Annotated in this window: 52 protein-coding genes and 5 pseudogenes (1 of these 57 running past the window's edge); 23 read left to right on the plus strand and 34 right to left on the minus strand. The window is 60.2% G+C overall.

The features are described 5' to 3' along the window. Positions 1 to 103, minus strand: partial view of a MarC family protein gene (locus tag HFO99_RS27335; protein WP_222364780.1) — the beginning only. Its footprint begins 545 nt before the window's first position; 103 of the gene's 648 nt are visible here — the first part of the coding sequence; the start codon lies at positions 101 to 103; its stop codon lies beyond the left edge, outside the window. A gap of 236 nt (positions 104 to 339) precedes the next feature. Between HFO99_RS27335 and gyrA the strand changes: the two genes are divergently transcribed. Then, a complete protein-coding gene (gyrA, locus tag HFO99_RS27340; RefSeq protein ID WP_222364781.1) occupies positions 340 to 3,177 on the plus strand; it encodes a DNA gyrase subunit A in 2,838 nt (945 codons plus the stop codon). 165 nt (positions 3,178 to 3,342) lie between these two features. On the opposite strand, the gene HFO99_RS33675 is transcribed toward gyrA, so the two are convergent. From HFO99_RS33675 to HFO99_RS27350, 3 genes are all read right to left on the minus strand, one after another. Continuing rightward, entirely contained in the window at positions 3,343 to 3,477 is a 135-nt protein-coding gene (locus HFO99_RS33675; protein WP_260298902.1) for a hypothetical protein, read from the minus strand. 36 nt (positions 3,478 to 3,513) lie between these two features. Beyond that, positions 3,514 to 3,669, minus strand: a complete 156-nt coding sequence (locus HFO99_RS27345) for a hypothetical protein (RefSeq protein WP_003539654.1) — start codon at positions 3,667 to 3,669, stop codon at positions 3,514 to 3,516. Between the two features lie 123 nt (positions 3,670 to 3,792). Beyond that, the gene (locus HFO99_RS27350) at positions 3,793 to 4,074 is read right to left on the minus strand and encodes a hypothetical protein (protein WP_222364782.1); all 282 of its coding nucleotides are present in this window, start codon (positions 4,072 to 4,074) and stop codon (positions 3,793 to 3,795) included. Between the two features lie 90 nt (positions 4,075 to 4,164). On the opposite strand from HFO99_RS27350, the gene coaD reads away from it, so the two are divergent. The 5 genes from coaD (at position 4,165) to tgt (ending at position 8,105) form a co-directional block, all read left to right on the plus strand. Further along, positions 4,165 to 4,662: a pantetheine-phosphate adenylyltransferase gene (gene coaD, locus HFO99_RS27355; protein ID WP_222364783.1), complete on the plus strand. Its 498-nt coding sequence runs from the start codon at positions 4,165 to 4,167 to the stop codon at positions 4,660 to 4,662. 44 nt (positions 4,663 to 4,706) lie between these two features. Continuing rightward, entirely contained in the window at positions 4,707 to 5,279 is a 573-nt protein-coding gene (locus HFO99_RS27360) for a peptidylprolyl isomerase (protein WP_018494634.1), read from the plus strand. A gap of 29 nt (positions 5,280 to 5,308) precedes the next feature. Then, a complete protein-coding gene (locus tag HFO99_RS27365; RefSeq protein WP_003559389.1) occupies positions 5,309 to 5,818 on the plus strand; it encodes a peptidylprolyl isomerase in 510 nt (169 codons plus the stop codon). A 74-nt stretch (positions 5,819 to 5,892) separates the two neighbouring features. Then, complete coding sequence (gene queA, locus HFO99_RS27370; protein ID WP_222310657.1) at positions 5,893 to 6,978, plus strand: tRNA preQ1(34) S-adenosylmethionine ribosyltransferase-isomerase QueA; 1,086 nt, start codon at positions 5,893 to 5,895, stop codon at positions 6,976 to 6,978. Beyond that, positions 6,975 to 8,105 (plus strand): tRNA guanosine(34) transglycosylase Tgt, encoded by a 1,131-nt coding sequence (gene tgt / locus HFO99_RS27375; RefSeq protein WP_222364784.1) that lies wholly within the window; start codon positions 6,975 to 6,977, stop codon positions 8,103 to 8,105. Before queA ends, tgt begins: the two co-directional genes overlap by 4 nt. A gap of 2 nt (positions 8,106 to 8,107) precedes the next feature. Here tgt and HFO99_RS27380 read toward each other — a convergent pair whose 3' ends face one another. The 6 genes from HFO99_RS27380 to HFO99_RS27405 form a co-directional block, all read right to left on the minus strand. After that, positions 8,108 to 9,193: an acyltransferase family protein gene (locus HFO99_RS27380; RefSeq protein ID WP_222364785.1), complete on the minus strand. Its 1,086-nt coding sequence runs from the start codon at positions 9,191 to 9,193 to the stop codon at positions 8,108 to 8,110. Between the two features lie 108 nt (positions 9,194 to 9,301). Further along, complete coding sequence (locus HFO99_RS27385; protein ID WP_222364787.1) at positions 9,302 to 9,730, minus strand: DUF4864 domain-containing protein; 429 nt, start codon at positions 9,728 to 9,730, stop codon at positions 9,302 to 9,304. 82 nt (positions 9,731 to 9,812) lie between these two features. Next, the gene (fabF, locus tag HFO99_RS27390) at positions 9,813 to 11,078 is read right to left on the minus strand and encodes a beta-ketoacyl-ACP synthase II (RefSeq protein WP_222364788.1); all 1,266 of its coding nucleotides are present in this window, start codon (positions 11,076 to 11,078) and stop codon (positions 9,813 to 9,815) included. Between the two features lie 13 nt (positions 11,079 to 11,091). Next, positions 11,092 to 11,598, minus strand: a complete 507-nt coding sequence (locus HFO99_RS27395) for a winged helix-turn-helix transcriptional regulator (protein ID WP_222364841.1) — start codon at positions 11,596 to 11,598, stop codon at positions 11,092 to 11,094. A gap of 105 nt (positions 11,599 to 11,703) precedes the next feature. Beyond that, complete coding sequence (locus tag HFO99_RS27400; RefSeq protein ID WP_222364790.1) at positions 11,704 to 12,006, minus strand: hypothetical protein; 303 nt, start codon at positions 12,004 to 12,006, stop codon at positions 11,704 to 11,706. Between the two features lie 215 nt (positions 12,007 to 12,221). After that, the gene (locus tag HFO99_RS27405) at positions 12,222 to 14,348 is read right to left on the minus strand and encodes a calcium-binding protein (RefSeq protein ID WP_222364791.1); all 2,127 of its coding nucleotides are present in this window, start codon (positions 14,346 to 14,348) and stop codon (positions 12,222 to 12,224) included. Between the two features lie 261 nt (positions 14,349 to 14,609). Between HFO99_RS27405 and HFO99_RS27410 the strand changes: the two genes are divergently transcribed. After that, the gene (locus HFO99_RS27410; RefSeq protein WP_222364793.1) at positions 14,610 to 16,982 is read left to right on the plus strand and encodes an alpha-amylase family glycosyl hydrolase; all 2,373 of its coding nucleotides are present in this window, start codon (positions 14,610 to 14,612) and stop codon (positions 16,980 to 16,982) included. Positions 16,983 to 17,003: 21 nt separating this feature from the next. Here HFO99_RS27410 and HFO99_RS27415 read toward each other — a convergent pair whose 3' ends face one another. Further along, positions 17,004 to 17,192, minus strand: coding sequence for a hypothetical protein (locus HFO99_RS27415; RefSeq protein WP_170262530.1), 189 nt, complete (start codon positions 17,190 to 17,192; stop codon positions 17,004 to 17,006). A gap of 146 nt (positions 17,193 to 17,338) precedes the next feature. Next, positions 17,339 to 17,642 (minus strand): annotated as a pseudogene (locus tag HFO99_RS27420) (hypothetical protein). A gap of 146 nt (positions 17,643 to 17,788) precedes the next feature. Here HFO99_RS27420 and HFO99_RS27425 point away from each other — a divergent pair. Continuing rightward, positions 17,789 to 18,184, plus strand: coding sequence for a hypothetical protein (locus HFO99_RS27425; RefSeq protein ID WP_222364796.1), 396 nt, complete (start codon positions 17,789 to 17,791; stop codon positions 18,182 to 18,184). 303 nt (positions 18,185 to 18,487) lie between these two features. On the opposite strand, the gene HFO99_RS27430 is transcribed toward HFO99_RS27425, so the two are convergent. The 3 genes from HFO99_RS27430 to HFO99_RS27440 all read right to left on the minus strand — a co-directional run bounded on the left by HFO99_RS27430 (position 18,488) and on the right by HFO99_RS27440 (position 20,940). Further along, positions 18,488 to 19,168, minus strand: coding sequence for a GNAT family N-acetyltransferase (locus tag HFO99_RS27430; RefSeq protein WP_222364797.1), 681 nt, complete (start codon positions 19,166 to 19,168; stop codon positions 18,488 to 18,490). Then, positions 19,165 to 19,656, minus strand: a complete 492-nt coding sequence (locus tag HFO99_RS27435; protein WP_222364799.1) for a MarR family winged helix-turn-helix transcriptional regulator — start codon at positions 19,654 to 19,656, stop codon at positions 19,165 to 19,167. The genes HFO99_RS27430 and HFO99_RS27435 overlap by 4 nt, the downstream gene beginning before the upstream one ends. Positions 19,657 to 19,773: 117 nt before the next feature. Further along, positions 19,774 to 20,940, minus strand: coding sequence for an MFS transporter (locus HFO99_RS27440; protein WP_222364801.1), 1,167 nt, complete (start codon positions 20,938 to 20,940; stop codon positions 19,774 to 19,776). Positions 20,941 to 21,155: 215 nt separating this feature from the next. On the opposite strand from HFO99_RS27440, the pseudogene HFO99_RS27445 reads away from it, so the two are divergent. After that, positions 21,156 to 22,063: pseudogene (locus HFO99_RS27445) on the plus strand (agmatinase). A gap of 52 nt (positions 22,064 to 22,115) precedes the next feature. Here the strand turns inward: HFO99_RS27445 and plsY are convergent. Further along, positions 22,116 to 22,775, minus strand: coding sequence for a glycerol-3-phosphate 1-O-acyltransferase PlsY (plsY, locus tag HFO99_RS27450; protein ID WP_222364803.1), 660 nt, complete (start codon positions 22,773 to 22,775; stop codon positions 22,116 to 22,118). Between the two features lie 428 nt (positions 22,776 to 23,203). On the opposite strand from plsY, the gene HFO99_RS27455 reads away from it, so the two are divergent. Then, a complete protein-coding gene (locus HFO99_RS27455; RefSeq protein WP_222364805.1) occupies positions 23,204 to 24,712 on the plus strand; it encodes a winged helix-turn-helix domain-containing tetratricopeptide repeat protein in 1,509 nt (502 codons plus the stop codon). Positions 24,713 to 25,308: 596 nt separating this feature from the next. On the opposite strand, the gene HFO99_RS27460 is transcribed toward HFO99_RS27455, so the two are convergent. The 7 genes from HFO99_RS27460 to HFO99_RS27485 form a co-directional block, all read right to left on the minus strand. After that, the gene (locus HFO99_RS27460) at positions 25,309 to 26,664 is read right to left on the minus strand and encodes an adenylate/guanylate cyclase domain-containing protein (protein WP_222364807.1); all 1,356 of its coding nucleotides are present in this window, start codon (positions 26,662 to 26,664) and stop codon (positions 25,309 to 25,311) included. Positions 26,665 to 26,800: 136 nt separating this feature from the next. Next, on the minus strand, positions 26,801 to 27,088 hold the full coding sequence (locus HFO99_RS27465; RefSeq protein WP_017964313.1) for a copper-binding protein: 288 nt from the start codon (positions 27,086 to 27,088) through the stop codon (positions 26,801 to 26,803). 23 nt (positions 27,089 to 27,111) lie between these two features. Then, on the minus strand, positions 27,112 to 27,591 hold the full coding sequence (locus HFO99_RS27470; RefSeq protein ID WP_003539697.1) for a plastocyanin/azurin family copper-binding protein: 480 nt from the start codon (positions 27,589 to 27,591) through the stop codon (positions 27,112 to 27,114). Positions 27,592 to 27,626: 35 nt separating this feature from the next. Next, positions 27,627 to 28,973, minus strand: a complete 1,347-nt coding sequence (locus HFO99_RS27475) for a multicopper oxidase family protein (protein WP_222364810.1) — start codon at positions 28,971 to 28,973, stop codon at positions 27,627 to 27,629. A gap of 13 nt (positions 28,974 to 28,986) precedes the next feature. Beyond that, a complete protein-coding gene (locus HFO99_RS27480; protein ID WP_409994948.1) occupies positions 28,987 to 30,432 on the minus strand; it encodes a TolC family protein in 1,446 nt (481 codons plus the stop codon). Positions 30,433 to 30,449: 17 nt separating this feature from the next. After that, positions 30,450 to 30,677 (minus strand): hypothetical protein, encoded by a 228-nt coding sequence (locus HFO99_RS33680; RefSeq protein WP_261323343.1) that lies wholly within the window; start codon positions 30,675 to 30,677, stop codon positions 30,450 to 30,452. Between the two features lie 93 nt (positions 30,678 to 30,770). Continuing rightward, positions 30,771 to 31,184: a hypothetical protein gene (locus tag HFO99_RS27485; protein WP_222364812.1), complete on the minus strand. Its 414-nt coding sequence runs from the start codon at positions 31,182 to 31,184 to the stop codon at positions 30,771 to 30,773. Between the two features lie 144 nt (positions 31,185 to 31,328). Here HFO99_RS27485 and HFO99_RS27490 point away from each other — a divergent pair, with 144 nt between their 5' ends. After that, a complete protein-coding gene (locus HFO99_RS27490; protein ID WP_170263128.1) occupies positions 31,329 to 31,769 on the plus strand; it encodes a YqaA family protein in 441 nt (146 codons plus the stop codon). Here HFO99_RS27490 and HFO99_RS27495 read toward each other — a convergent pair. Continuing rightward, on the minus strand, positions 31,752 to 32,255 hold the full coding sequence (locus HFO99_RS27495; protein WP_222335182.1) for a cytochrome b: 504 nt from the start codon (positions 32,253 to 32,255) through the stop codon (positions 31,752 to 31,754). The genes HFO99_RS27490 and HFO99_RS27495 overlap by 18 nt on opposite strands. Positions 32,256 to 32,366: 111 nt before the next feature. On the opposite strand from HFO99_RS27495, the gene HFO99_RS27500 reads away from it, so the two are divergent. The 4 genes from HFO99_RS27500 (at position 32,367) to HFO99_RS27515 (ending at position 34,224) form a co-directional block, all read left to right on the plus strand. Then, positions 32,367 to 32,741: a hypothetical protein gene (locus tag HFO99_RS27500; RefSeq protein WP_261323344.1), complete on the plus strand. Its 375-nt coding sequence runs from the start codon at positions 32,367 to 32,369 to the stop codon at positions 32,739 to 32,741. A 41-nt stretch (positions 32,742 to 32,782) separates the two neighbouring features. Then, positions 32,783 to 33,214, plus strand: coding sequence for a DUF305 domain-containing protein (locus HFO99_RS27505; RefSeq protein ID WP_222335181.1), 432 nt, complete (start codon positions 32,783 to 32,785; stop codon positions 33,212 to 33,214). An 11-nt stretch (positions 33,215 to 33,225) separates the two neighbouring features. After that, positions 33,226 to 33,558: a four-helix bundle copper-binding protein gene (locus HFO99_RS27510; RefSeq protein WP_222310638.1), complete on the plus strand. Its 333-nt coding sequence runs from the start codon at positions 33,226 to 33,228 to the stop codon at positions 33,556 to 33,558. Positions 33,559 to 33,669: 111 nt separating this feature from the next. Next, a complete protein-coding gene (locus HFO99_RS27515) occupies positions 33,670 to 34,224 on the plus strand; it encodes a c-type cytochrome (RefSeq protein WP_222364814.1) in 555 nt (184 codons plus the stop codon). A 65-nt stretch (positions 34,225 to 34,289) separates the two neighbouring features. Here HFO99_RS27515 and HFO99_RS27520 read toward each other — a convergent pair whose 3' ends face one another. The 6 genes from HFO99_RS27520 to HFO99_RS27545 all read right to left on the minus strand — a co-directional run bounded on the left by HFO99_RS27520 (position 34,290) and on the right by HFO99_RS27545 (position 41,436). Beyond that, positions 34,290 to 34,970, minus strand: a complete 681-nt coding sequence (locus HFO99_RS27520) for a peroxiredoxin-like family protein (RefSeq protein ID WP_222335179.1) — start codon at positions 34,968 to 34,970, stop codon at positions 34,290 to 34,292. A gap of 74 nt (positions 34,971 to 35,044) precedes the next feature. Then, a complete protein-coding gene (locus HFO99_RS27525) occupies positions 35,045 to 38,290 on the minus strand; it encodes an adenylate/guanylate cyclase domain-containing protein (protein ID WP_222364816.1) in 3,246 nt (1,081 codons plus the stop codon). 148 nt (positions 38,291 to 38,438) lie between these two features. Continuing rightward, complete coding sequence (locus HFO99_RS27530) at positions 38,439 to 39,242, minus strand: ABC transporter ATP-binding protein (protein ID WP_222364819.1); 804 nt, start codon at positions 39,240 to 39,242, stop codon at positions 38,439 to 38,441. Between the two features lie 12 nt (positions 39,243 to 39,254). Beyond that, positions 39,255 to 39,956, minus strand: coding sequence for an ABC transporter permease (locus tag HFO99_RS27535; protein WP_222364821.1), 702 nt, complete (start codon positions 39,954 to 39,956; stop codon positions 39,255 to 39,257). After that, on the minus strand, positions 39,953 to 40,678 hold the full coding sequence (locus tag HFO99_RS27540; RefSeq protein ID WP_222335177.1) for an ABC transporter permease: 726 nt from the start codon (positions 40,676 to 40,678) through the stop codon (positions 39,953 to 39,955). Before HFO99_RS27540 ends, HFO99_RS27535 begins: the two co-directional genes overlap by 4 nt. 32 nt (positions 40,679 to 40,710) lie before the next feature. Then, positions 40,711 to 41,436 carry a GntR family transcriptional regulator gene (locus tag HFO99_RS27545; RefSeq protein WP_064250676.1) on the minus strand — a complete coding sequence of 242 codons (726 nt, stop codon included), beginning with the start codon at positions 41,434 to 41,436 and terminating at the stop codon, positions 40,711 to 40,713. A gap of 152 nt (positions 41,437 to 41,588) precedes the next feature. Here HFO99_RS27545 and speB point away from each other — a divergent pair, with 152 nt between their 5' ends. The 5 genes from speB (at position 41,589) to HFO99_RS27570 (ending at position 48,130) form a co-directional block, all read left to right on the plus strand. Then, complete coding sequence (gene speB, locus HFO99_RS27550) at positions 41,589 to 42,635, plus strand: agmatinase (protein ID WP_222364823.1); 1,047 nt, start codon at positions 41,589 to 41,591, stop codon at positions 42,633 to 42,635. Between the two features lie 80 nt (positions 42,636 to 42,715). Next, the gene (locus HFO99_RS27555; RefSeq protein ID WP_222364825.1) at positions 42,716 to 43,558 is read left to right on the plus strand and encodes a transporter substrate-binding domain-containing protein; all 843 of its coding nucleotides are present in this window, start codon (positions 42,716 to 42,718) and stop codon (positions 43,556 to 43,558) included. 125 nt (positions 43,559 to 43,683) lie between these two features. Continuing rightward, positions 43,684 to 45,066 (plus strand): aspartate aminotransferase family protein, encoded by a 1,383-nt coding sequence (locus HFO99_RS27560; protein ID WP_222364827.1) that lies wholly within the window; start codon positions 43,684 to 43,686, stop codon positions 45,064 to 45,066. Between the two features lie 17 nt (positions 45,067 to 45,083). Then, the gene (gene ggt / locus HFO99_RS27565; RefSeq protein ID WP_222364829.1) at positions 45,084 to 46,676 is read left to right on the plus strand and encodes a gamma-glutamyltransferase; all 1,593 of its coding nucleotides are present in this window, start codon (positions 45,084 to 45,086) and stop codon (positions 46,674 to 46,676) included. A gap of 17 nt (positions 46,677 to 46,693) precedes the next feature. Next, a complete protein-coding gene (locus tag HFO99_RS27570) occupies positions 46,694 to 48,130 on the plus strand; it encodes an NAD-dependent succinate-semialdehyde dehydrogenase (RefSeq protein WP_222364831.1) in 1,437 nt (478 codons plus the stop codon). 185 nt (positions 48,131 to 48,315) lie between these two features. Here HFO99_RS27570 and ilvB read toward each other — a convergent pair. Continuing rightward, positions 48,316 to 50,022 (minus strand): annotated as a pseudogene (ilvB, locus tag HFO99_RS27575) (biosynthetic-type acetolactate synthase large subunit). Positions 50,023 to 50,389: 367 nt separating this feature from the next. Further along, positions 50,390 to 51,484: a LacI family DNA-binding transcriptional regulator gene (locus tag HFO99_RS27580; RefSeq protein ID WP_222335172.1), complete on the minus strand. Its 1,095-nt coding sequence runs from the start codon at positions 51,482 to 51,484 to the stop codon at positions 50,390 to 50,392. Positions 51,485 to 51,827: 343 nt separating this feature from the next. Between HFO99_RS27580 and HFO99_RS27585 the strand changes: the two genes are divergently transcribed. From HFO99_RS27585 to HFO99_RS27595, 3 genes are all read left to right on the plus strand, one after another. Beyond that, positions 51,828 to 52,790: a sugar-binding protein gene (locus tag HFO99_RS27585; protein ID WP_064250670.1), complete on the plus strand. Its 963-nt coding sequence runs from the start codon at positions 51,828 to 51,830 to the stop codon at positions 52,788 to 52,790. A gap of 79 nt (positions 52,791 to 52,869) precedes the next feature. After that, positions 52,870 to 54,411 (plus strand): sugar ABC transporter ATP-binding protein, encoded by a 1,542-nt coding sequence (locus HFO99_RS27590; RefSeq protein ID WP_222253096.1) that lies wholly within the window; start codon positions 52,870 to 52,872, stop codon positions 54,409 to 54,411. A 42-nt stretch (positions 54,412 to 54,453) separates the two neighbouring features. Next, entirely contained in the window at positions 54,454 to 55,479 is a 1,026-nt protein-coding gene (locus tag HFO99_RS27595; RefSeq protein WP_222335171.1) for an ABC transporter permease, read from the plus strand. 20 nt (positions 55,480 to 55,499) lie between these two features. Here HFO99_RS27595 and HFO99_RS27600 read toward each other — a convergent pair. Beyond that, positions 55,500 to 55,778 (minus strand): annotated as a pseudogene (locus tag HFO99_RS27600) (ISNCY family transposase); the annotation flags it as partial. A 261-nt stretch (positions 55,779 to 56,039) separates the two neighbouring features. Beyond that, a pseudogene (locus HFO99_RS27605) lies at positions 56,040 to 56,218 on the minus strand (ISNCY family transposase); the annotation flags it as partial.

A 56,218-nucleotide genomic window follows, 5' to 3' on the forward strand; every position in this document is an offset into this window, starting at 1 on the left:
TCATGCCTGTCGTCAGGCCCAGAAAGATCGGTGCGAGCCCCGGCGGATCGATGGTGACGAGCAGCGTCGTGAAGGCGTTGATCAATTGGTCGGCGCTTGCCATCGGCTCTCCGGAACCCCATATGAGTGCGTGGTTTTTATGATTGTGAAGCGGGGATTTCGATTTGGCAAATATCCCGCGGCGGCCCGCGGCGGATTTGTTCGGTCCGGCCGCGCAACTTGCATGTTTTACCCTCTTTAAGCCGCAAAAGCCTGTTCAAAACACGCTGTGAAATTGGCGCGGCAGCAGGCTTTCCGCTATAAATCTTCAAGTGATTCTAGAAGAGATCGTGATCTGTTTTGACTGAGCAAACACCCCCCGGCGGCGGGAAGCTCCCGCCAGGCATCGAGCCCATCTCCATCATGGAGGAAATGCAGCGGTCGTATCTCGATTACGCCATGAGCGTCATCGTCAGCCGCGCGCTGCCCGACGTGCGCGACGGTCTGAAGCCCGTGCACCGGCGCATCCTCTACGGCATGTCCGAGCTCGGCATCGACTGGAACAAGAAATACGTCAAATGCGCCCGCGTCACCGGTGACGTGATGGGTAAATTCCATCCGCACGGCAACTCGGCGATCTATGATGCGCTCGCCCGCATGGCGCAGCCCTGGTCGCTGCGTCTGCCGCTGATCGACGGTCAGGGTAATTTCGGCTCGGTCGATGGTGATCCGCCGGCGGCCGAACGTTACACCGAATGCCGCCTCGAAAAGGCTGCCCATTCGCTGCTCGACGATCTCGATAAGGAAACCGTCGATTTCCGCGACAACTACGACGGCACGCTCTCCGAGCCTGTCGTGGTGCCCGCCAAGTTCCCGAACCTGCTCGTCAACGGCGCCGGCGGCATCGCCGTTGGCATGGCGACCAATATCCCGCCGCACAATCTCTCCGAAGTCATCGACGGCTGCATCGCGCTGATCGACGATCCGGCCATCGAGCTGCCGGAACTGATACAGATCATTCCCGGTCCCGATTTCCCGACCGGTGCGAAGATCCTTGGCCGTGCCGGCATTCGGTCCGCCTATGAGACCGGCCGCGGCTCCGTCATCATGCGCGGCGTCGCCGCCATCGAGCCGATGCGCGGTGACCGCGAGCAGATCATCATCACCGAGATTCCCTATCAGGTGAACAAGGCGACGATGATCGAGAAGATGGCCGAGTTGGTGCGCGACAAGCGCATCGAAGGCATCTCCGATCTTCGCGACGAATCCGACCGCCAGGGTTATCGCGTCGTCGTCGAGCTGAAGCGCGATGCCAATGCCGAGGTCATCCTTAACCAGCTTTATCGTTATACGCCGCTGCAGACGTCCTTCGGCTGCAACATGGTGGCGCTGAACGGCGGCAAGCCCGAGCAGCTGACGCTGCTCGACATGCTGCGCGCCTTCGTCTCCTTCCGCGAAGAAGTCGTTAGTCGAAGAACGAAATTCCTGCTGCGCAAGGCGCGTGACCGCGCCCATGTGTTGGTCGGTCTCGCCATTGCCGTCGCCAATATCGACGAGGTCATCCGCGTCATCCGCCAGGCGCCAGATCCGCAGTCGGCCCGCGAAGAACTGATGACCCGCCGCTGGCCGGCGGAAGATGTCGAAAGCCTGATCCGTCTGATCGACGATCCGCGCCATCGCATCAACGAGGATCTGACTTACAACCTCTCCGAAGAGCAGGCCCGCGCCATCCTCGAATTGCGCCTTGCCCGCCTGACCGCGCTTGGCCGCGACGAAATCGGCGACGAACTCAACAAGATCGGCGAGGAAATCAAGGATTATCTCGATATTCTCTCCTCGCGCGTTCGCATCCAGACCATCGTCAAGGACGAACTTCTCGCCGTCCGCGACGAGTTCGGCACGCCGCGCCGCACCGAGATCGTCGATGGCGGCCTCGAAATGGATGACGAGGACCTGATCGCCCGCGAGGACATGGTCGTCACCGTCTCGCATCTCGGTTATATAAAGCGCGTGCCACTGACCACCTACCGCGCCCAGCGCCGCGGCGGCAAGGGCCGCTCCGGCATGACCACCCGCGACGCGGATTTCGTTAGCCGGCTATTCGTCGTCAACACCCATACGCCGGTTCTGTTCTTCTCCTCACGCGGCATCGTCTACAAGGAGAAGGTCTGGCGCCTGCCGATCGGCACGCCCACCTCGCGCGGCAAGGCGCTGATCAACATGCTGCCGCTCGCACCCGGCGAGCGGATCACCACGATCCTGCCATTGCCCGAGGACGAGACGAGCTGGGACAATCTCGACGTCATGTTCTCGACGACGCGCGGCACCGTCCGCCGCAACAAGCTGTCGGACTTCGTCCAGGTCAACCGTAACGGCAAGATAGCCATGAAGCTCGAGGAGGAGGGCGACGAAATCCTCTCCGTCGAGACCTGCACGGAAAATGACGACGTGCTGCTGACGACCGCGCTTGGTCAGTGCATCCGCTTCTCCGTCGACGACGTCCGGGTCTTTGCCGGCCGCAATTCGATCGGCGTGCGCGGCATCTCGCTTGCCGGCGGCGACCGCATCATTTCGATGACCATCGTGCGCCATGTCGACGCCGAGCCGTGGGAACGTGCTGCCTATCTCAAGCGTTCCGCCACCGAACGCCGGGCGACGGGCGTGGATGAAGAGGATATTGCGCTGGTCGGTGAAGAAGTCACCGAGGAGGGACAGCTCTCCGACGAGCGCTACGAAGAGCTGAGAGCACGCGAACAATTCGTGCTCACCGTTTCCGAAAAGGGCTTCGGCAAGCGTTCTTCGTCCTACGACTTCCGCATTTCCGGCCGCGGCGGCAAGGGCATCCGCGCCACCGACACCTCGAAGACCGCCGAGATCGGCGAGCTGGTCGCGGCTTTCCCGATCGATGACGGCGACCAGATCATGCTGGTTTCCGATGGCGGCCAGCTGATCCGTGTGCCGGTTGGCGGCATTCGCATCGCCAGCCGCGCCACCAAGGGCGTCACCATCTTCTCGACGGCCAAGGACGAGAAGGTCGTCTCGGTCGAGCGCATCAGCGAGCCGGAGGAGGATGAGACGGAAGAGGCTGTCGAGGTCGCCGAAGGCGCTCCTGCTACCGACGAAGGTGCTGCCGACGAAGGTGGCGGCGACGAGGCGCCGATTGCCGATGGCGATCCGGCGGGGCCTGCCGAGGAATGATCAAATGAACGGGGCGGCTTCGAGCCGCCCTTTTCTTTTCAAATCGGATGATGGTTCGGGACACGCCCAAATAAAAAGCCGGACGCTGGGTGCATCCGGCTTTGAATGGCCCTGGCGACGGAAGGGTGCCGCTCAAGGGTGGGAGAGGCTAGTAAGACAGGAATGTCAGAACGCTCTATGTTTTTCGTTCAGCGCCTTCACCTCTTCGCCTTCGCGCCGGAGCGCTGAAATCGTCGAGGCCACAGACACGATGAACATGACGCTGATAAGGGCTGTGAGCATTGTCAAGATCGTGAACATAGGCATTCCTTTCCTGGGGAGTTGCGTTCTCGCCCCTCAGTACTGGCCCAGCACGGCCGTCCGGGCCGAAGCATAGGGACCATAAACCTTTGAGGTATCGACCTTCTGATCATAGAGTGCGACAGTTGCGGTCAGCATGCCCGTGACCATTACCATCCAGAGCACGTTAATCATCGTAATCTTGCCGGGCATTTTTATTCCTTCCGCGCCGCATCTATGTATCGGTTGAATGAACGCATCCGTCTGAAAATGGTTCCGCCGGATGTTGATCGGGTGTTTACCAATGGCGATCTGAAGCGACCTTGAATGTCTCGTTCATCTGGCGTTCAGATTCGAAGCTTCACGCAGCCGGCCCTGGACGCGCACGATGGCCGCATGCTCGGCAAGCTCCGGCCGCACCCAGCTCATCTCGTATCGATCGGCGAAATAGCCATAGGCCATCTCAGCGGCGAGTGAGAAAACGACGGCAAGTGCAACGAGCACGATCAGCATGGACTTGGTCTTTCGGGGAGCGCCGGATGCCGGAATGGCAGCGGCTGCCTTGATGATCCAAGTTAAGCAGATCCCGTCTGAAACCGCCTTGAACGGCACATTCATCCGCCGTTCAGCCGCCCGGAATGACTGGCCAAATCACTTGCGGCAAGCCGGCATCCGTGACAAAAGGCGTCAAACCAACGGCCGGACCAGATGACGACAGCTTTTTATCCGGGGTCCTTCGACCCGATCACCAATGGGCATGTGGATGTTCTGGTCCAGGCGCTGAACGTCGCCGAGAAGGTGATCGTCGCGATCGGCATCCATCCCGGCAAGGCGCCGCTCTTCTCCTTCGAAGAGAGAGCCGAACTGATCCGCCGTTCGCTGGCCGAAGCGCTGCCTCGCAAGACCGGCGACATAACCGTCGTCGCCTTCGACAATCTGGTCGTCGATGCCGCCCGCACCCATGGCGCCACGCTGTTGATCCGCGGTCTTCGCGACGGCACCGATCTCGATTACGAAATGCAGATGGCCGGCATGAACCGGACGATGGCGCCCGATATCCAGACCATCTTTTTGCCGGCGGGCACGGCCTCGCGGCCCATTACCGCCACATTGGTCCGCCAGATCGCCGCCATGGGCGGCGATGTTAGCGCTTTCGTGCCGGCCGCCGTCTTGCAGGCACTCATATCCAAGCGCCCAAACCAGTAAGAACAAAGCAAAGCCTAGGCGGAACCCGCCGCAATGGAGCTCACATGAAACTCTTTTATCTCGCATTTGCCGGCGTGTTGTATCTCGCCTCCTTCGCGGGGGATGCTTTTGCCCAGTCGGCCGATCATTATCTCACCATCCAGCTGAAGAACGGCCCTGTCGTCATCCAGCTCATGCCTGAGGTGGCGCCGAAGCATGTCGCCCAGATCGAGGCGCTGGCCAAGAAGGGCGAATATGACAACGTCGCCTTCCATCGTGTCATCGACGGCTTCATGGCGCAGACCGGCGACGTCAAATACGGCAATATGGAAAAGGGCTTCGATGCGAGCCTTGCCGGCACCGGCTCCTCGGATATGGCTGACATTCCGGCCGAGTTCTCCAAGACCCCATTCGTGCGCGGCACGGTCGGCATGGCCCGCTCGCAGGATCCGAATTCCGCCAATTCGCAGTTCTTCATCATGTTCGCCGAGGGTTCGTTCCTGAACGGCCAGTACACCGTCGTTGGCAAAGTCGTCTCCGGCATGGAAAATGTCGACAAGATCAAGAAGGGCGAAGGCCAGAACGGCGAAGTCAGCAATCCCGACCGGATGATCAAGGTCACCCTGGGCAAGAAGTAAGTTACGAGATAAACAAGAGGAGAAGGCAAATGGCCGAGATCAAGGATCCCGAAAACACCGTCATTCTGGAAACCACCAAGGGCAAGGTTGTCATTCAGCTTTTGCCGCAGGTCGCCCCGGAGCATGTCGCCCGTATCAAGGAACTCGCCCGCGAGAAGGCCTATGACGGCGTCGTCTTCCATCGCGTTATCCAGGATTTCATGGCCCAGACGGGCGATGTCGAATTCGGCAAGAAGGGCTCGGAGACCTTCAATCCCGGCCGCGCCGGCATGGGCGGCTCTTCGAAGCCGGATCTGAAGGCCGAATTCTCGGCGACCACGCATACGCGCGGTACCTGCTCGATGGCCCGTTCGCAGAACCCGAACTCGGCCAATTCGCAGTTCTTCATCTGCTTCACCGACGCGCCCTGGCTGAACAAGCAGTATTCCGTCTGGGGCCAGGTCATCGAAGGCATGGACAACGTCGACAAGATCAAGCGCGGCGAGCCGGTTTCCGATCCGGACTCGATCGTCTCCATGCGGGTTGCCGCCGACGTCTGATTGTGATTTCTGCTGAAGCCCGCCCCTGCGCATAGCTGCGCGGGGCGGGTTTCGCTTTGCCTGAAAGTGCCCCGATGCGCGTAGACCTTTTCGATTTCGATCTGCCCGACGAACGCATTGCGTTGCGGCCCGCCGAGCCGCGCGACAGCGCGCGCCTGCTCGTCATCGATCCGAATGCGGAAAGCAGCTTGTCTGATCATCGCGTCGGCGATCTCACGTCGTTCCTGCGGGCCGGCGACGCGTTGGTCTTCAACGATACCAAGGTCATTCCCGCCCAACTCGAGGGCATCCGCCATCGCGACGGCGCCGGCGGCCAGCAGGTTTCCGCAACACTGCACATGCGCGTGGGCGCCAGCCGCTGGAAGGCCTTCGCCAGGCCGGGCAAGCGCATCAAGGAAGGTGACCGCATCTCCTTCGGCCATTCCGGCGAAAGCTGTTTCCTCGGTTCGCTCGATGCCACCGTCGAGGAAAAGGGCGAGGCCGGCGAGGTGACGCTGCTGTTCGATCTCTCCGGCCCGGCGCTTGACGAGGCGATCGCCGCCGTCGGCCATATTCCGCTGCCGCCCTATATCGCCGCCAAGCGACCCGAGGACGAGCGCGATCGCGCGGATTACCAGACAATCTACGCTCGCGAGGAGGGTGCAGTTGCCGCGCCGACAGCCGGCCTGCATTTCACGCCCAGGCTGTTCGATGCGCTCGATAGCGCCGGCATCGAACGCCATTTCGTGACACTGCATGTCGGCGCCGGCACTTTCCTGCCCGTCAAGGCCGACGATACCGCCGATCACAAGATGCATCTCGAAAGCGGCTATGTCAGCGCCGAGATCGCCGCCCGGCTGAATGCCGTGCGGGAAAGAGGCGGGCGCATCGTCTGTGTCGGCACGACCTCATTGCGGCTCATCGAGAGTGCCGCCGAGGAAAGCGGAGAGATCATGCCCTGGGCCGGCGCTACCGGCATCTTCATCACGCCTGGTTACCGCTTCAAGGCGGTTGACATGCTGATGACCAATTTCCACCTGCCGCGCTCGACGCTCTTCATGCTGGTCTCGGCCTTTTCGGGCCTCGATACGATGCGTGCCGCCTATGACCACGCCATTCAGACGGGCTACCGCTTCTATTCCTATGGCGATGCCAGCCTTCTCTTCCGGAAAGACAGATGACAGACAATTTCCAATTCACGCTTGACAAGACCGATGCCGGCGCACGCCTCGGCCAGATCTCCATGCCGCGCGGCGAGATCCGCACGCCGGCCTTCATGCCGGTCGGTACCGTCGGCACGGTTAAGGCCATGTATCTCGACCAGGTGCGCGAGACCGGCGCCGATATCATCCTCGGCAATACCTATCACCTGATGCTGCGCCCGACGGCCGAGCGTGTCGCCCGTCTCGGTGGCCTGCATAAGCTCATTCGCTGGGAGCACCCGATCCTGACGGACTCGGGCGGTTTCCAGGTCATGTCGCTGTCCGGCCTGCGCAAGCTCGACGAGCAGGGCGTCACCTTCAAGTCGCATGTCGACGGCAGCCTGCACCATATGTCGCCGGAGCGCTCCATCGAAATCCAGGGGCTGCTCGGCTCCGACATCCAGATGCAGCTCGATGAATGCGTGGCGCTGCCGGCCGAGCCGAAGGAGATCGAGCGCGCCATGGAAATGTCGCTGCGCTGGGCCGAGCGCTGCCGGGTCGCCTTCGGTGAGCAGCCCGGCAAGGCGATGTTCGGCATCGTCCAGGGCGGCGATATCCCGGCGCTGCGCATCCGCTCGGCCGAGGCGTTGAGCCAGCTTGACCTCAAGGGTTATGCGATCGGCGGCCTGGCGGTCGGCGAGCCGCAGGACGTGATGCTGCAGATGCTGGAAACGACGCTGCCGGTACTTGCTCTGGAAAAGCCACGTTACCTCATGGGCGTCGGTACGCCGGACGATATCCTGAAATCGGTCGCTCGCGGTATCGACATGTTCGACTGCGTCATGCCGACCCGTTCCGGCCGCCATGGCCTGGCCTTCACCCGCCGCGGCAAGGTCAATATCCGCAATGCCCGCCATGCCGAGGATATGCGCCCGCTCGACGAACGGTCGAACTGCCCGGCCTCGCGCGATTATTCCCGCGCCTACCTGCACCATCTCGTCCGCTCCAACGAGGCGCTCGGCGGCATGCTGCTCTCCTGGCACAATCTCGCCTATTACCAGGAACTGATGCAGGGCATCCGCAAAGCGATCGCCGAAGGCCGCTTCGCCGATTTCATGGTGGAAACCCAGGAAGAATGGGCGAGGGGTGATCTCGAACCGGTATGAGGCTACTCCGCCCCCGCGTTGCTTACCGCGGGGACTGCGGACGCGGGGTTTGGCGCAACCATCATTTTAAGTTTCTTGCGCACTGGCTCGTCGAAGCGAACGGCGGCGATGCCAGCCACAACGAAAATTGCGAAAACGACGACCATACCGGCTGCCGGAGAGGCAGGAAGGTCAAAGCCCTTTTGCCGCAGTGACTGCAGCAGACTGAAGATGGGTCCATGCAGGATATAAATGGGATAGGAAAGCCTTCCCAGCCAACGAAATACCAGCTCGACCAGGCCGGTCGGTCTCGTGCGCATCGCAAGCCAGACAATGGCCGAGAAGACCACAAGGCATATTAAAAAATCAAAATACGGGAAACCGAAGAATATGCGGGCTGGTATGTTGGTGATGAAGATCAGACAGGCACAGAGAAGAAGGCCGATAATGTTGCCGTTATTGGCTGCATTAGGTTTCTGGATCTCGTTTAACCTGTAAAGGCAGATTCCGAGCGAGAACGAGAACAGCACTCTTGAAAAGCCAAATCTGAAATCGCCCGCCTCGGGACCAATATCGAAGTTACCTGCGACCAATGCCCCGTACATAGTGATGCCCGCCGCCCCCAGAGCAATGGCGAGCAAGGTTCTGAGTGACAGCCGTATCAGGAGCACGGAGAACAGCACTCCCGCCCAGAGCTCGAAGAAGAGCGACCAGCTGGGACCGTTGAAGGGAAAGATACCTTCCTGGTTTGTGCTTGGAATGAACAAGATTGCCCTCAGCAGAAGGTCCGCCAGCGTGGAGTAGTCCGAGCCGTTTTGAAGTGCATAGCTGAAAAGGCCAATCGGAAGTGAAAGAAGATAAAGAGGATAAAGCCGAATGATACGTTGTAGCAGAAGTCCGGCAGGCGAAATCTGCCCCGTAATCAGTCGCTTCTCATATGAATTTGCAAGAACGACGCCGCTCAACAGAAAGAAGAGGTCAACGGAGAGGTAACTGATATTCGCCGGGATCGGACCCAGCGTACCACCTGTGTGGAGGAACATGACCATGATAGCCGCAATTCCTCGCAACGCCTCAAGAGCTGTAAAAAATTGTTTGCCGGTGTTCAACGCAACAACCCTCCGCTGGCACTTTGTTACTCGAGGAGGATTTCGAAATCGTTAGTGCAACGAGGCCGTGTAGTTGGTGAGTTTCCGTCGAAGAGAGGAAGCAGCGCGTCAGATGCCCTTGCTGTCGGTATTGGGTACGATCTGCACGCCGTTGATCCTGTAGCTGCCGTCCGGCTGGCGGGTGATCTGGTAGATCGCCGTCCAGTCCTTGCCGTCGCGGCCCGAAATCAGCACCTCGTGATAGATCAGCGCGCCGTTGTCGATCGAGCGGCTGCGCCCAAAGGCATAATTGCCTGGGTGATAGACCGGCTCGTAGCTCTTTTTCACCATGGCGAAGAACAGGTTCTTGTCGGGATACATCGCCCTGATGCCAGGCGCGGCGAAGGAATAGGCGGTCTCGGCATCGTCCTTGAGGAAGGCCTTGATCTGTTCCTCGATCATCGTCCGTGTCGTGTCGATCGGATCTTCGGCGCGGGCCGATACGGAGGAGAGGGCGGATGCGGCACACAGGATGAGAACTGCGAAGAAAGCGCGCATGGATTGATCTCCGGCTCTGTCAGGGAAACGATCCCCCGACAGGCAGAAGTGTAGGCGATTTTCAACACAAGGAAAGCGGACTTTACGACCAGCGCCGGAAGAGGGCGCTGGCATTCACCCCGCCGAAGCCGAAACCGTTGGTGATCGCATAGTCCATTGCCAGCGGCCGCGCCGTCTTGCCGACGATATCGATGCCGTCGGCGGCTGGATCGGCCTGATCCAGGTTGCGGGTCGGCGGCGCGATCTGGTCGCGCAGCGCAAGGATGGTGAAGATCGCCTCCAGCCCGCCGGCGGCACCGAGCAGATGCCCCGTCGCCGATTTGGTCGCGCTGACGGCAATGCCGCCATTGCGGCCGAAGATTGTGCCGATCGCCGCGATCTCGCCTCTGTCACCGACCGGTGTCGAGGTCGCATGCGCGTTGAGATGCTTGACCTCGGAGGCGGGGATCTTTGCCTGCCGCAGTGCCGCGTCAATCGCCCGTCGCGCGCCGTCGCCATCTTCAGGTCCTGAGGTCATATGGTAGGCGTCTGCCGCCGTGCCGTAGCCGACGAGTTCGGCGAGTGGTGTGGCGCCGCGTGCAAGCGCGTGCTCGAGCGTCTCAATGACCAGGATGCCGGCGCCTTCGCCCATGACGAAACCGTCGCGGGCCGTGTCGAAGGGCCGTGACGCCAGCTCCGGCGTCTCGTTGAAGCCGGTGGAAAGGGCACGTGCAGCGGCAAAGCCGCCGAGGCTCACCTTGTCGATGCAGGCCTCGGCACCGCCGCAGATCGCCACATCCGCTTCGCCGGAGCGGATCAGCCGCGCCGCGTCGCCGATCGCCTGGACGCTGGCCGCACACGCCGTCACCGGAGCCCCGAGCGGCCCCTTGAAGCCGTAGCGGATGCTGACCTGGCCGGCGGCGAGGTTGACGAGAAAGGCGGGCACGGTGAAGGGCGACAGCCGCCGCACGCCGCGCGTTTCGCCGATCCGCACCGCTTCGGCGATCGCCGGAAAGCCGCCAACCCCCGACGCGATGATCGTTGCCGTGCGCTGGCGCTCGCCTTCGTCGGTCGGCATCCAGCCGGCCTGCCTCACCGCTTCCTCCGTCGCCGCCATGGCGAAGTGGATGAAGCGGTCCATCTTCTTCTGGTCTTTCGGCGGGATGTAACGGTCGGGATCGAAGCCGGCCTCAGCATCCCCAGCGATACCGGGAACGATGCCGCCGACCTTGGCCGAGAGCTCGCCGACGACATCCTCCGCCAGCACCCTCAGCCCCGAACCGCCGTCGAGAAGGCGCTTCCAGGCGGGTTCGACGCCGGTGCCGAGTGGCGAGACAAGTCCCATGCCGGTGACAACGATGCGATCCATTCTTTTGTCCTTTCTATGCGTCGATGCCGAGATACCAGGCGCGCATGCGGGCGATCCGCTCGTGCACTTCGTCATCGGCGGCGGGGCCCGCAAGCAGGCTGGTGTTCTCGGGTGTCACCTGTTCGCCAGTCTGCGCATCGACCAGCACCGTCTGACGCTCTTCACCGGAGGCGGCATCGCCCAGGAGAAAGGCAAGGTCTTCCTCAGGAATGTGCCGGTTTCCCCAGGAAAACAGCGTCATCAGAACAGGAAAGAAGTCACGGCCCATGTCCGTCAGCCGATATTCGTAGCGGGCAGGGCGCTGATGGTAGAGCCGCCGTTCGAACAGCCCCTGATCCGTCAGGTGTTTCAACCGCCGCGTCAGGATGTTCGGCGCTACGCCGAGGCTCTTCTGGAATTCGTCGAAACGCGAAAGCCCCTGGAAGGCGTCTCGCAGGATCAGCATGCTCCACCAGTCGCCGACGCTGTCGAGCGCGCGCGCCGCCGGGCATTTGAAATCGCTGAAGCTGGTTCGTTGCATGGTCGATGTCACTATAGCAGTGACTATCATCATGCAAGTTACTTCTGGCAGTGTAGCCAAAAGTGCGCAGCGGCTTTGCGTCCGGAATGCGTATCAAGAAATGCGCTAAACGGCGTCGCTCTCGAAAATCCGGGCGAGCAGCATGCCAGTGACGAGCATGCCGATTGCCGTGAAGATCGTATCGCCCGGCGTGCCGATATAGAGCGGCCCGACATTGGCAAACAACAGGAAGGCGATGAGGAAGTTCGCCCAGCCCCAGACGACATTCGCCGTCGGCGAGCCGAGCTTCGGCCGCGGCGCGAATGGGATGCGGAACGGCCTGCCGCTGACGCCGTTGACGAAATGTGGGACGCCGTTGGTCAAAAATGCCGCGGCGATGAAATGGGCGATATAGGCGATCCAGGGCAAAGCCTTCTCCGTTGCATGAGTGGCGTCAACGGAGAATGTGGCCGGGATTTTCATGCCGGCAAGAGGAGGCTAAAGCATGTCGCGCAAAAGTGTGCAGCGGTTTTGAGGCAACGACATGCGTGAAAACAAAGAGTTAAAGCGAAAAGATCGCGACGCGTTTTAGAAACGCACGTGGTGCGGCAGCCCGCCGTCGAATAGCGACGGGCCTGGCCGGGTCAGATCAGCACGAAATCCTTGAAGTGAAGCGCCGGAGAATTGTCGAGATCGGCGACATGGATTGCCGCACCCGCTGCACTTCCATCCGCATCAAAGGATAGAATGCCGCTGGCTTGGTCGTAGATCAGTCTATCGTCAGCTTCGAGCGCTTTCGTTCCGACAACGAAACTCTCATCCGAAAATCCGGATAGGCTGAGTGCGGCGAAAATCGAATGGTCGAGCAGCAGCTTGTCGCCGGCCGCCGAGGAGAAATCCCGGATCTTATCGATGCTCACATTGTCGGGCTTAACGTCGAAAACGAAGGAATCGGCCCCTCCGCCGCCGGTCAGAATGTCTGCGCCGGCTTTGCCGATCAGCTTGTCGTTGCCGAGCCCGCCGCTCATCTGGTCGGCGCCCTTGCCGCCATTGAGACTGTTGCTGCCATCGTTGCCGCTCAGCACGTTAGACGTGTTGTTGCCCGTCGCGCTGAGATTGGCCGTCCCGGTCAAGGCAAGGTTCTCGATCGTTCCGGCCGTGCGCTTCAGATCGGCCAGGCTGAAGGAAGTCGAAGCCTTGACGGTGTCCTTGCCGGATCCGCCTGTTTCATCGGCAAAATCGCCGGCATTGTCGACCACATAGGTATCGTTGCCGGCGCGCCCCGCCATGTGATCGGCGCCGGTGCTTCCATCGAGGATGTTGTTGCCGGAATTGCCGACGAGAACATTCGCCAGGCCATTTCCGGTGCCGTTCAGATTGGCGGTGCCGGTCAACGTCAGATTCTCGACGTTTCCGATCGTATGTGCCGTATCCTTGAGGCTGAAGGAGATCGAAGCCTTGACGGTATCCGTTCCGCCGCCCCGGCTTTCGTCGACGATCTGGTTCGCATTGGTCACGGTGAAGGTGTCGTTGCCGGTGCCGCCATAGAGATGGTTGGTGGCCGGCGGCGGTGTGCTGGCGCCGGTGCCTGCTACCTCGATGATAACGGGATGGTCGACGACATCGAGCGTCAGCGATGAGACGTTGCTGAGGCTTTTGATCGCCGTCGTCCCGGTCACGGGGTCGAAGACCTTAACGGAGCCGAACGAGGCCCCGAGATTGACTTTAACGGCTGTGGTCGCGGCCTGAATGGCCGTGTCGGAGGACTGGTTCCAGATATCGGGCTCATTCCAGATGGTGATCTGGTAGCTTCCGTCCGATTTTTCCGTCAGCAGGCTGTGGGCCGAGGACGGCAGACCGTCCATCGAATAATTGAGGATCCCCGTGCTGAAGCTCGCCTTCGCAGCGCCGTCGTCCGCAAGAATTTCGGCCAGATTGTGGATCGCCGTCGCAGCCGGCTTGGCGGAATAGTCGAGATGAAAAAGGCCGAAATGCCTTTCCTGATTGGTGCCCTGCGGATCGGAATAGGCGTCCAGCAGTTCGTAGATGAATGTCTGTTTCGACCCGAGGGCCGCGCCGTCCATCAGCGTATTGAGCAGGAGTTTTGCCTGCGTCGCTTCACTGACGCCTTCCCAGCCGCCATTGGTGTCGGCGGTGAGCGAGGTGTGGTAACCGGTTTCGGTGATCGCCAGTGGCTTGCCCGGATCGGCAGCGCGCTGAATGCCGGATTCTCGGGAAAGCCACGAGAATGGCTGGTCGCCATCCTTCGCATAGGTGTGGATCGTCGTGTAGTCGGAGGCCGAAGCGACCGTATATCCGGTAAAGCCGAGAACGGGTATATTCCTCAACAAGGGGTCGGCGTTGACGGCGGCAGACAGGTCCTTCTGATAGGCGACCGCTGCGGCCTGGCCGCTCAGGCCGTGATAGCTGACCGGCCAGTTGTTGACTTCGTTCGGGCCTTCGATGCCGATGACCGATCCGGGATGGGCCTGCATGAAATCATGCAGTCGCTGGGCCACGGTGGCGGGGTCGACTTCCCGCTGGGCGCTGAAGACGAATTGCACGCCGGCTTCGGCGGCATCGCCGAGATGCGTTTGGCCGTTGGGATCGGAAGCGGAATTGGGGGCGTGATCGCGAACCGTATCAAGGCCAAGATAATCGAGAGCCTTAACAACTTCTCCGACGTTGGAATATTTTCCGTCGGTGTAGTCGATATGCGTATCAATTCCAAAGGAACGAATAATATCATTTATTCTAACGGCTTGAGCCATAAGCTTTTCTCCCGGTTTACGAGGGAAGTGGCAATGGGAATGAATCCCCATTTGTTGGTGCCAATTCGATTTAATACACGAGGAGGATCGTGCGGCGATGACTCGTTATCCATGATATATTGTTGCGAATGTGGCTCAATTCGGATTGTATTTATTATGTAATCTGCGCTTGCATTTTTTCGTTCGGCCAGCTGATCATGCGCGAGTGGGACGGCCCATAGACATAGTCTGGCGAAATCCGAGATGGTTCTGGAGGATCCGATGACCGTCAATGTTCAATTCCGGTTTCGCTGCGGCTTGCCATTAATGGCGTTCGACAATGTCCGCCTCCGCGGCAGTTGGGACGAGCAAGGCCGACCCTCGAACGATTGGACGTCTGTTCCTATGCAGCGCTCTCGTGACGAGGATGGCTATGATGTCTTTGTCATCAGGGTTCCCTTTCCCGATGACGAGATCGGCACGCATTTTCGCTGGGGGATCGAGTTGGATCGGCCCGGCGCTTCCGGCCTATGGGCAATCGCCGCCGAATTGGACGACGAGGCCTCGACGCGCCGCGAGCGCTCCTTCGATCTCCAGCAGGACTTGGCGCCGCAGACCTATTATCTGACATGGATCGGCCGTCTGGGGGCGAACCGGGTTGAAAGGCGCGACGGTGCAGACGGCATTCGTTTTTCGGTCTGGGCGCCGAACGCCAGGGCCGTTTCGCTCGTGATAGCCGATCCCGCCGTCGGTTACATCGCCGATGACGGCACCGGAACGGTCGCAACCATCGGGATGCGAAGGATCGTCGACGGCTTCTGGAGCGTTGAAACCGGCGAGGACCACGGTCTTTCCGATTTCGACAGCATGGTCGGCACGCCCTATATGTACCGCGTCACCAGGGATGATGGATCGCTCGCCTACCGCACCGACATCTGGTCCCTCATGCAGATCGGCGCGGGAGACTTCGATCCCGACGGAGCCGCCTATCACGGATCGCCGGCGGCATTGGACGGACCGCAAAGCTGTTCGGTGGTCTGCGACCCGAAGCGGGTGGTGCTGCCGTCAGGGGAGGAGCTTGCCGCCGAGGCTTTCTGGGCCGACGAATTCGTTGCCGGACGAATGCTTCCGGATCGGCTCGAGGATCTGGTGATCTATGAACTGCATGTCGGCGCCCTCGGTTTCGGCAAGGCCGCGCCCGGGACGCTCGATGATGCCATCGCCTTCGTCGAGCATCTAACCGAGCTCGGCGTCAACGCAGTGGAACTGCTGCCGATTGCGGAATTCGAGACGCGGGCCAACTGGGGTTACGGCACGTCGCATTTCTTTGCCGCCGATCAGGGGGCTGGCGGTACCGACCGGCTGAAGATGTTCGTCAAGGTCTGCCACCAGCGCGGCATCGCCGTCATCCTCGATGTTTGTTACAACCATTTCGATCCGGACGGCGAACGGGCGCAATGGGCCTATGATTCCGACGATCACACCCGCAATATCTATTATTGGTATGAGGGACGCCCTGGCGATTACGCCGACCCGACAGGCGGCTATATCGACAACATCTCCACGGGATGGGCGCCCCGCTTCGATGAGGAAGCCGTGCGCCAGCTTTTCATTTCGAGCGCGGCATTTCTCGTCTCGGTCTGCCATATCGATGGTTTCCGGCTCGATCAGACAAGTTCGATCCATCAATATCCGGTGCTGCATGCCGATTGCCGGCGCGCCGATCGGGCGGCTGCATCAGGCGCCAAGTTCCTGAAACAGTGGACCCGCACGATGCGGCTGATCAAGCCGCAGCTTTTCCTGACGGCCGAGGATTATTCGGACTGGTCGGCGATGACGGAGCCAAGCCTGACCGGCGACGGGCTCGGCTTCGATGCGACCTGGTATGGCGATTTTCATCACAACCTCGTCGAATATCACGGCGGCGCGCAGGCGCAGCTGTTGAAGAATGCCGGTTTCGGGGACAAGCGGGCGCTGACCATGTCGTCTCTTGCCGGCGCATTGCAGACGAGCGCGCGATCCAAGGTGGTCTACAACCAGTCGCATGACGATTGCGGCAATCGTGAAGGATCGGCGCGAACCGCTGTTATCGCCGTCAATTTCGCGCCTGTTGTCGGCGAGACCAGGGCGTGGGCAGAGGCGAGATCCCGATTCGCGGCTGCGATGACGCTGCTATCCGCCGGGACGCCGATGTTCTTTATGGGCGAGGAAATCGGCGCCCAGAAGCCCTATCGCTACAATGATTTCCTCGAGAACCGGGAGAATATTCTCGGCGAAGCTGATGGCAGCGGGGCAGGGATGCTCAGCTGTTATCGCGATCTGATCGCGCTCAGCATCCGCCAGGATGCGATTCGATCCCGCAACATCGCCATTCCCCTGGTTCATGATGAAAATCGAGTGATCGCCTTTCATCGATGGAATGACGGCGAGGATTTCCTTGTTGTGGGGTCGCTGAACGATGCGCCCTTCGAACACGGCTATCGGTTCCACAGCGAACGGCTGGGAGACGACCTCTGGGAGGAGATCTTCAATAGCGATTCCCGCAAATATGGCGGCTGGAACGTCGGCAATGGCGGCGGAAGAATCAGAGCCACAGCCGGAGTGCTGAATGCCGTGCTGCCGGCATCAGGCGTTCTGGTCTTTCGCAGGCTATGACGCTTCCGACGTCCGGTATGGTCAGGCAAAGCCGAGCGGCAGGTTTTCCACTTTCCTGTCATTGCCGTAGTCGCGCTCATGCGGCGAGCGACTGCGGCCGTCGCGGCGAGCGGAAAGATCGATCCGATTTTCGGCAAAGATCCCATCGGGATAGGTGCCGGTGTCATGGCAATCGGCCTCGATCTTGGGTGCAAGGATTTTCAGGATCATCGGGGTTCCTCCACGGCGCAGCATCAACAGTTGGAAAGGTTGTCTGGTTCCATTCATAATCCCGCAATTATTAATAAATTAACCATAAATGCCGGTCTTCGGCAAAGGAGATCGCCATCTGCCTAGCCGGACAGCCGCGAACGTTCTCAGCAATGGACGTTTGACGACGAGGACATCGACGCCAGCATTCCTCGGTCGCGCGGAACAGCCGCGCTGTGTGCGCCAGCACTTCGGCGCCGGCCTCTGTCTCGGCAATCGTGGTTGCCATGCTCTCCAATCCGTCCGCCACCTCAATCAGCGCTGGCAGCATGTCGGCCCGTCCGATCGCTTCGGCCGATCTGGCGAGTTCGCGCAACGCCTCCGAATAGCTCGATATCAATGCGCGTTTCCGATTGCCGGAATATCGCAGAACGAGCGTTTTTCAGAGGGCGACAGTGGTGACTTCGACATGGACGCGACCTGTTGAACCTCGAACGAGCTCGCATCCGCATTATTTGTTCCCGAGCCGGTCAATCGTCGCGAGGGCCGGCCGCTTGCATTGAAATGGAACTCCGGACCTGGATGGCCGTTGAGATGCATGAACACAGGAGGTTTCCATGCAGTTGATTGATACGCGAGTGACACAAGCCGGCGACATCTTCACTGTCGAATTCCTGGGCGAGGGAGGAGAGTCGATTTCCGTCAAAATCGACAACTCCCATGGCGAGCTCGACGACAAGACGGCGGTCGACCATGCCAAGGTCATGATGGTTCAGCTGACCGCCTTTGCCGGCGGCGAAGCAGACGGCAGCATCAACTGTTACGATGCCTTGAGCAACGGCAATTTCGACGAAGGCAGCAAGGGCCTGATCGGCCAGCCGAGCGCGCGTTCGGCCGGCGATAGGAAAACGCTGGAAGAGGAACTCGACGAAGGCCTCGAGGACAGTTTTCCCGCAAGCGACCCTGTATCGGCAACGGTATCGTCCATTCCCGCCAACGCGCCACGGCACTGATTGCAACGCAATGTTGCAAGCGCCCGCGTGTTCTTAATTCCAAACACGGGCCAAGGCTGCTCCGGTTTTCACGAGCTGTCTTGGTCTGCATGGCAGATTGATGTCAAAACTGAGAAACAGCTGAAAACCTCTGCTGTGTGATTGACATGGGTGCGGCAAGCCGCTGTGCAATCGGAGTACACTCTGGCTATGAAATAGATTGGACGGCCAGCGGCGATGAGACGTGGTCTTGCGCAGCCGGTGGTGACGGATTGGTGGAGATCGTGTTGTGGGCAAGGCGCAGTTGGGACTAGTGAGCACCGCTCAGGGCCGGCGTTTGACCACGCGCATGTTCATCTCCGACCGAAGCGCGAAGCCGTGTGTCTTGTAAAGCGAAATGGCGGATGTGTTCGCCGCATAGGCATGGAGATAGGCCGTGTCGCCGCTGGATGCGATCTCGCCGGCAACGAAACGGAAGAGCAGGGTGCCGAGGCCGCGTCCCTGGAAATCGGGATGGGTGCAAAGGCCGCTGAGCTCGATGAAGCCTGTTTGCTGCATCCGCTGCCCGGCCATCGCCACCAGGCGGCCTTCACTCTTGATACCCCAGAAGCTGCCGAGGCTCTGGGCTCGCAACGTAAACGGCCCGGGTTTGGTCAGTGTCGCCAAATCAAGCATGTCGGCGGCATCGGCCTCGGTGAGCGGCTGGATGCGGGAATCCGAAAGCCTCTCATGGGGCCGCTCGGCTACCATCTGGACCACCGATGCTTCCGCGACGATGCCAAGACCCGGTGGAATGGCGATCGGACCTGATTCGACGAGGATCATGATCTCCGCTTGCGAAGGCAGGTTCTCCAGGGCGTCGAGGCTCTCCGGCGTGTCGTCGGCGGACGCCGCGAAGGGCACGATGGAAACCGGGTATCGCCGCGCGGACTTGCCGCCTTCGGCAAGATCGGCATGCGCGGTCTCCAATGCGCTCCAGATCGGCCGGTCGAGGATATGGGTCATGCGTTTTCCTCCTTGGCAGGGCTACGGCGCGCAAGCGGCGCCGCCGCAAGCCCGTCCTCGATAGCGGCCAACTGTTCGAGAATCGGTCCGTCGAGATCGCCGCAGAGATCGGCAACGGCGGCGGCGATGCGCGGCCAGATCACCTTCTTTGAATGATTGATGAGGTCCTGCCCCTTGTCGGTCAGCGAGACCAGTCTGCGACGCTGATCATCCGGTGCCGGCTGGATGTCGACGTAACCGAGTTCCAGAAGCTGGCCGATGGTCCGGGTTGCTCCGGGCTGGGTGATGCCCACCGCCTGCGCAAGCTCGCCGATCGTCAGCGGCCCGGCCCGGTCGATCGCTGCGAGGAACGGATACTGGCCCGCTTGGATGCTGAGACCGGCCTCGTCGATGACCTGCTGCGTATCGGCCTGCAACCTCTCACCGATGCGCCGCAGCCGGCTGCCCATGCACAGAAATCCCAGCGTTCGGACCACATCCTCGACCATGCCGATCTCCATTTGTATGGCATGTTATATAACATGTAATGTATTAAATGGCAATTCTTCTGCGGAAAGGGCCGGCAGATGAATACGGGGACAGGCCGGCACGAACAAGTGCCTCGATCAGCCCCGCCATCTCCTCGCCATCAGCAACACCGCCAGTACACAGCTGAGCAGGCCAAGGGATAATGGCAGCCCCTGATGTCCGATCAGTTGCATCGCCAGTCCTGTTGCCGGCGAGCCGACGATGCCGCCGATACCCCATACCAAGGCGAAGGCTGCATTGCCGGCGATCAAGGCTTGACCGGTGAACCGCTCGCCGAGCTGGATCAGCGACAGGGTGTAGATCCCAAACGAGACCCCGCCCCAGACGAAAACCAGCGGCCAGATCAGCCACGTGGCGAAGACCGACGGCAGCAGCAGGCAGCAGGCCAGGCAAGCCAAGACGCAGAATAACATCGTCCGCGTCGAGCCGAACCGTTCGGCGATGCGCCCGAGCAAAATCTGCAGCACGGCATTGCCGGCGATGAAGCAGGTGATGAGCGACGCGATGCGCTCTTCGGCGCTGCCAAACGCCGCGCCATAGACCGCGAACAGGGAAAGCAGGATCTGCTCGAAGGCGGCAGCCGTGAAAACCGCAAACAACAGCAGCGGCGCCAGTGGGAAGAAACCGCCGACCGATGTTGCCTCGCCTTCATCAGGCATACCGGGCAGACGAGGGGCGACCGCAAGCACAATCAGGCCGCAGAAAAGGAAGGCCGTTATACCAATCATGAAGGGTGGCCAACCCTCGGCGCCGGTAAGGCCGAGCGACAGTGGGCCGATGGCAAAGCCACCCGAAACGATCGATGAATAGAGGCCCATGATACGGCCCCGGCGTGGCGCCGGCGTGAGCGAGATCAGCCAGGTCTCGCTGATCACGTAAAGCGGATTGGCGAAGAAGCCGAGCAGGAAGCGCAGCAGCATCCAGGCCCATACGTCCTGCATCCAGGCAATTGCAAACAGGGTGAGAGCGGCCAGGATCGAACACAGGATCGCAAGCCGTCCTCCGCCGACACGCCGCGAAAGCGCCGGAATGAACGACGCTGATATAATGAAACCCAGCGGCGTCATCGCCGCCGACAAGCCGATCAGGCCCGATGTCATTCCCTGCCGCTCTAGGACGAAACTCAGCAGCGGATAGGTCAGCCCCTGTGCCACGGCGAACACCGTGACGGTCGCGATGATACCCGCCATCGCGGCCCAGGGGATCCGATCCACGCGCGGTGATGTAATGCTTTCGGCAGTCATGCAGATGTCCTCGTCAGACCGTATGGTTGACGGTCCGGGTAAGCCTCAAGGTCAATGAGGATGAATTCTCCAGGAGGCGAGGAGCGTCGTACTTAAGTTTTTCCAAAAAGTTCTCAAAAACGTCCAAAGGGACTAAACAGGTCAGCAACAAATTTTACCCCGACCGCAAGCCATCACCACCAAAATTCCGCCAGACATCATCAGGACCATTTGGAATGACCGCTTCACCTTCCTTTCTCGGCCTTCCCGATCACCTTGCCGATGGACGTTTGCCCCGTGCGGTGATCTTCGCAGCCGCTCATGGCAGCACCTATCCCGGCAAGGACAGCAGCGGCTACGCTCTGGCCGCTGATGCGATCCGCGCTGCGAGCCAGGACGATGCCCCGCTCGTCGAACACTGGGATTTCGATCTCGGAGGGCCGCTGTTCGACGGCGGGCCGGTCTCGTGCATCGACGCCGGCGATATCAAGACCACCATGCATGATAATGCCGGCAACCGGGCCCGGATCGAGGCGAAGATGCGCGAGGTGCTGGAATTGCCGGCTATCCCGATCCTGCTCGGCGGCGACTGTTCCGTGACCTTTCCCTTCCTCGCTGGCTTTGCAGATCAAGGGCCGGTCTGGGTCCTGCAGATCGACGCCCATATCGACTGGCGCGATGAGGTGCATGGCGAGCGCTACGGCTATTCAAGTCCGATGCGTCGGGCGAGCGAGATGCCGCATGTCGCCGGCATGGTGCAAGTCGGTCTTCGTAGTGTCGGCAGCGCGCGCGCCACCGACGTCGAGGCGGCTCGGCACTATGGCAGCCGCTTCGCGACCGCTCGTGAGGTTCACGCTGAGGGCGTCGAAGCTGCCCTTCAGCATATTCCGGAAGGAGCCCAGGTCGTCGTCACCCTCGATTGCGACAGCATCGATCCCGGCATCATGCCGGCGTGGCGGCGCGTACTCCTGGCGGCCTCACCTACCTGAGGTGATCGATCTGATCGCTGGCCTCGGCAGGCGGGCGAGGATTGCGGGATTCGACCTTCGAGCTCTATCCTCTCACCGACATAGACAGCCTGTCGGCCCTGACCGCCGCGCGCATTCTCGTCAATGCGGTTGGCGTCATCGTCCGGCAAGATTGAAACCCTGCTTCCTCTGGCAGCAAGCAATACACGGCGCGGTGCATTTTCGCTTCTAGGCGACTTTGCCCAGACGTGGCTCGGTCCCAGCCAGTAGCCGCCGAAAGTTGGCGCGATGTCGTGCAATCACGTAAATGCCGCCTGCGATCACCAGCAGCCGATACGGTAGCGGCTGCTCCAGGCCGCAGACGAGAGCGATTGCCGTCAACGCCGCCAGCATCGAACTCAGGGAAACAATCCTGGAGATAGCCAGCGCAACGCCGAAAACCATCGCAGCACCTAAACCTACGGGCCATGACATCGCCAGCAGCACGCCGAGCCCCGTCGCAACCGACTTGCCGCCCGTAAAGTTGAGCCAGATCGAACGGCCATGCCCCAACAACACGGCAAGTCCCGCCAGGTAAACAGCCCAAGGCGCCGAGCTTTGCAGATCAAGCGCCGTCGGTGGCGTGGTTGATGAGACTGTCGAGAACCAGGGATAAAACCAGCGGGCAAAGATGACTGCTCCCACACCTTTCAGCACATCGACCAGCAGAACCGCCAATGCAGGCCATTTGCCCAGCGTTCGCAATACATTCGTTGCTCCGGTGGACTTGGAGCCATGCTCCCGGATATCGATGCCCTTGAGCAGTTTGCCCGCCAGATAGCCCGTGGGTGTGGAGCCGAGGAGATAAGCGATCGCCAATCCAACTGCACCCGCCATCCAGAAAACCATGGGAGTCACCTCGACGCTCTAATTTCAGTCAGTCATTGTTTGGTCGTTACGGCCATCAGCCACTGGAACACGATTTACACTGCGCGCGCCTTCGATACCACGCGGCCGAGAGCCTTTCCTGGTCAGATTGCAGCATCCTGCCGGAGCAGGTTTTCGTCAGGGCAGAGGCGATTGGCGAAGGGCATACCTCTTGGTACGTCCGAGCCGATCGCCTCTGCCCTGGCGCAAAGATGCCCGGCCCTTCGGGTTGGCTGAAACGGGCCGGCTGATCGACCGGCCGGCTTGGCCGTAGAGCCGGGCTACGACGCGCGCCGGCCGGTCGACCATCCGACTCCGTTTGAGCCAACAGAATGCTGCAATCTGGCCAGGAAAGGCTCTAAGCGGACGAACAGTTCCATTCAAGCTTTAAAGACTCTAGGATGCGCCCTATGCAGGGGTCACGCTTTGCCTTTGGTCCGTTCGTGCTTGATCCGGCTGCGGGAACGCTTCTTCGGAACGATGATCCCGTTGCCGTTGGCCACCGCGGGGTAAAGCTGCTTGCAGCACTCGTCGCGCGGCCCGGCGAAATCCTCGGCAAGGCCGAGTTGATGGATGCGGCCTGGCCGGGCAGGATCGTCGAGGAAGGCAACCTCACCGTCCAGATCGCGCAGCTACGCAAGCTGCTCGGTCCGGCTACCGATGACGGTGAATGGATCGCCACGGTGCCGCGCGTCGGCTACCGCTTCATAGGCGTCATCAATCAGCTCGGCGGCGTGAAGCGAAAAGCTTTACCGCTGCCCGATAAACCATCGATATCAGTGCTGCCCTTCGTCAATATCAGTAACGATCCCGAACAGGAATCCTTCGCCAATGGGCTGACCGAAGACCTGATCACAGACCTCTCCAGGATACCAGGCCTGTTCGTCATCGCCCGCAACTCGGCCTTTGCATACAAGGGGAAGGCGAGGGATGTACGCGAGATCGCCGAGGAACTCGGCGTACGCTACCTGCTGCAGGGCAGCGCAAGACGTGTCGAAGCGCGCGTGCGCATCAACGCCCAACTGGTCGACCCAGTGAGTGGCGATCACCTATGGGCGGAACGCTTCGATCGTAGCCTGGACGATATCTTTGCCGTTCAGGACGAGGTGACGGCCAAGATCGTCGAGGCGCTGCTCGGGCGGCTGCGCGCACCGCCGCCGCGCAACCGGCCTAAAAATCTCGAGGCTTACGATCTCTGCGTGCGGGCGCGCAGGCTGATGGATGACACGCCGCAGGCGGCGCGGGAAGCGCATCTGATGCTGACGCGCGCGATTTCTCTCGATCCCGACTATGCCGAGGCCTATCGCTGGCTTGCCATGAACCACTGGATGGGAGAGGTGCATTCCGCCGGACCAACGCAACCCACCCGAAGCCTTGCTTTGCAGCTGGCGCGCAAGGCCGTCGCGATCGACCCCAATGACGCCGGCTGTCGCTGGGTCCTGGCTTATCTGCTGGCCTATGAGCGCAGCTTTACCGAGGCGGATGCGGGATTCGCCCAGGCGATCGAACTCGACCCGAACGAGGCCGACACCTTTGCGGCCCTGTCCGACATCGCGGTTCTCGCCGGGCGGATCGGGGAAGGGCTTGAGCATATCGCCAAGGCCTTCCGGCTGAACCCGTTCCCGGCAAGCTGGTACTACCTGACGCTCGGCCAGGCGCAATATGCCGCCGGCCAATACGAAGCCGCTGTCGAGACGCTGCGCAGCGACGAGACCTATCGCACGAGCTCACGCCGTTTCCTGGCGGCAAGCCTTGCCCAGCTCGGCCGGCTCGACGAGGCGCGCGCCGAGGTCGAACTGTTCCTTGTTGCCAACCCGCGTTTTTCAATCCGCCATTGGGCTGCGACCGAGCCATTTCGCGACGCTCGAACGATTGCACATTTCCTCGACGGCTACCGCAAGGCCGGTCTTCCCGAGTGATGCGCTGGTGCGACGCAAAGACGACCCGAAATTAGAGGGTGCCGGGCCGTCCGGTGGTGCGTAGAACGAAGCACAGGCCGATTGCGCTCAATCGGAAGAACGCTCTTCTTGCCGCGAGGACAATGTGGGAGTGGGACACCGGTTACTTTCCACATAGTGATCTTACTGGATGGTGTGCTTCGCGTAGCCAAATGCGACCAGGTCGAGCGCATTTGCGTAACTGTACTGCCATGGCTGCTCCTACAGTAGAATGGATAGCAGCCCGGCCGTTGAAGTGATATGATCTCGCATTCGCATGAACCACGGGAGGGGTGAATGCGTTGGTTTCCTGCTGTATTTGTTGCCGGGCTGTCATTACTTTCCAATGCGAAGGCAGCGGAACCATTGATTTTTCATACGGCTCATTTCGACGATGACACCGTTGTTAGCCTTGGCGTTTTAAGCAACCATGCCGCAGAGCGAGCTGGATACGATTTCGATGTCCTGATCTCGCTTTCGCAGGAAAATGCTGCGGGTGCTGGTTACAGCGATCCGGGAAAGCACCGAGCATTCGTTAAATGTGGCGATCCAGCCAAGGTGTCCGTCCGAGGTATTGACTACCCCGTGCACACATCGGGCGCGGGAGGCGATGACTGGAAGGATGATCTATGGAGGGCGGTCTGCACGCCGCCCGTCTCGTAACCGGTGTTTTCCTCGGCGGGAGTAAACCCCGCTTCGCGGTGCAAATACCACACGTCTATTGGATGCCGACGTCCCGGCAGACCCACCGAAGTCTCAGGTATCCAAAGGGCGGTCGGAACCGGATTACGCAGCTGGGCCATCAGCGCTGACGATACGACGAGTGGCGCATCGAATGATTTGGCCAACGATTCCAAGCGTTGGGCGACGTTAACCGCATCACCGATCACCGTGAACTCGCTATGACATCCGCTGTCTAGGACGCCGCCGACGACCGTGCCGTAGTGCAGGCCAATACCTGCGTTCAGGGCAGGGTAGCCGTTCTGTACATTGTAGTTCTTCCAATCCGTGAGCGCATCGACGAGGTCTAGAGCACATGCCAAGGCGCGGTCTGCATCGTCTACTGTGGGGGAGGGTTGGCCGAAGACTGCCATTACGCCGTCGCCAATAAACTTATCGACGGTCCCGCCGTGTTCAAAAATGATGCCGGAAACAAGCTGCCGGTATTCCCGCAGCACCCAAGCCAGCTCGCGTGCTGGCGCAGTTTCGGCAAAGCTCGTGAAATCCCGCAAGTCAACGAACATTATCGCCGCGTCGCGACGTTCGAGATCGAGTGCCGAGGTGCCTTCCTCAAGGTCCGCGACCACGAGCGGCGAGAAGAAGCGTGAAAGATTGAGACGTCGCTCATCCGCTCGCAACGCCTCCTTGCGCGTCCGGTCGTGGTCCTTCGCAAGAAGATAGATTGCAAAGGCGGTGAATCCGAAGCTGACCGTCAGACCCAGGTCCTGATTGAAGAACGATCCGATCAACGACACCGTGTCAGCCGTATGATGTCTGGCGGCCGTGGCCGCCAGCATGGCCACCCACGAAACAAGGACGATGCCAGAGAAGATGAGGACGAGGCGACGATCCAGCTTGAGACCCACATGATTGAGCAGGATAAATGCCACCACCAAGCTGGTGGTCGTCAAATTGTGGTTTTCGGTCACCGGTCCGCCAAGGATATGCCCATATAAAATTGAGACGACCAACAGGGCATCGAGTACGACAAAGAGGATTTTCAGCCAGGAGCGATCAGGAAGGAATCGTGCTGTCATGACAGAAGTGACGCTGATGACGAGATAACCGACGACGACGATTAAAAGCATTCTTTCGGCACCTGCGTTGCCGCCCAGCAAGAGGTTGGCGAGAAGAATGGCGAAGGCGACAAAGCGCAGCAGGATTGAGCGAATTTCTCGCGCGTAGTCCCAATGAACGCCGATTGCAGATTTCATGGCGGGTCTTTACCGAATGGTATTCGATTGCGCCTCGCGATAATGGACGCATTCGTTGTCACAGTTGGCGCAGATGGTGGTACGCGGCCGTCAGCGACGGCCGCGTACCAAGTGACATCAGCGACGGCGATTTGGCTTACTTGACCTCTGTGACGGTCAGCTTGCCATTCACACGTTCGGCGACGAACTCGATGTTCGAGCCTTCCTTCAGTCTTTCCAGCAGGGCCGGGTCTTCGACCCGGAAGACCATCGTCATCGCAGGCATGTCGAGGTTCTTCAGATCCTCATGCTTGATGGTGACCTTGTTCGCCTTGGTGTCTACCTTGTTGACGACACCCTTGGTGAATTCCTGGGCGAACGCGCCGAAGGCCGCGCTGGCAGAGAGCAGGGCGGCTAGGCTGATTTTGATCATGGCAGTTTTCATGTTCTTGGCTCCTTTTTTGCGGATTATTTCCCAGCGACAGTGACGTCGCCGTGCATGCCGGCTTCGTAGTGGCCGGGGATCAGGCAGGCGAACTTGAACTCGCCATCGGTGGTGAACTTCCAGACGATCTCGCCGGATTGACCGGCCGGAAGGCGGATGGAATTGGCATCGGCATGTTCCATCTCCGGAAACTTCTCCATGACCTTCTTGTGCTCCAGAATCTTGTCTTCCTGATCGAGCACGAATTCGTGGTCGACGGTTCCGGCATTCTTGATCGCGATCTTGACCGTCTGCCCTTTGCGTACGTTGAACACAGCGGGGGTGAACAGCATTTTCCCGTCGTCGGTTTCCTTCATCGTGACGCGGATCGTCTGCGTCGCCTTGGCTTTATCGCCAGGTTCGCCAATGGCCATTTTTTCACCGTGACCGCCAGCGTGATTGCCGGAGGCGAGGGCAGGCGATGCGAGGGCGACCAGCGCCAGTGCCAATACATAATTCTTCATGCGTAAATCCTTTTTTGGATGTGGGAGATTGAGCCTCAGCCGTTTTTCGGTTTCGGCGTGATTTGCGTTTTCGCGTCTTTGGCCTTGGTCGCGTCCGGCAACTCGCCGGTCCATTCCCAAGCCTGGGTCCCGGGTGGGTTTTCGTACCAACCCGGATCGGAGTAATCGTCCGCCGAGATGCCCTCGCGGACCTTCACGACTGAGAACATGCCGCCCATTTCGATGGGGCCGTGCGGCCCCCAGCCCGTCATCATGGGAACGGTGTTCTCGGGGATGGGCATTTCCATTTCGCCCATGTCGGCCATGCCCTTGGTGCCCATGGGCATGTATTCCGGCTGCAGCTTCCTGATCTTCTCGGCGACCTTCGACTTGTCCGCACCGATGAAGGTCGGGATGTCGTGACCCATGGCATTCATCGTATGGTGCGACTTGTGGCAGTGGATCGCCCAGTCACCGAGATACTTGGCATCGAACTCGTAGGCACGCATCGCGCCGACCGGGATATCGATGCTGACCTCCGGCCACCGCGCCTCCGGCCGTACCCAGCCGCCGTCGGTACATGTCACTTCGAAATCGTAGCCGTGCATGTGGATCGGATGGTTCGTCATTGTGAGGTTGCCGACCCGCACCCGCACCCGGTCGTTCCTGGAAACGACCAGCGGGCTGATGTCCGGAAACACGCGGCTGTTCCAGCACCACATGTTGAAGTCGGTCATCTCCATGATCCGCGGCACGTATGAACCAGGGTCGATATCGTAGGCATTGAGCAGGAAGACGAAGTCCCGGTCGACGCGCATGAACTTGGGATCTTTCGGATGGATCACGAAGAAACCCATCATGCCCATGGCCATCTGCACCATCTCGTCGGAATGCGGGTGGTACATGAAGGTGCCGGATTTCACGAGGTCGAACTCGTACACATAGGTCTTGCCGACCGGAATATGCGGCTGCGTCAGGCCGCCGACGCCGTCCATGCCCGATGGCACGAGCATCCCGTGCCAGTGGATCGTCGTGTGCTCCGGCAGCTTGTTGGTGACGAAGATGCGGACGCGGTCTCCCTCGACCGCCTCGATCGTCGGTCCCGGTGATTGTCCGTTGTAGCCCCAGAGATAGGCGGTCATCCCGTCCGCCATCTCGCGCTCGACTGGTTCGGCGACGAGGTGAAACTCCTTGACGCCGTTGTTCATCCTGTGCGGCAGGGTCCAGCCATTGAGGGTGACCACCGGCTGATAATCCGGACCTGAGGCCGGGTGGAGTGGCGGCTGCATGTCCGCCGATTCCATTGTCGGTGCGTCGGGCAGCCCCATCGCCGACGTCTTCGTCCAGGCGGCTGTGGTGAGCAGAGCCGCGCTGGCTCCAAAAAGTTGTCGTCTGTTGAACATGGTGTGTCCTTTCTCAATGACCGCCGCCGGCGCTGCTTTCGGAAGCAGCGGCGACCTCGGTCTCTGCCGACGCCTTCGTCGCGCCGCCGCCGTAGATCGCAGGCGCGAGGTTGGCTTCGGCCAGCCAGAAGTCGCGCTTTGCGTTGACGGAGAGCAGGATGGAGTTGATCTTGTCACGGGTGTCGGTGAGCAGCTCGAAAGTGTTCGAGATCATGCCGTTGTAGGTCAGCAGGGATTCTTCCTCGACCTTGGTGCGAAGCGGTACGACGTCGTTTTGGTAGTGCCGCGCGATATCGTAGTTCGAGCGGTAGGCTTCGTATGCCGATCTCGCCTCCGACCGGACATTGACGGCCTTCTCCGCCAGCAGATTCGCCGCCCGCATATATGCCACTTCAGCCTTGCGCATCCGGGCCTTGCCCGTATCGAAGATCGGAATTGCGAACTCCAGTTCGACCTGAGCGGTCGTCCTGGTCTTCTTCTCGTCGTCCTCGATTTCCTGTTCCGTTTCGAAGCCCGTCAGGATTTCGAGGTCGGTGACATAGCGCGTTGCCTCGGTCAGGCCGTACGACCTGGCGGTGGCTTCGAGTTCGAGCTTTGCAACCTGGAGGTCTATCCGATTTCGGAGTGCTTCGGCCTCGATGGTGCCTCGCCCGACGACGGACTTGGGTAGCGGCGGCAGACCGTTGGGAACCTGGTAGTCCAGGTCGGTGCCCCAGAGGCCCATCAGCCGCGTCAACTCCTCCTTGGCGAGACGGGCCGCCAGTCGGGCCTTCGCGGTCTCTCCGGCGAGTTCAGCAACGAACACATGCTCGCGGGCCTGGGCGCCCTTGGTCATCGCACCGGTCTCGCCCAGCTTCTCCGCGAGCTCGGAAGCGGCGTCCGCCGCCGCCTGCGCACGCTGGAGCTGCCCGACGTTCTCCCAGGCCGCGACCGCGCCGATCCAGGCACGCCGAGTGTCGGCGGCGACCTGAAGCGTCTTCACGGCCGCGGTCAGTTGCGACTGCCGAAAGCGAGTGTCGGCAATCGCGATATCCCTGTTCTTCGTGGCGAGCGCCAGGATGTTCGTCGTGATCATTCCCTCGATCGTCTTGAACGCCCCCAGCTCCGGCGTCCCCATGCCGGTCGTGCCGATGGAGACGGTCGGGTTGAGGAACATCGTCGACTGCCAGGCGTCGGCGGCGCTGTCGCCAAGATCGGCGTAGGCGGCCTGCAGACCCTTGTTGTTGAGCAGCGCGATCTGGACGGACGTTTCGACGTCGAGCGTCTTCCTTCGCGCGAGCAGACTTCTGACCTGCGCGGCCGCCGACCGGGCTTGGTTCTGGTTCTGGATCCAGACGGTCTCTTTCGCCGTGACAGTGGCGGTCTTGTTGAAAACAGCGGTGAAGCCCGCTTCCTTGCTGGAATACTCGGCGTCTGTGGCGCAGCCGCTCAACACCAGCGGGAATATCAGCGCCACCATTGTTCTTCTAGGCTCGATCATGAGGCGTCTCCATTCGCTGGAGACTGCAGATCGTTCTGTCTACGCCATGGCTTAGGATCGACGGGCTGCCTGGTGACGTAGCCCGAGATCGGCGACCGGTATGCGGCCGGGCGCGTGGACGACTGTTCGACCGCTGCGGGGGACGCCACCACGTCGGGAGGAAGCGTGGATGCGCAGCTGCCGACAAGAAGCGGCAGCCCCACCACGAAGTGCGAGGGTTTCATTATGAAATTTCCGAATCAGAGATAACCTACGGTGCGCCGGCCCGAATCGGGGCAGGCGACCGACTGGACCCGATCGAGCGGGCGCGTCTCTATTCAGATATTGGGGGGACGGTGGAGAGTCGGTAGTTCCCCAACGGTCGTCCGGTCGTCAATAAATTCCCGGATGGAATTCACGATGGGTCCGCCGACGTCGGGACCTTCACACATGATGCCAAGCCCGCCGCAGAAATCCTTGCAGCATCCCTGCTTGACAAGCTTCGATACGCCATCTGCGTCATCACTCACGTCGCCCTGCGAATGGTCATGAGCAGCCATCTTCGCCATGTCATGGCTATCGTGATGCTGCATTGCATCGGACTCGGACTGTACCGCTGCCGCCTCGGGGAAGGAGGAGCCATGCATGACGGCGCTGGCGTTCGATAGCGAGTACCCTGCCAGTGATACAATAATCACCAGCCGCATCAACACGAGCAGCCTGCTCATTGCGATTCGGTACATCTTGCCCATGCTCCCCGAACTACATGCAAAGCAGCTCGATTTCAATTGCGACCGATATGTCGTCGATGTTCGAGTCCTTTATGTGGCGCGAACATCACGTTATGCGGAAGCGCTTCCAACAGTGGCAAGGTCAACAGGGGCCGTTTTTCTACGATGATCGATCTCGCATCCTATGTCGCGCTGTTCGCCGCCGCTCTCGGCGCGGCGACCGTGCTGCCGATGCAGTCGGAGCCCGTACTGGTGGGGCTTCTTCTTACCGGCAAGTTCTCCGTCCTGGCTCTGCTCGCCGTCGCCAGCGTCGGAAACACGCTTGGAAGCATCGTCAACTGGTTTCTCGGCCGTGGTATCGAAAGGTTTCGGGATCGGCGCTGGTTTCCCGTAGGCGAAAAGGCGCTCGAGCGTTCGTCCCGCTGGTACCGGAAATATGGAAGATGGACGTTGCTCCTGTCCTGGATGCCGCTGTTTGGCGACGCCCTGACCGTTGTCGCCGGCGTGCTCAGGGAGCCGCTCCTCCCCTTCACTATCCTGGTGTTCGTCGCCAAGACCGGCCGCTACGTCGTGCTGACATTCGCCACGTTACAGATCATCGGCTGAGCGCGTCCGACGCGGGAACACCATCCGGTCGACCGTCTCGTCCCGGGCGACCACCGTGTGCCAAATCGCCGCTACGAAATGCAACGCCACCATCGCCAGAATGATCCTCGACCCGACGACGTGGTAGGGGGCGATTCCAAACCAGAAGTAGCTCGCGACGAAGCCCATGCAGGCCTGCGCGATGATCGCTGCGTAGAAGGCATGGTGAAGAGCCGTGGCCGCGCGCCCAGCCCACGTGCCGGGCGCGCGGGTCTCGGTCGGCTGAAGGAGACGAAGAACTAGCCGCACGCCCATCAGCAGGCCGATCGCCATTCCCGCGTAGTTGTGAAGATGGTGCTGGACGACGTCCCAGTAAGCCGGGGTCATGCCCATGTGGACGGCGTGGTGGGTTCTCTCGATGCTGCCGCCCGTCAGATACTGGACCGGCACCAGGAGGGCGACCAGCCAGTGAAGACCTATCTGGGCCAGCGAGTAGCCAGGTTTCATCGAATTTTTTCCGAGCGAGAGACCGCTAGACTAGCCGGCGACGGTTAATGCTTCCTCATCGCCCAGTTGCCAAAACGCGGGGCCGCCACAGATCTCTGATATTTTGGAACATTGCTGCTGCCGCGCGGTTCAATGGTGGAAGGGAAATCCAGCCGAATGGGACTTTGGAGCATATTCCGCTACGCTCAGCTTCTCGTCGTCGCGATCCTCGTTGCGGCGAATCTTTTTGGCGTGGCCGCAGCGCCGAGCACTCTTCAAAGCCAGCACTGCGCCGTCATCGCGCAGCGCGATCACCATCCGGGGCATGCCTACGACCCGCAGACCGGGTGCTGTTCGACGATGCACTGTTGTCCGATCCTTCCGGAACTTGCCAAGGTCGCGACTCCACGCTTCGAACCGGGAAGGCATAAACCGACGCCGTCCGTCGAGAGGCCGCTGCTGCTGATCCGTGCGATCGACCCGCCGCCCCGATTTCCGCCAGTCTGAGACAGGACAACCAACCTCAAGCAGATTTCGGAGATCGAAACATGAAGACGTACATCACCCTTACCCTGTGCGCGGCAGTCGCCGCCTCCTTCGCAATCCTGCCGTCGGCGGTTTCCGCCCAGTCGACGATGGCCTACCCGGAGAAATGCAAGTCCCAAGACATGGACATGTCGAAGGCGGACATGCCTTCCGGCGGCATGCCGACGGGCGACATGACCGACTACCAGAAGGCGTCGATGGACGGCATGAAGGACATGCACATGAACATGATGCAGGGGATGATGAAGAAGGACGCCGACGTCTCCTTCGTCTGCGGCATGATCGCCCACCACATGGGCGCGATCAGCATGTCCGAGGTCGAGCTCAAGTACGGCGACAATGATGAGGCCAAGCAAATGGCCCAAAAGGTCATCGAAGCCCAGAAAAAGGAGATCGAAGAGATGTCCAAGTGGGTGGACAAGGAAGCCAAATAGGAGATTGAGCCATGCATCAGATGTCAACCGAGATGAAAGCCTGCATCGACAACTGCCTCGCCTGCTACAGCGAATGCCTGTCGATGGCCATGGGCCACTGCCTGGAACTGGGCGGCGAACATACCAAGCCTTCGCACTTCAAGCTGATGATGGCCTGCGCGGAGATCTGCCGGACCTCTGCGCACTTCATGCTGATCGGCTCGGAGCACCACAAGCATGTCTGCCGGGAATGCGCAGAAATCTGCGGCCAGTGCGCCGAAGACTGCGAGCGGGTGGGCGACATGCAAAGCTGCGTCGACGCCTGCCGCCGCTGCGCCGATAGCTGCAGCAAGATGGCCGCGTGATCGGGGAGGCGATCTCCGTCCGCCCTCTTCCTGCCCAGATGAGAACGGATATCCGATGAAGCGACGGATATCTAAAGCAAGTGGCATGGCCCGGACAGGAACGCGGCGTTTATGAAACAGACCGCTTACATGAAGAAGGTCGGGCTGCTCTCCGTCGTGGGAGCAGTCCTGATGGCGTCGGTTCCGTCACCGGCCACGGAGGACCTAGTCGCCCTTCGACAGGCGGACATGAAGGCCATGGCCGCCGCGGCGAAGACGATCTCCGGCATGTTCAAGGATCCGGCGAGCTACAAGGCCGCCGAATTCAGGTGGGCCGCCGACACCATCCGCGACAAGTCGGGCGCCGTTCTCTCGGAACATTTCGCGTCCGAGACCGCCAGTCCGCAGTCGAAGGCGAAGCCGAACATCCTCGAAGAGCGCGAGCGGTTCGACCGCATCGCGAACGACCTGCGTGACTACGCTGTCGCACTGGATGCCGCGGCGGAGAAAAACCCCGGACCCATGCCCGCCAGCATGCGCATGAAGCCTGGAGAGGCGATGGGCGGCGGCCCGCTCGGCACCCACGTCCGCAACGAGCAGGAGCTATCGGCGATGCCGGCTGAACACGCGTTCCATCTGATGCTCCAGACCTGCACGACCTGCCACGTCAGGTTCAGGATGGAGTGACGGCGCCACTCGGGACCGGGAATTGCTCGCCTTTTCAAGCGTCCGACATTTCAAGCACGGCCCCATCAAACAGCCATGTTCGACGCTGCCGACATCACTTCCCGAGGGGCCGGACCGCCGAACATATTGCGGCCATCCCCTTCGACTTCGGTGAAACACCAGCGCACGACGCCATCCCGATCGAGCAGGAATTCGCCGACAAGTTGGCCGTGGCCGGTGGCGATCATTTGCTTGTCATCCGCGGTGAATTCATAGCCATCCGCGTTGTCGAGGAATTCCGACGCCGCCATCGGGTCCATAGGCGCTGGAAGCTCTCCCGGCATGTCGATGCGCATCGACATCACCGTGTTCATGCTGACTTTGCGCGGCCACTCATTCTCATCTTCGGTGAACTCCAGATTCGGCAGGCCGAAGGCCCTGTGGGATACCCGTTCCGGGTCCGAGGCCGCCAGCAGATTGGGGAGTGGATGGTAGCGGAAATAGAGGCGGGCACGCTCGATCGGCGTGTTGACGACGGTCAGGCTATCGATACCCTTCTCCTGCAATGCACCGGTGAGTTCGGCCATGGCGGCGATCTGCCGGCGACAGAAGGGGCAATGCAATCCGCGGAACAACCCGACGAGCACCGGCTTCTGGCCGCGAAAATCGTCGATGGCGACCTTGCCCTGGCGGGTGATCGCATCCAGCACCACGTTCGGCGCGCGATCTCCCGGCTGCAATGGTCTTGCGGCGTGGTTCTCCTGCATGTTTCGTTCCTCCCTTTATGTTTTTGAATCGATTTGCCAAATCGATCTCCGGCGATCACTGCAACGAGGACAGATCAGTCGAGAAACGGCAAGACGACGAGCGTGCCTGGATCGAGGTTGTGGCGGATGCACACATCCTGTGCCAGCGTGAAATACCGTTCCGCCTCGTCCATGTCGTCATGCTCAAGGCTGAGTGTCGCCAAGCCATCATAGCACGGAAAGAGTAGTTGCGGTTCATCAATTTCCTTCGCAACCTCAAGGGCTTCTTCGTAATACTTACGAGCTAGCTTCGGCTGCCCGTGGCACTGATGAATCTGGCCCAGCACGATCAGCGGCACCGAGAGATGGTCGCGCTGATCGAGTGCCCGGTCGATTTCGACGGCCTTCTCCGCCGCTGGTACACCTTCGGCGGCGCAGCGATCGGTGAAGGTACAGCATGCGACTGCGAGGTTGGCGAGAAGGCGCGCCTGGAAGCCGAGATCGCCGATACGGGTCGCAACCTCCAGACCGCGCCGGCAGATCCTGATGGCGTTGGCCGGATCGACAATCGTGTAGAGAACGCCGAGATTGGAATAGGCGCGACAGGCGGCACTTTGCAGATCGGCCTTTTCGGCAACGGAGAGGCTGTGCTCCACTTCCTGTACGGCCTCGCGGCGACGTCCGAGCCGCGCAAAGGCCGCACCCTTGGTGTTCAGCGCCTCCGCCATCGCTCGCGCCGTCTCCCGTCCGGCCTCGTTCGTCCCGTCGATCGGCAGCGTTTGCAGGCATTGCAGCGCCTGCGTCGCCCACTCTGCGGCTGCGGACTGATCCCCCATGCGGAAGGCCAGATGGCCGCGCTCCTGCAGGACATGTGCACGTTCGACCGGCGCGTCGATCGTTGCGATCATCGCTTCGGCTTCGGCCAAATGTGTCTCCGCTTGATCGCGGCGTCCTGCATCAAGATGCAAACGGCCGATCTTGCGCAATATCCTCGCCGCGGCGATAGGATCGTCTTTGGTGCGATGGATCGTCAACGCCCGCTGATAATGGTTCAAGGCGGCGTCGCGCAGGCCGGCAGGGCTGCAGAGATCGGCAAGACGCTCCAAGATCGCCAGTTGCTCCGATGTCACCTCCGCCTCGTTTGCGAAGGCCGCAAGGGCCTGGCGGTAGAGGCGCATTGCATCGTCATTGGCATAGGCCTTGCGCGCCAGGTCACCCGCCGCCATTAGATAGGTGGCGCCCTTGGCCTTTTCGGTGGTCAGGCTGAAGTGATGGCCGAGCTGCGCCAGATGTTCGGGCCGATCGGGCGCTGCGCCATATTGACGTTCCAGAGCCTGACCGATGCGTTGATGAAGCTCCATGCGCCGTTGCAGCAGGAGATTGTGATAGATGACGTCGTGCATCAGCGTCTGGCTGAAGCGATATCCCGGCGACCCGCCGGCATCGGGTCCGTGCAATTCCTCGATGATATTGGCATCGCAGAGATGATCCAATGCCGCGTCGATGGCGGCTGGGTCGGTGGCGATGGTGCGGAGCAGGGCGGTATCGAATTTCGGGCCGACCACCGCAGCCTCTTGCGCCAGCCGTCTGATCTCCTGTGGCAGACGATCGACGCGGGCAAGCAACAGGGCTTGCAGGTTCACCGGTATATCGACATCCGTGTCTTCCGCTGCGACATGCCAGTGCTGGCCGTCATTGTGCAACGTGCCCATGTCGATCAGCACCCGAAGGATTTCTTCGATGAAAAGCGGATTGCCGCCGGCGCGGTCGAGGATGCGCTTGCGCATCGTCACCGGCAACTTGGCATGATCCACGCCAAAAAACGCAGCAAGCAGCTTCTGCCCGTCGGCCGCAAAGAGTGGGGCAAGACGCTGCACGGTGACGCTGACACGATTGGAGTCCAGTGGGTCGGTTTGCGATGTCGGCCGGTAGATCGCCAGCAGCATCAACCGGCTGCGCTCCAGCCGGTCCATCATGAAGCGAAGCACTTCCAGCGAGGCGGCGTCCGCCCAGTGCAGATCCTCGATGACAAGCAGCAGGGGACCTTGCGCCAGCCGCCGCTCGAAGACGGTGCGGACGGCATAGAAGATCTGCCGCCGCAGCTGCTCCGGCTCGATGTACCGCAACGCGCCATCGGGATCGCCGAGGCCGAGGACATGCAGAAAGAGCGGCAAAAGTCCCTCGACCTCCTCCTGCGTCAGATCGAGCGCGCGAAACCCCGTTGCCAGCAATTGCCGCGCCCTGTCGAGATCGTCTCGCTCGCCAATGCCGTAGGCGCTGCGCACGACCGCGCCGAGCGTGCCATAGGATTGTTCGCCGAGGGGAGAGCAGGTCGCTTTGCGGATGGCGAGGCCCTGGAAACGGGCGGCATTGCTGGCTATCGCGACGAATTCATTGACCAGCCGCGACTTGCCGATGCCCGCTTCGCCGATCAGGCGGACAAGCTGCGCAGCACCACCGCAGGCAAGATCGAGGCATGTCAGCAACCGCGACATTTCCGTATCCCGTCCGATCATCGGCGCCTGAAGGCCGAAACTCTCGAGCCCGCGCGCCGTGTGCGGCGCTTCCGACAGCCCTGTCAGCCGATGGACAAGGACGTTTCCGCTTTTGCCGCGCAACGCCTGCGCACCGAGACTCTCGAAGGCAAAGGCATGGCGGGTGAGGCGATAGGTCAGCGGCCCGACAAGGATATCGTTTTCGCCGGCCATGGATTGCAGGCGTTGGGCTGTGTTTACCGTGTCGCCGGTCACCGAATAGGATTTTGTACTGACCGCACCGAAGCCGCCGGTAACGACAGGGCCGCTATTGATGCCGATATGCAGACGCAGCGGCACGCCGGCGCGGGCGTGCCAGCGCTCGCCGACCTGCGTCGCCCGACCGATCATATCGAGTGCGGCACCGAGCGCCCGGACCGGATCGTCCTCATGAGCGACCGGCGCGCCGAACAGCGCCAGCAGCGCATCGCCGACGAACTTGTCGACGAAGCCGCCATAGGCCTCGACCGCCTGGGTCATCTCTTCGAACAATTCGTTCTGCAGCACCCGCATGACTTCGGGGTCGATCTGCTCGCTCAGCGTCGTGAAGCCGCAGAGATCGGCGAAGAGCACGGTTACCGGCCGCCGGTCGGCGTCGCCATCCGATTTAGACAATACCGTCTCGATCTTAGGCTTCGATGCGGGTTGGATTTTGCCCGAAATCGACGCGCCACAGCCGGGGCAGAAGGCAAAATCGGGCTGACAAGCATAGCCGCAGGCGGCGCAGGTGATAGGTTGCCTTGCGCCGCATCGCGGACAGAAAGCAAAACCGCTCTGAATATCGAACCCGCAGCCGCTGCACTCCATCGGACGCATCTCACGAAACCCCGATGTACGGCTATTTCAGCCGCAACCAGCAGGCCTCAGACAGGAGGCAAGCATGAACCTGCTGCCCCAGGCCCGCAAGCACTAAACAAGCGCTGCCGGCGAGATCCGCTCCGGACGTCAGGCGACGTCACCTCGTTCCCGCAAGAAACTGTCGAAATCGTTCAGACTTCGGCTGCGTAAAAAGCTCAGCAGGCGCGCCGGTCTCTTCGACGACACCCTTGTGGAGAAACACCACTTTATTGGAAACCTCGCGCGCGAAGGCCATCTCATGCGTCACGACCAGCATCGTCCGGCCTTCCTCAGCGAGGGAGCGCATCACCTTGAGCACTTCGCCGACGAGTTCGGGATCAAGCGCAGAGGTCGGTTCATCAAACAGCATGACCCTCGGCCGCTGCGCGAGTGCGCGCGCGATCGCAGCCCGTTGTTGCTGCCCTCCGGACAAGTGCGCGGGATAAAAATTTCGCTTGTCGGCGATACCGACCCGTTCGAGCAGAGCTTCGGCCTCTGCGATGCATTCCGCACGGTTACGCTTCTGCACGTGCACCGGCGCTTCGATCACGTTCTCCAGGATCGTCATGTGCGACCAGAGGTTGAAGCTTTGAAACACCATGCCGACGTGCTCGCGTATCCGATCGACTTGCCGGCGGTCAGCCGGCTCGGTTCTATGCCCGGCTTTCTTCAGAGCATACATCTCCCCGCCGATACGGATTTCCCCGCTGTCGGGGACTTCGAGCATATTGAGACATCTGAGCATCGTTGATTTGCCGGAGCCCGATGAACCGAGAATGGAAATCACATCGCTTTCATGTGCTTCCAGCGAGACTCCCTTCAGGACCTCCAATGGGCCAAAGCATTTCCGAAGATCCTTAACCGAAACGGCAGCGCTTTTGTCGTTGTTGTCGCTAGCCAAAACTGTTCCCCTGCCAGACATGCATGCTCCCGTTTAAGATTGCAGCCGCATGCGCATGTGAGGCGAAAGCCAATATTCGACCAACATGAGAATGCGCGTAACGACGAAATTGATCGCAAGGTAGATCGCTCCTGCGACGACGAAGATCTCGAAAGCGCGAAAGCTGTCGGCGATCAACTTTCCGGCCAGGCCGGTGACTTCCATGATTGTGATGACAGACGCAAGTGCCGTTGCCTTGAGCATCAGGATGATTTCGTTGCCGTAGGCCGGCAGCGCATGCCTGATGGCAATCGGGAGGATGATCCGTCTGAACAGAAGAACGCCCGACATGCCGCAAGCGCGTGCCGCCTCGATTTCCTGGCTGGAGACGGCCCGCAGGCCGCCGCGGAAAATTTCGCTGCAGTAGGCGGCAGTGTTGAGAGTGAGTGCGAGCACCGCGCACCAATAGGGCTCGCGAAAAAACCACCAGAGCCCGAGGTCTTGTAACCCGTGCCGAAACTGGCCGAGGCCATAATAGATCAGGAACATTTGGACGAGGAGCGGTGAACCTCTGAAGACGAAGACATAGGCACCGGCTATGGATCGTCCCATTGCACCGCCGGTCACGGCCAGCAGTGAGAGTGCAAGCGCCAAGGCGCTTCCTGCCAGAATGGACGTGATCGCAAGCTCGAGGGTGAGCGGCACACCGCTCAGAAGCGTGAGAAACGAATCCCACATGAAATCGATATCCGTCATAACGCCCTCCTGACACCTTGGGTCGTTCGAGCTTCCAATCGTCTGAATACAATCGAGGAGAACCAGGTAACGATGAGATAGAGAACGACCGCCGACAGGTAGAATTCGAAGGGGCGGCGTGTAGATCCGGCGGCGATCTGCGATTGGCGTAGCAGTTCAACGAGCCCCGTGACGGAGATCAATGCCGATTCCTTCAACACGAGTTGCCACGTGTTTCCGAGACCGGGAATGGCGTAGCGCAGGACGAGCGGCGCGACGATACGCCTGAATTTGTGCCATGGCCGCATGCCGACGGCACTGGCGGCTTCGAGTTCGCCGCGTGCCACTGATCTGTAGGCACCGCGAAATACTTCAGCCTGATAGGCTGCCGAAACCACGCCGAGCGCTAGTGTTCCGGTCAAAAAGGCCGGCATTCCAATGAATCCTTGATAGCCGAACAAGCCACCCACGGATCCAAGGAACGCGCTGCCGCCAAAATAGAAGAGATAGATGACGAGAAGGTCCGGCACGCCGCGCAGGACCGTCGTGTAACAATCCGCAAGCCACCGGACGGCCATGTGGCGGGACAACTGCATGAAGGTGACAATCGAGCCGATCACCGTTCCAGCCAGAAAACCGCAGATGGATACACCGATTGTCATGGCGGCCGCGGTCAGAAGTAACCAACCCCAACCCGTCGGTCCGAAGCCAACGAGTGTCAGGTAACTGTCGATAGGTGCCATGCGTGACCTCTTGGTGAAAGATCAGGTTTGCGTCAGTCGGCTGCCCGGCGATGCGCCCAAATGCGCTGGAGCTTCGACATGTTTTTGAGCGAGCTTTGAACATGCGCCCGTGCTGCACCGGCGGCCGCTTCCCGGTCGCGTGCACAGATGGCGTCTGCGATTGCCCGGTGCTCGTCGAGATCCGTGTGCTCCAGATCAACCCAAAGGACTTCGAGCCATAGTGCCAGGCGAAGCTGCTGGTAAATTTGATCCGTCGCCCTCACGAGGGCCTCGTTTCGGGTCGATTCGACGATGACGCGATGGATGTACAGTCCAAGATCGAGATTCCGCGCCGCGTCCGACGGCGTCTCGTTGGTCGTTTCCTTGAGTTCCACCATCTGGGCGATGACGCCGCGAAGCCGATCGAGGTCTTCCTCGGTTGCCATCTCGCAGGCGAGTTGTGCCGCGCAAACATCGAGCGCTTCGCGAACAACCAGCAGATTGCAGAATTTGGTGACGTCGAGATCGGTCACAGTGTAGCCAAAATTGCGCTGCCCAACGATAAGTCCTTCCTCTTCAAGCTTCATCAGCGCTTCACGCAACGGCGTGCGGCTGACGCCGAAGCGCTTGGCAAGCGTAACTTCCGAAAGGCGCTCCGAGGGGCGAAGTTGGCCGCTGAGGATCAGGTCCTTCAATTGGGCATATGTGCTCTCACGCAATGACCCTCGCTGTTCCGTCTTGGTCGCTACCAATCGATTCCCCTTCCATCTCTGGTCCATTCACCGGGCCCGGCGAGCGTCACCATAACTTTTTCCCTCTTGCTTGATCAAGAAGAATACGATTATGTATACAATGTTGGCGACAACATGCAATGGCTCCTCATTCGCTTTTTGAGTGCGGCTTGGATTGCTTCAGAACACATGGAGACCAGATGCCGGAGATTCTCAGCCTGGACGATTTGCGCAAGCGTTTTTCGAACGCTTCGGGCGGTGAAGTATTCGATCCGGTATTTCGAACGGTTGCCGAGCTGGTCTTCGGTGAGGGAGACAGTCGTCAGGCGCCCTATTGCGGTGTTCCGACGTTGCTGAAGGCACCGTATCGTCCCGACGCATCACCCAATTTTGCGGATATAGACATAGCGCTTTTCGGAATTCCGATGGATCTCGGGGTGACGAACCGATCAGGCGCGCGATTCGGGCCGAGGGCCGTCCGCAATGTCGATCGGGTCGGTCCTTACGATCATGTCTTGCGAGCCGTCCCGACTGCCCATGCACGCATTGCCGACGTGGGCGATGTTCCGTTCAAAAGCCGCTTTGATCTTGCTGCATCCCATGAAGATATCGAACGATTTGTCCGCAGGTTGGTGGAAGCCGGCGTTGTGCCCCTGGCAGTCGGCGGTGACCATTCGATCAGCCTCCCAATTCTCAAGGCTCTTGGCGAGCATCAGCCCGTCGGGATGATCCACATCGATGCACATTGCGACACGGGTGGTTCATTCGAGGGGTGCAAATTCCATCATGGCGGACCGTTCCGCCAAGCGGTTCTGGACGGTGTGCTTGATCCCAGGCGGACGATCCAGATCGGAATTCGAGGAAATTCCGAGTATCTGTGGGAGTTTTCCTACGTGTCCGGCATGACCGTCATCCATGCGGAAGACGTTGGCGACCTCGGCATAAAGGCCGTCATCGCCAAAGCGAGAGAAATCGCCGGATCAGGCCCAACCTACATCAGCTTCGACGTCGATTCTCTTGATCCGGCATTTGCGCCTGGCACGGGGACGCCTGAGGTCGGTGGGCTGACGTCTGCCCAGGCACTCGGAATTCTGCGCGGTCTTGCCGGTTTGAACATCGTCGGCGGCGACGTCGTCGAGATCGCTCCGCAATACGACCCAACGTCGAACACGGCGCAAATTGCCGCCCAGGTCTTATTCGAACTCCTCTGCCTGACGGCCGAGGCAATCAAGGTTCGCGCGTCCTAGCAAACGGGCTGGATGTCGCGGAGTCTGCAACAGCCTTGCCTTGGGAAAAGGGCAGGGTCTACCAAAAAGGGGAATGCTAAATGCAAATATCAAAACTCCTGTTGACGTCCGCTCTGCTCGGCGTCGTCTCCGCCGGCGCTGCTGCCGGTGAGACAAAACCAACCGAGATCACCATTGCGACCGAGGGCGCATACGAACCTTGGAATTTTACCGGTCCTGACGGCAAGCTTGCAGGGTTCGAGATCGATCTTGCCAACGACCTTTGCGCTCGCATGAAGGTCAAATGCACCATCGTCGCCCAGGACTGGGATGGGCTGATTCCGTCGCTCACTGCGAAGAAGTTCGACGCCATCATGGCTTCGATGATCGTGACCGAAAAGCGCCTTGCCGTCATCTCGTTCAGCAAGCCCTATGCCCCGACCGCGGCCGCTTTCATGGTCGAAAAAACCGGTCCTCTCGCAGATCTGCCGGGAACCGGGACGACGGTGGACCTCGCTGCCGACAAGGCGAAGGTCGAGCAGGAATTGCAGCCGCTTCGAGACGCCCTGAAGGGCAAGGCCGTCGGCGCCCAGGTCTCGACGGCCAACACTGCGTTTCTCGATACCTATTTCAAGGGCGTCGTCGATCCCAGGGAATACAAGACCGTCGAACAGCATGATCTGGACCTCCAGGCCGGTCGGATCGATGCCGTCGTTGCCCAGAAAACCTCATTGACTGCAACGCTCGGCAAGGACGACTTCAAAGACTACAAGATCGCGGGTCCGACCTTCAAAGGCGGGGTCTTCGGACAAGGCATCGCGGCGGGCCTTCGCAAGGACGATACGGTCTTGAAGTCGATGTTCGATGCGGCGATCGAAGCGGCAGAAGCCGACGGCACGATCAACAAGCTCGCAGAAAAGTGGATAAAAACAACTCTTGATTGATTAAACGATAAGGCTCCTATTCCAGCAGCAATCGTCAGCCGGTGCACCGAGAGGTCGCACCGGCTGACGGACGGAGCTTTGCCAAGCGCCACAATCGAAACAAAGCTATTATTTGGAGAACCTCTGTGACCATCCTTCTCAACTCCCTTGAATCCCGCGACGCCGCGTTCGTTCTTCATCCCTATACCAACGCCTCGCAGCATTTGAAGGACGGCCCGCTGGTCATCGCCAGGGGTGAGGGGATCTACATCATCGACAGCGACGGCAATAAATACATCGAGGGTCTTGGCGGGCTGTTTTGTGCCTCGCTGGGTTTCAGCGAACAACGGCTGGTAGATGCAGCAACCCGCCAGATGAAGGAATTGCCCTTCTATCACAGCTTCGGCGGCAAGACGCATGAGACCGCGATCGAGCTTGCCGACCGGCTCATTCAGCTTTCGCCGGTCCCGATGTCGAAAGTGTTTTTTGCCAATTCGGGTTCCGAGGCCAACGACACGGCCATGAAGCTTGTCTGGTATTATCACAATGCCATCGGCAAGCCGGAAAAGAAGAAAATCATATCGCGGATGCGGGCCTACCACGGAGTGACCATCGCTTCGGCGAGCCTGACGGGGCTTCCGAACAACCACCGCGATTTCGATCTGCCTATTGATCGGGTGCTGCATACGGATTGCCCCGAATTTTATCGCTACGGCCGCCCGGGCGAAACTGAGGAAGAATTCGCGACGCGCTGTGCCGATTCGCTTGAACAGATGATCCTCGCCGAGGGGCCGGAGACCATCGGTGCATTTTTCGCTGAGCCATTGATGGCATCCGGTGGCTGCATCGTTCCGCCGCCGACCTATTACGAGAAGATCCAGGCAATCCTCAAGAAATACGACGTGCTGCTGATCGCCGATGAAGTCATCTGCGGCTTCGGCAGGCTCGGCACGATGTTCGGCTCCGAAAGCTTCGGGATTCAGCCGGATATGATCGTCATGGCAAAGCAGCTTTCGGCGGCCTATCAACCGATATCCGCCCTGATGATCAACGAAAAGGTCCATTCCGCGGTCGTTGCCGAAAGCGAGAAAATCGGAACATTCGCTCATGGTTTCACCTATAGCGGCCATCCTGTTGCGACCGCTGTCGCTTTGGAAACCCTGAAAATTTATGAGGAGCGCGACATGGTCGGCCATGTCAGGGACGTCGCGAAGGTGTTCCAGCGACGGTTGAACGAACTTGGCGACCATCCGCTTGTTGGCAACGCCCGCGGTCGTGGCCTCATTGGCACACTCGAACTGGTTCGCAACAAGGAAACCAAAGAGCAGTTCAAGCCAGGGGACGGCATTGCCATTCACGCCGGCAAGCAGGCCCAGGTCCATGGCGTCATCACGCGCGCCCTTGGCGACAACTACTCGCTTTGCCCGCCGCTTATCATCACCGAAGCACAGATCAACGAATTGTTCGACCGCTCCACCCGGGCGTTGGATGACACCTACACCTGGGCCAGGGCGACCGGCCTCTACTGAGCGAAGGAACCGACGATATGCGAAGCTTCGAAATGCCGGGAAGATCGATAGCTGTCGGCCGCAACGGGATGGCAGCAACATCGCACCCGATGGCGACTTTGACCGCGATCGAGATCCTCAAAGCTGGCGGCAAGGCGATCGATGCTGCGGTGGGTGCCTGTGCCGTGCAATGCGTGGTCGAGGCCGGATCCACCGGCATAGGCGGCGATTGCTTTGCGCTGCTGACATCAAACGGAAATGACGATGTCGTTGCCTATAATGGCTCGGGACGCACGCCGGCGGCGGCGCATTTTGATTGGTTCAGGGAAAACGGCATCACTTCGATCGAGCGATCGTCGCCGCATGCGGTGACCGTTCCCGGCGCAGTAGACGCATGGACGCGTCTCGTTGCCGATCATGGAAGGATGTCGCTGGCCGAAATCCTTGCTCCCGCAATAGCGCTGGCGCGCGACGGCTATGGGATCACGCCACGCGTTGCCGTCGATATCTCGAACCAACGTGATTTGTTGCTGCGTGATCCTGCGACACGCCGTATTTTCTTGATCGACGATCAGGCCCCGCCTGTCGGATCGGTTCAATGTCAGCCGGAACTGGCACAGACACTGGAAGCGATCGCGGTTTCAGGCCGTGACGGCTTCTATCGTGGTCCCGTGGCCGACGACATGGTGACATGGCTGAGTTCGCTTGGCGGTCTCCATACGCTTGAAGATTTTGCATCTGCCGCCGGCGAATATGTTAAGCCCGTCAGCGCGACATATCGAGGATGGACGGTGCATGAATGCCCGCCAAACGGGCAGGGGATCATCGCTTTGATGATCCTGAAGATCTTGGAGCGTTTCGACCGCAAAGGCGATCCGCTGGGCGTCGACAATCTGCACGTCGAAATCGAAGCCACACGGCTGGCTTATGCCGCCCGTGATCGATGGGTAGCCGACGCGGCAGTATCAGATGTTCCGGTCGACTTCCTGTTGTCCGACGAACTCGCCGACAGTCTTGCTGCCAAGATCGATCTGACCACGGCCGCCAACGCCGCGGCGGTTCTCGACGGCGTCGAGCATTCTGACACGGTTTATATTTCGGTTGTCGACAAGGACCGAAATGTTGCGAGCTTCATCAACTCGGTCTTCCATCCCTACGGAAGCGGCTTGATGGCGCCAAACTCCGGCGTCCTATTCCACAATCGGGGGCAAAGCTTCGTTATGAAGCCGGGCCATCCGAACGCGATAGGGCCGCGCAAGAGGCCCATGCACACGATCATCCCAGGGCTGGTGACACGCCATGGCAAAACTGTTTTGTCGTTCGGCGTCATGGGGGGACACTACCAGGCGATGGGCCACGCCCACCTCCTCTCCAAGCTGTTCGACTTCAATTTGGACATTCAGAGCGCAATCGATCTACCTCGGCTCTTTCCGCTTCCCGGCACGGCAACGATCGAAGCCGAAGCACGTCTTCGCACCTCGATCGGCGATGATCTCGAAGCGCGCGGCTTCAAGGTTGTCGCTCCGAATTGGGCGATTGGCGGTGCCCAGGCGATCTGGATTGACGATCAACACAACACGCTGTTGGGCGCTTCTGATCATCGAAAAGATGGTTGCGCACTCGGCTACTGACGGCAATGGAGAGCGATATGTCGGGATATCCGGATACCCAACTTTACATCAATGGTCTTTGGAGGGACGGCTCGAACGCGCATCTCTCCATCGTCAATCCTACTTCGAGCGAGGTCATCGGTAGCGTTTCGAATGCCAGCAAGAGTGATCTCGATGAAGCGCTTGCAGCCGCTGCCGCCGGCTTTGAACAATGGCGGCGCGTAAGTGCGTTCGAGCGGTCAAAGCTTATGCGCCAAGCCGCCGAGATCTTGCGCGACCGTTCCGCGGCGATCTCGAGAATAATGACGTTGGAGCAGGGCAAGCCGCTGGCCGAATCCAAAGCGGAAACGGCGGGGGCTGCCGACACCATCGATTGGTTTGCCGAGGAGGCTCGCCGTGCCTACGGCCGTTTGGTTCCACCCAGAGCGACCAACATCAGGCAAATGGTTGTCAAGGAGCCTGTCGGTCCGGTGGCCGCCTTCAGTCCCTGGAATTTCCCGTTGAACCAGGCCGTACGGAAAGTTTCGGCGGCGCTTGCAGCCGGCTGTTCGATTATTTTGAAGGGGCCGGAGGAGACGCCGGCAAGCTGCGCCGAACTTGTTCGCGCCTTTGCTGACGCAGGCCTGCCGGCGGGAGTGCTCAATCTCGTTTTCGGAATTCCAGCCGATATTTCAAATCACCTCATCCCGCACCCTGTTATCCGCAAAATCTCCTTCACCGGATCGACCGTCGTTGGAAAGCAGCTGGCCTCACTGGCCGGCGCCCACATGAAGCGGGTGACGATGGAGCTCGGCGGCCATGCGCCAGCTCTCGTTTTCGATGACGCCGATATCGATCTTGCGGTCAGACTATTGGCTGGTGCGAAGTTTCGAAATGCCGGCCAGGTCTGCGTGGCTCCGACGCGGTTCCTCATCCAGGAACGCGTCTTTGAAAAATTCCTCGATGGCATCGTGAAGGCGGCCGAGGCAATCGATGTCGGCGATGGATTGCGCGACGGCGTAACCATGGGGCCGCTTGCCAATCCGCGGAGGGTCGAAGCCATGGAGTCGCTGACGGCCGACGCGGTGATGCGTGGCGCAAAGATCGCAACCGGCGGCAAAAGAATCGGCAATCTCGGCAACTTCTTCCAGCCGACAGTTCTGACCGACGTTCCACAAGATGCGCGCGTGCTGAACGAAGAACCCTTCGGTCCGATGGCGATCGTCAGTGCATTTTCGGATTACGGTTCTGCCATTGCGGAAGCCAACCGCCTGCCATACGGGCTGGCGGCATATGCCTACACGACGTCCGCGAAGACGACCGCCGACCTTGCACGCGACATCGAAAGTGGCATGCTATCGATCAATCATCATGGACTGGCGCTGCCAGAGCTACCCTTCGGCGGCATAAAAGATTCCGGCTATGGGTCAGAAGGCGGCAGCGAAGCGATGGAAGCTTATTTCAATGCGAAGCTTGTAACCGAGACGATTAATTAGCGGACCGAATCCCCCCACCCACTTGGCGCGCGTTCACTCATGGGCGACATGTCTCGCGGTATCGCTCAGCCATGCCAGAACCGCCCGCTCTCCGGAGACGGGCCAGGCGCCGCCTGCGTACCGTCAATCCTCGGGCCCCCAGAGGGGCCCGATCAAGCACATTCAACGGATGGGAGCTGCTACCATCACTGCGGGCGGGTGCCGGCGAACCTCGCAACCCGGCAGTGAAGGAGCACTGGCCGGTCCGCGTCGATCATCTCCTCGATCCTGGCATCGAGTTCGCTCGGGCTTTCGCAACGAAGGCCGACGGCGCCATAGGCTTCCGCGAGCTTGGCAAAATCGGGCAGTGAGGCCGAATAAGAGCGCGCTCGACTGTTGCCATCCGGCATGGGATCCCATTCTTGCGCCATGCCCGGATGCTCATCGCTCAAGACGAAAATCTTGATCGGCGCTTGATGCTGTATCGCCGTCGAGAGCTCTTTCATCGTCATTTGCACCGAAGCATCGCCGGCAATATCGATGACAAGGCGGCCGGGATTTGCGATCTGCGCGCCCAGCGCGGCAGGAAGACCGAAGCCCATTGTCCCCAATCCCCCTGAAGTAATCCAGCGATTGGGTTTGTCGAAACCGAAGAACTGCGCCACCCATATCTGCTGACCGATCTCCGTGGCGATGATCGGGTCGTGCGGCTTTGTCAGCGCATGCAGGCGCTCCAGTGCATGTTGCGGCATGATTGCATGGTCCAGCCGCTCGTAGGAAAACGAATGGCGAGCTCGCCAATGATCGATCTCCATCCACCACGCTCGCAATCGCTTCTGGTCGGGCATAGTGGAGAGCGACCGCCAGGCATGGATCATATCCGCCAGCACATGTGCGGCGTCGCCCTGAATGCCGATATCGACGAGAACGCGTTTGTTGATCGACGAGGCATCGATATCGATCTGGATTTTCTTCTAGCGAGGTGAAAACTCCTGGGCGCGCGAGATCGCAAGGTCGTCAACTCGCGCGCCGATGGCGATCATCAGGTCGCAATCGCCAATTGCCATTTTCGCTTCATGTGATCCGTCCTGTCCGGCGACCCGTAGCCAGTTCGGCCCGGTGGCGGGATAGGCTCCAAGCCCCATGACGGTGGACGTTACGGGAAAGCCCGTGAGATCGACGAACTCACGCAACAATCTCGACGCCTCCGGTCCGGCGTTGATGATGCCGCCGCCGGTATAGATGATGGGGCGCCGGGCTTCGGCCATCAATGAGATCGCCGCTCGGATCGCGTTTTGATCGCCTTGCATTGCGGGCTGACAGCTCGGCAGGGGAGATACCTTGTCGGGTGCAACGTAGGTCCCGCTGGCAAACAGCACGTCCTTCGGCATGTCGACGAGAACAGGACCGGGCCGACCGGCCGTCGCGATCCGGAAAGCCAGATGGATCGTCTTGGCCAGATCGTCGACGTGTTTGACCAGGAAATTGTGCTTTGAGCAGGGGCGGGTGATGCCGACCGTATCGCATTCCTGAAAGGCGTCCGTGCCGATCAGGCTTGTCGGAACCTGGCCGGCGAGGCAGACGATCGGCACGGAGTCCATAAGGGCATTCTGCAGTGCGGTAACCGCATTTGTAACGCCTGGTCCCGATGTCACCAGCATGACGCCAACTCTACCGGTCGAGCGGGCATAGCCCGCGGCGGCGTGTCCGGCGCCTTGCTCATGGCGCACCAGGAAATGTTTGATGTCCTCCTGTTGGAAGATTTCGTCATAGATCGGTAGCACCGCTGCGCCGGGATAACCGAAAATGTGTTCGACACCGGTGTCGCGCAGCGCTTGCAGAACGATCTCGCCGCCGTTCATGCGACGATCAGAAGGGTTGTTGCGGGAAGAGTTGGCTTTCTCGCCGGTCATATCTGGATTCCGTCGTGAGTGAGGTGATGGCGACGGGGCATAAAAAAAGGCCCCGTCAGGGACCTGTTTTCGGCGCATGGGTGGCTATTGCCGGACGATCAGACCGTCCTGCCCATGCGCGATATCACCACTACGAGAACCATTGCGATTTTCATGGGCGATAGAGCTAGCTCCAAATCCACACGTCGTCAACGCCGCCTCTGCGTAGATTTTATCTGTGGTTGAGATTATTTGAGATCGGTGGTTCGGTCAGTGACGACGCAAGGGCAGGGTGATCCGTTCGCCAGCCACTTCCTCCAATGTGCGCCGGTCAGGCGTTGCGAGCGAGCTGGGCTCCACCCAGTGGATGAGTGGCCAGGCGCGAACGCTATGGCGACGTATATGCGCCATCGAGAATCTGCCGCGCCTCGGCCCGCGGCGCGGCGACGGAATGACGCTTAACGAGCGAGCATTCGAGCTTCGCAATTGGATAGCGCTTGCCGGGCACACTTTCCGGGTTGAGATGTTCGATTGCCCATTGCCCCATGGCAAGATGTGGAAGGACCGACGTCGTCAGAGGGGGTACGAGATGTCTCGAAATTTCTTCGTCGTCATAACCCACCACCGACATGTCCTGGGGAATGCGAAGCCCTGCATCCTTGAGCGCTTCGTAACACCCGATGGCAGTGCGGTCGTTCTGGCAGAAGATCGCGGTGGGCGGCTCTTTCAGGGCAAGCAGTTTCATCGTGGAGGCATAGCCGGCACTGGCCGACCAGTCGCCTTCAATGACCAATTCCGGATCGAAGGGGATATCGGCAGTCGCCAGCGCGCGGCGATATCCCGTCAGCCGATCCTGCGCAGCCTGCATCCAGATTTCGCCGGTGATCGTCGCGATACGATGGTGTCCGTGCATGATCAGATGCCGGGTGGAGCTCTGCCCTCCCGCGATCTCGCTCGGCACCACGGCGGGAAAGGCATGGTCGGTCGTATAACAGTTCAGCAGGACCGTCGGGATATTAAGCTTGCGGACATAGGAAGGAAGCTCCACCTGGCGGGTATAGATCGTCATATATATGAGCGCCGATATGCCTCCGTTCGTCAACGCCTCGATTGCTTTCGGCTCCATGACTGGGTCACTGAGCGTCTGGGTTACCAGAAGGACATTGCCGGCATTCCAGGATGCTTGCCGCGCGCCTTCGATCGCAACGATCGCTTCCGGGCTGGTGGCGAGTTGATCCACGGCGAAACCGATGACGTTGTCCAGTCCCGAATAGGAGGCCTTCGTCGTATAGGTCTTCTCCATGTAGCCGAGCGCCCGCGCCGCCTCCAATACGCGATCGCGCGTCTGCTGTGAGATACGGGTGCCGGGCGTGTCGTTGAGGACGAAGGAGACGGCCGCCTGCGAGCAGCCAGCCGCCGCGGCGATGTCCATCATCGTCACGCGCACAGGCCTATTCCTCTTCTGGGTCTTGGCTTTTCGCATTCGTGGAAACTGTCTCTGCTTGATAATGGGTCAGGGTGATTGATCGTCGGTTTGGGTAATTACTATTAGCATCTATCTGAAAGCGCTGGCAATTGCATGAATTGTTGCAACGCTGCCAGTTATTGGCCACAGTACAAAATTGCCATCCTGGCCACTGTGCGATGAAATGTTTTGATCTGCATTGATAATACTATTTACTAATTAAATTTCTTGTATACCGTCAGAGAGCGATCGGAACCTATGCCACTCGTCGCTTTGCGACGGCCCTAGGAGGGGGCGCGCATCCGGCCGGCCGTAAATCGGAAACGGGCCCGTGCAACTGCGGCCCCTCGGGAGGTGTATTATGAAACAGCTGAAACGCAATGCAGCTTTGTTCTTCGCCGGGTTGATGCTGAGCGCGGCGCCGATTGCCGTATCGCATGCTGCCGACAAACCGACACTCGCCTTTGTCGTCAATGGCGCATCCGACTTCTGGAAGGCCGCAGAGGCGGGCGTGAAGAAGGCGCAGGGCGAGATGCCGGACTACCAGATGGAGCTGAAGTACCCTGAGCAGGCATCTGTCGCCGTTCAGCAACGCCTTATGGAAGACTTGGTCAGTGCCGGCGTCAAGGGGATCATGGTCTCCGCGGTCGACCCCAAGACCCAGACGGACGGCTTGAACAAGATCGGCTCGCAGACTGCTCTCTTCACGACCGATAGTGACGCGCCGCAGACTAATCGCGTTGCCTATATCGGCTCGTCTAACATCGACGCCGGCACGCAGGCGGCCGAAATCGCCAAGAAAGCAATGCCGGACGGCGGCAAATGCATCGGCTTCGTCGGCCTGCTGGGCGCCGACAATGCCAAGGAACGCATCCAGGGCATGAAGGACGGCCTGAAGGGCACGAAGATCGAGCTGACAGATGTACGCGGCGACGATATCGACCAGACGCGTGCAAAGAAGAACGTCGAGGACGCGCTGGTGGCCAGCCCCGACGTCACCTGCATGGTCGGCTTCTACTCCTACAATACGCCGCGCATCTATGAGGCGCTGCGCGATGCCGGCAAACTCGGCCAGATCACCGTCGTCGGCTTTGATGACGATCCGATCACGCTCGGCGGCGTCAAGGAAGGCACGATCGCAGCGACTGTCGTGCAACAGCCGTTCGAGTGGGCCTATCAGGGCATGAAGCTGATGGCCGCCTACCTCAAGGGCGACAAATCAGGCGTTCCCAGCAACGGCTTGATCATCATCCCGACGGTGATTGTCGGCAAGGATGACGTTGACAAATATGCCGCCAGCCTGAAGGCCATGGCTGGAAAATGACTCTCCGTCGCGGCGGCGTCACTTGCCGCTGCCGCGAAGGACGCTTCATGCCGAGAGCATTAGCAGCTATGGACAGGCGATGAACCACAGCTCCGACATCCCGTCACCGGACGCGCTTGCAACGCCGTTCCTTTCGCTTTCCGGCATTGGCAAGACCTATCCGGGCGTCGTTGCGCTTGAGGGCCTGTCAATCGACATCCTGCCGGGCGAGGTCATCGGCCTCGTCGGCGAGAACGGGGCCGGAAAATCGACGCTGATGAAGATTCTTGGCGGCGTGATCGCGCCCGACCGAGGCACGGTTCTGCTCGACGGCACGGAGCTTCGTTTCCTCACTGTGGAATCGAGCATCGCATCCGGCATCGCCTTCGTGCACCAAGAACTCAATCTCTTTGAGAATCTCGACGTTGCTGCCAATATCTTCCTGGGCCGCGAACCGCTGAAGGCGGGACCTTTCAAACTCGTCGATCGCGATCGGCTGCGAGACATGGTGAAGCCGCTTTTGAAGCGGGTAGGGGCTCATTTTTCCGCAGACACACCCGTGGCATCGCTTTCCCTTGCCGAGCAGCAGATGGTGGAAATCGCCAAGGCGCTCTCCATCAACGCCAGGCTCGTCATCTTCGATGAACCCACGTCCAGCCTGCCGCTGGCCGAAACCGATCGGCTCCTGAGCATTATCAAATCGCTGAAAGCCGATGGCATCAGTGTAATTTTTATCTCGCATCGCCTGCACGAGGTTGAGCGCGTCGCAGACCGGGTCATAGTCCTGCGCGACGGCACGCTTGTAGGCACGCTCGCCAAGAAAGACATTGGCCACGATCAGATGGTCAAACTGATGATCGGCCGGGTGCTTGCGGCCCGGACCGCAAAACCGCAGCGCTCGCCCGGCTCGGTTGCGCTGAAGGCAAGTGGCGTGCGCACCGAGGCCTATCCCGGCCGTCCCGTTGATCTGGAGATCCGCTATGGAGAAATCATGGGGCTTGCAGGGCTCGTCGGGTCGGGCCGCACCGAGCTTGCAAGGGTACTCTTCGGCATTGATCGGAGCTACGGCGGAGCCATTCTGCAGGACGGGCGGCAAATTGCGGTGAGTTCTGCCCGGGACGCCGTCGCTCGTGGCATTTTCCTGGTACCGGAGGATCGCAAGCGCAACGGCATTCTTCTTGATTTCCCGATCGCCCAGAACATAACTCTTGCCGATCTCCCCAAGCTCTCCAGCCGCTTCATGCTTTCTGCCGAGCGGGAGAGGGCGGCGGCCGAAAAACAACGCGTTCGCCTCGGTATCAAGGCGCCCTCCGTTTCGTCGCGAACCGGCACTCTATCCGGCGGCAACCAGCAGAAGGTGGTGCTTGCCAAATGGTTGTCGATGAGCCCGAAGGTGATGATCTTCGACGAGCCGACACGCGGCATCGATATCGGCGCGAAGAACGAGATCTATGGCCTGATGCGAGCGCTTGCCGATGCCGGAGTCGCGGTCCTGATGATCTCCAGCGACATGGAAGAGGTGATCGGCGTTTCTGACCGCATAGCCGTCATGCACGAGGGCCAGATCGCCGGCATATTGGAAGAGGACGAAATCAGCCAGGAAAGCGTCCTTTTGCTTGCCGTCGGCAAAAGGGTAAAATAGCGGATGCGGCCAATATAAATAAGTATCGGGGATGGATTTCGAATGATCAAAAAAGATCTCGGACTGCTGCTTTTGATCGTCGTCGTCGGCATCGTCGTCGCCATCATCAACCCGCGCTTCCTGCTGCCGATCAATCTGGCCAACACTGCCAACCTGATCGGCCTGTTCGGCATCCTGTCGATCGGCCAAGCCTTTGTCATCATCACAGGCGGTATCGAGCTTTCCGTGGGCTCGCTCGTAGCACTTCTCGGCGTGCTGTTCGTCGATTTCATCGCGGTCCAGGATATGTCCTGGATGCTGGCGCTGCCGCTCATTCTCGTGCTCGGCGCGGTCATAGGTGCCGTCCACGGCTGGCTGATCACCCGGCTCAACCTGCAGCCCTTCGTCGTCACCCTGTGCGGCCTTCTGATCTATCGTGGGGCCGCGCGCTTCTATACGGCCGACGGAACGGCGGGTTTTGCTTTCGGGCAAAATTTCCCTGACCTCGAATTCCTGACCGCCGGACGGTTTTACGGCGTTCCCAACACCTTCATCGCGCTCGTCATCATTGCCGTGGTCATGTGGGTCATGCTGCATCGCTCTGTCTTCGGGCGTTATCTTTACGCGATCGGGAAGAACGAGGAGGCGGCCCGCTATTCCGGTATCCGTACCGGCCGCATGGTGATGTCGGCCTATGTCATTTGCGGGCTGCTGACGGCGCTTTCGGCGATTTATTTCGCCATGTACACGCGCTCGATCTCGCCGGCGAGCCATGGCCAGTTCTACGAACTCTACGCGATTGCCGCTGCCGTACTCGGCGGCTTTTCGCTCCGCGGCGGCGAGGGATCGATCGTCGGCGTCGTGCTGGGCACGGTCCTGCTTCAGGAGTTGCAGAATCTCGTGAATCTCCTGGGTATACCTTCGTCGCTGAATTTCGCTGTCATGGGTGGCGTGATCCTCATCGGCGTCCTGATCGACCAACAATGGCACGCGATCCGCGCAAAGCGCCGCCTTGTCTCGGCCGCTCGGCAGACCGAAACCCGTCTTGCGAACGAAGGCAGTTTGCCAGTGGTAGCCAATCAGGACTAGGTCAGTGGATGGGGGCCATGCGTCTCGCGCGACACCGTCAGCCCATCGCGCTCGGCAAGCTTCTCGGCTGCCAGTGTCGGACCGAAATCGGCATAGCGCTCGCGAACGAGCGCCAACGCATAATCGCGAAGCCCATTGCCGATCCGGTTGTTCGACGGCCGGTCCAGCAGCCGACGGGCCTGGCGCGTGCTCAGATCAAGCACATGCACCGCTGTCACCAGCGTCATCCGATCGGCCATAACCTTCGACAAAACTTCGATCCGCTGCAGATCACGTTCGCTCATCGCAATCAGTCCCATCGGCAATCTCCCACGTCCTCAAAACGCGGGGAGTGTGACATTCCAACTTTGCAGAAACAGGACGCTTCAACTTTGAACCCAGCCGGCTACATGTCATGTCAAAGCTGATTAGATGCGCGACGCTGTCAGCCATTTAGAAACGCGACACTTGCGCTTCGGATTAGCCGCCGATCCGACCGGCTGGGCCGGGTTGCAAGGGAGGAGCGGGGGCGGGTGAGGAGCAGCACTTCGGCTTTAGCTTTGAGATTATGAGTGCCCCATTTATTCTGCTGCCTCCATTCGTGCCAGCGCCTTCTGCCTTTTTGCGATGACCTCCGGATCATTCATGAAGTCCGTCCGCCGGCCAGGCTTGCGGCCACGCTTCTGATAACCATTGCCCTGGCTGCCATCGGGAATACCGAACATATGATCCGTCTGGCCAGTGCGGCGAGGGCCGCTCT

This window comes from Rhizobium leguminosarum (assembly GCF_019798305.1).
Lineage (GTDB): Bacteria > Pseudomonadota > Alphaproteobacteria > Rhizobiales > Rhizobiaceae > Rhizobium > Rhizobium leguminosarum_U.

Coding starts and splice junctions, on each gene's coding strand:
- HFO99_RS33675 (WP_260298902.1), bottom strand. CDS start 3,477: ATGTTCACGATCTTGACAATGCTCACAGCCCTTATCAGCGTCATGTTC.
- HFO99_RS27345 (WP_003539654.1), bottom strand. CDS start 3,669: ATGCCCGGCAAGATTACGATGATTAACGTGCTCTGGATGGTAATGGTC.
- HFO99_RS27350 (WP_222364782.1), bottom strand. CDS start 4,074: ATGAATGTGCCGTTCAAGGCGGTTTCAGACGGGATCTGCTTAACTTGG.
- coaD (WP_222364783.1), top strand. CDS start 4,165: ATGACGACAGCTTTTTATCCGGGGTCCTTCGACCCGATCACCAATGGG.
- HFO99_RS27360 (WP_018494634.1), top strand. CDS start 4,707: ATGAAACTCTTTTATCTCGCATTTGCCGGCGTGTTGTATCTCGCCTCC.
- HFO99_RS27365 (WP_003559389.1), top strand. CDS start 5,309: ATGGCCGAGATCAAGGATCCCGAAAACACCGTCATTCTGGAAACCACC.
- queA (WP_222310657.1), top strand. CDS start 5,893: ATGCGCGTAGACCTTTTCGATTTCGATCTGCCCGACGAACGCATTGCG.
- tgt (WP_222364784.1), top strand. CDS start 6,975: ATGACAGACAATTTCCAATTCACGCTTGACAAGACCGATGCCGGCGCA.
- HFO99_RS27385 (WP_222364787.1), bottom strand. CDS start 9,730: ATGCGCGCTTTCTTCGCAGTTCTCATCCTGTGTGCCGCATCCGCCCTC.
- fabF (WP_222364788.1), bottom strand. CDS start 11,078: ATGGATCGCATCGTTGTCACCGGCATGGGACTTGTCTCGCCACTCGGC.
- HFO99_RS27395 (WP_222364841.1), bottom strand. CDS start 11,598: ATGCAACGAACCAGCTTCAGCGATTTCAAATGCCCGGCGGCGCGCGCG.
- HFO99_RS27405 (WP_222364791.1), bottom strand. CDS start 14,348: ATGGCTCAAGCCGTTAGAATAAATGATATTATTCGTTCCTTTGGAATT.
- HFO99_RS27410 (WP_222364793.1), top strand. CDS start 14,610: ATGACCGTCAATGTTCAATTCCGGTTTCGCTGCGGCTTGCCATTAATG.
- HFO99_RS27415 (WP_170262530.1), bottom strand. CDS start 17,192: ATGATCCTGAAAATCCTTGCACCCAAGATCGAGGCCGATTGCCATGAC.
- HFO99_RS27425 (WP_222364796.1), top strand. CDS start 17,789: ATGCAGTTGATTGATACGCGAGTGACACAAGCCGGCGACATCTTCACT.
- HFO99_RS27430 (WP_222364797.1), bottom strand. CDS start 19,168: ATGACCCATATCCTCGACCGGCCGATCTGGAGCGCATTGGAGACCGCG.
- HFO99_RS27435 (WP_222364799.1), bottom strand. CDS start 19,656: ATGGTCGAGGATGTGGTCCGAACGCTGGGATTTCTGTGCATGGGCAGC.
- HFO99_RS27440 (WP_222364801.1), bottom strand. CDS start 20,940: ATGACTGCCGAAAGCATTACATCACCGCGCGTGGATCGGATCCCCTGG.
- plsY (WP_222364803.1), bottom strand. CDS start 22,775: ATGGTTTTCTGGATGGCGGGTGCAGTTGGATTGGCGATCGCTTATCTC.
- HFO99_RS27455 (WP_222364805.1), top strand. CDS start 23,204: ATGCAGGGGTCACGCTTTGCCTTTGGTCCGTTCGTGCTTGATCCGGCT.
- HFO99_RS27460 (WP_222364807.1), bottom strand. CDS start 26,664: ATGAAATCTGCAATCGGCGTTCATTGGGACTACGCGCGAGAAATTCGC.
- HFO99_RS27465 (WP_017964313.1), bottom strand. CDS start 27,088: ATGAAAACTGCCATGATCAAAATCAGCCTAGCCGCCCTGCTCTCTGCC.
- HFO99_RS27470 (WP_003539697.1), bottom strand. CDS start 27,591: ATGAAGAATTATGTATTGGCACTGGCGCTGGTCGCCCTCGCATCGCCT.
- HFO99_RS27475 (WP_222364810.1), bottom strand. CDS start 28,973: ATGTTCAACAGACGACAACTTTTTGGAGCCAGCGCGGCTCTGCTCACC.
- HFO99_RS27480 (WP_409994948.1), bottom strand. CDS start 30,432: ATGGTGGCGCTGATATTCCCGCTGGTGTTGAGCGGCTGCGCCACAGAC.
- HFO99_RS33680 (WP_261323343.1), bottom strand. CDS start 30,677: ATGAAACCCTCGCACTTCGTGGTGGGGCTGCCGCTTCTTGTCGGCAGC.
- HFO99_RS27485 (WP_222364812.1), bottom strand. CDS start 31,184: ATGGGCAAGATGTACCGAATCGCAATGAGCAGGCTGCTCGTGTTGATG.
- HFO99_RS27490 (WP_170263128.1), top strand. CDS start 31,329: ATGATCGATCTCGCATCCTATGTCGCGCTGTTCGCCGCCGCTCTCGGC.
- HFO99_RS27495 (WP_222335182.1), bottom strand. CDS start 32,255: ATGAAACCTGGCTACTCGCTGGCCCAGATAGGTCTTCACTGGCTGGTC.
- HFO99_RS27505 (WP_222335181.1), top strand. CDS start 32,783: ATGAAGACGTACATCACCCTTACCCTGTGCGCGGCAGTCGCCGCCTCC.
- HFO99_RS27510 (WP_222310638.1), top strand. CDS start 33,226: ATGCATCAGATGTCAACCGAGATGAAAGCCTGCATCGACAACTGCCTC.
- HFO99_RS27515 (WP_222364814.1), top strand. CDS start 33,670: ATGAAACAGACCGCTTACATGAAGAAGGTCGGGCTGCTCTCCGTCGTG.
- HFO99_RS27520 (WP_222335179.1), bottom strand. CDS start 34,970: ATGCAGGAGAACCACGCCGCAAGACCATTGCAGCCGGGAGATCGCGCG.
- HFO99_RS27525 (WP_222364816.1), bottom strand. CDS start 38,290: ATGGAGTGCAGCGGCTGCGGGTTCGATATTCAGAGCGGTTTTGCTTTC.
- HFO99_RS27530 (WP_222364819.1), bottom strand. CDS start 39,242: ATGTCTGGCAGGGGAACAGTTTTGGCTAGCGACAACAACGACAAAAGC.
- HFO99_RS27535 (WP_222364821.1), bottom strand. CDS start 39,956: ATGACGGATATCGATTTCATGTGGGATTCGTTTCTCACGCTTCTGAGC.
- HFO99_RS27540 (WP_222335177.1), bottom strand. CDS start 40,678: ATGGCACCTATCGACAGTTACCTGACACTCGTTGGCTTCGGACCGACG.
- HFO99_RS27545 (WP_064250676.1), bottom strand. CDS start 41,436: ATGGACCAGAGATGGAAGGGGAATCGATTGGTAGCGACCAAGACGGAA.
- speB (WP_222364823.1), top strand. CDS start 41,589: ATGCCGGAGATTCTCAGCCTGGACGATTTGCGCAAGCGTTTTTCGAAC.
- HFO99_RS27555 (WP_222364825.1), top strand. CDS start 42,716: ATGCAAATATCAAAACTCCTGTTGACGTCCGCTCTGCTCGGCGTCGTC.
- ggt (WP_222364829.1), top strand. CDS start 45,084: ATGCGAAGCTTCGAAATGCCGGGAAGATCGATAGCTGTCGGCCGCAAC.
- HFO99_RS27570 (WP_222364831.1), top strand. CDS start 46,694: ATGTCGGGATATCCGGATACCCAACTTTACATCAATGGTCTTTGGAGG.
- HFO99_RS27580 (WP_222335172.1), bottom strand. CDS start 51,484: ATGCGAAAAGCCAAGACCCAGAAGAGGAATAGGCCTGTGCGCGTGACG.
- HFO99_RS27585 (WP_064250670.1), top strand. CDS start 51,828: ATGAAACAGCTGAAACGCAATGCAGCTTTGTTCTTCGCCGGGTTGATG.
- HFO99_RS27590 (WP_222253096.1), top strand. CDS start 52,870: ATGAACCACAGCTCCGACATCCCGTCACCGGACGCGCTTGCAACGCCG.
- HFO99_RS27595 (WP_222335171.1), top strand. CDS start 54,454: ATGATCAAAAAAGATCTCGGACTGCTGCTTTTGATCGTCGTCGTCGGC.